The following is a 57,671-nucleotide window of genomic DNA, read 5'->3' as shown; positions in this document are numbered from 1 at the left end:
ATACGTGTGTGTCCAAACATTTGAAATAGAATCTAAAATACCTGGTTATCCTATAGTTTGGCCAGGTTTTTTAGATTCAATATATGTGCAGCGGTTGTTTGAGCTATATAAATATCAGCTGTCCCGGAACAACTTATTTTTATGTACATACACCGCAGCTTGTGTCCGATCATTGACAGCCAATTTCGATAGAATGTTACTTACATGCGTTTTCACTGTTTTAATCCCAATGTAGAGCTTCTCACTAATCTCTTGATTTGTCATCCCATTCCCTATACATAATAAGACTTCTAATTCCCTTTCAGTAAGGTCCTCATGTAACTTCTTGTCCTCACGCCGAAAACGGGTCATTACTTTCCCTGCTACTTTTGATTCAATTACGTTTTCTCCACGAGCTGCTTTTTTTATCGCATCCGCAATTTCTGTTGCTGAGGAGGTTTTTAATATGTAGCTAAATGCTCCTGCTTCCAAGGCCGGGAAAAGTTGTTCATCATCATAATAGCTAGTTAAAATTATAATTTTGCAAGCTGAATATTGCTCCATAACTTGTGCAGTAGCGTCAATTCCTGAGCCATTCTCCATCATTAGATCCATAAGAACCACGTCGGGCTTCTTCTGCAGAATTAAAGCCGCTCCGGCATTTCCACTTGCCGCCTGACCAATCACTTCAATTTCTTCATCCGTATTTAAATATGCAATAATACCCTTGCGAACGATTTCATGATCATCAACTACAATAACACGAACCATTTAACTTCCCCCTATCAGCATGGTATACGAATATCAATATATGTACCTTCTCCAGTGTTAGATCTAATTGTAAATGTTCCACCTAATTCTTCACTACGTTCCTTCATCGTTTTCAAGCCATAAGAAGTTTTTCTTTCCATATCTTGAGTTGAGTCAAACCCCTCCCCATCATCACGAATATGTACAAATAACTCGCTGGTCGGCTTAGAAAGACTAATCTCCACTTCAGAAGCATTTGCATGTCTCAATATGTTCGAAAGAGATTCCTGAATGATACGGAAAACATGCTCCTCTATCGTATCTGCCAATTGTAGGTCAGAAGGAATGTTCAACTTAAAAGCAATTGTACTTTTTTGCTTCAGTTCATCTACAAGCTTTTGAATACCAGTAGATAATGTATCACCAGATAAGTGAATAGGTCTCAAATGAAGTAACAGTGCTCGCATTTCTGCTTGGGATTGCAGCGCTGCTTTAGTCACTTCTACCATTTGTTCCTTTGCAAGGTTTGAATCTCTATCCATCTGTTTCACCGCTGCTTCTGCCATCATCGTTAATGCAAATAATTGCTGGCTTACCGCATCATGCAAATCTCGAGCTAGTCGTTGACGTTCTTCTATAACAGCAGCTTTATGGGCAGATTTTGCAAATTCAGCTTTCTCATCCGCACGCTGTCTTAAGGCTTTAACTTGATTTTGTAGTTTTTCACCTAATTCATTCATTTCATTCCCGATCCTGGCAAGTTCATCCTCTTCATTAAAATAAACCCGCGAAGTATAGCTTCCGTTTGCGAATCTGGTAATTAACACAGAAAGGTATTCCAGCCTCTCTTTCATATCACCACTTGATTTAAATCCTGCATAGAGCGATAGGATTGTTCCAATAACAATATATAAAGAGATAAAAAGAAAAATACCAGGCGCTGTCAACCATGCAGGTTCAAAAATGACATAGATTGATAAAAGAAGGGAGAGCAACGTTATACTTGTTAAAAACAAGCCATATAAATGAGAACGGATATAACTGTAACGAATGCTTGAAAAACGGTTAATCATCGCTCTACCCCCTATACATAGTCAATTCGAATCGATCCAGCTTTTAAATGAATTTGAAAATCTATTTTTCTTACAGCAGTATCATAGTTATTTGTCTCATACTGAAGTGAACGATTAATCCCTTCAACCGTCTGCCCTGCTACATAAACTTCTCCAGCCTTCACAGAGGCCTTCACACGAAAGTCGATATTTTCCGGCATGACGATATTCACATCTCCAGCTAACGACTGAATCGAAATGGGAATTTCCTTGTCCGGAATGAAAGCTTTAGTAAAGTCAAAATAAAAATCACCTGCCATTTGACTGAGGTTCATTGGCTCTACTTTCCAATTTTGATGATTAAATTCCTGGTTTCCAAAACTGAAATAGGAATCCCGCTGCTTTTTATTCTTCTTTTCATTTCCACTTGAGCCATGAACAAAGGTGCGTTTTTTACCTATTAATAAAAAGCCTGCATAGATAATCAGCAATGGCCAAAGATTTATAACATCACCAAACGAAAAGACAATAAGCTCAAGGCGATCAAGTAGAAGCAACCCACCAAAAATGATAAGAAAAGAGCCAAATATCCAGCTCCCCTCTCCTCTATTAAAATAGTCAATTACCCACTTTACACCTAACACGAGAAAGAAGATTGGATATATATAGCCCCACACGGTATAAAAATCAAAATTCACCATTCCCAAATTAGTAAGCACAAGCATAATACCTAATCCAATCAGGAAGATTGCCAGAAAATAACGTAGAATACTTTTCATTCTGTTCATCCTCTTCTATTGTCTTATTTTCAATAGTTGCTTATTTCGCAGATTATATAAAGCAATTAAGGTAATAATTATACCACTACAAACAATGATTGACTGAATCCCCACTCCTGCTGATATTAACAGAGAAGTAGCTACATAAGATACCGGGACTAATCCAGTAGAAACAGTCATTAATAAGCTCATTATTCTGCCGAGCATTTTCTTATCGGTCGTTTTCTGCAGCATAGTTATTAAAGGAATATTGACCAGTTGAAGAATAAACGCCATCATGGCAACTAGACCAGCTGTAAACAGCACTGAGCTGGAAAAACCAATAAAAGTAAAGAGGATGCCTAATACAATTAATCCGCTAACCATCACGTATCCAGGTTTCTTTAAGGTAATAGAAGCTAGAACTAATGCTCCAATTAACGCTCCTATCCCTAGTGAAGTCTCCACAGTCGCCAAGCTAACTGCACTTCCTATAAAGACATCCTTTACAATAATTGGTATCCCCATAGACAACGGACCAGAAAAGAAAAAGTTTAAAATAAAGCCCAAAAATACAATGGACATAATAATTTCATTATTGCGAGCGTACACAAATCCTGCTTTTAAATCCTGCCACGGTGAATGAACCTCTTCCTTATCATCATCCTTTTCCAATCGAATAAGCAGAACTGTAATAGAGGCTAGGAATAAAAACAAGAATGCGGCGATAAATACTCCTTTGAACCCTAATACCGCTATCAATGTACCTCCTAGAGCAGGACCAAGAATTGGGCTAATTTGACTTGTCATTTGAATGAATGAATTACCTCGCTGCAACTGTTCCTCTTCCAAAATCATTGGCGTTAAGGAGTTAAGAACCGGATAACTGAAAGCATCCGAAATCCCAAAACAAGCTGCCAGTATTATTAGATGCCAAGCCGTAACCATATCAGCAAAAAGAAGAACTACTAATACTAATATAAGTAGTGCACGAGTCATATCGGATAAAAATAGTATCAACCTTTTATTAAAGCGATCAGCAACAACTCCCCCAACAGTTAGCAATAATAACCTTGGTATGGAGGCAGCAATAAAAAGCATACCAAAATAAAAACGATTATCATTTAAAGTTAACATCAACCACTCTGCCCCAATTAAATATACATAATATCCTGGAGAAGAAAATAACGCACCAATAAAGAGAAATAAAAAATTACGATTTTTAAATAGAGACGATTTTCCTTTTGTTATATCATTTACCGTTGCATCCATAAGATGGCCCCCTCATATTATTCTATATTCAGTCTACCTTGGTTTTTTAATAAGAATAACCACCTTAAGCATGCTTTTTCCTCCGCCCTAAGACCGAGACCTCCTCTTCGCGATTGCCTCGTAGATATAGATCAGAGCGATCAGACAAAGGTAGCCAATAATGAAACCGGCAACCACATCTGTCAGATAGTGAACGTTTATCACATACCGACTCATCCCTATAAGGAAAATCAATATTGCCAACGAACTATGAACAACTATTTTACCTCTTTTTGTTTTTAACAGTGCTGCAATAAAATAGGCTAAGAGGCCATAACACACAATGGAAATCATAGCATGACCAGAAGGGAAACTGTGCCCCTCCGCATTGGCTGCAATTAAAATGCTAGGCCTTTCTCTTTCAACTAGCCCTTTAATCAACTGATTTAATAAATGAGTACCAAGTGTGCCACCAGCAAAAATAATAGGAGGAAGCCAATCATAATATTTCCACCATAAAAACAAAGCAATGATAATAACAAATGGAATTAAGAACGTACTGGACCCCAATTCTGTTAACCAACGCGCAATCGTATAGAGCACTGTTTCATCCATTTGCGCAACAAGATCTCTTGTCCATTGATCAACATAAGGAACAGACCCATTTAATATTTTCACTACCCATACTGCTATCATAGCGAGAAGCAGAACCATAAAGATAAACAAAATGTATTTTCTCTTTGACACCATTTAAATCCCTCCATCTGATATATTACCCGACTTCATGTTTCAAAAAAACAAAAGAGGGAAACATTATTATATACACAAAATAATTAAAGGTGGGATACAGAATGGATAAAGACTTACAGGAATTAATTGATGGTTTAAATGAAGATCTTGCTCATGAGTATGGTGCAGCAATTCAGTACACATACAGTGCTTCTGTGGTTTCAGGACTATATCGTTCTGCACTAAAACCTTTTTTTGAAGCAGAAATTAATGATGAATTAGGACATGCACTTTACTTATCAGAAAAAATTAAATCTCTTGGTGGCACTCCTACAACCAAGTCTGCTGATGTGCCACAGCCTTCAGATGTAAAAGATCTGCTGGAAGCTACATTAAAAGCCGAATCAGATACCATTGATCGTTATGAAAAACGAAAAAAACAAGCAGAAAATCTTGGGTATACAGAGTTAGTAGTGAAGTTGGAAGACCTAATTTCTGATGAAACACATCATAAGGAAGAAGTTCAACGTCTATTAGCAGATCCAAGACTTTCTCAATAAATCGATAAAGGGTGCCTATAATGGCATCCTTTTTTTGTTCTAATACATATGATTAGAATAACCACTGATTCGCAGTTCCTTCTTACTATGAATGTACGAGATAACGTTTTTACCCAAACATTTGCACTAGAATCTTTTTTGTTTTAAAAATAACACTAAGACACTTCTTCTCCACGTTGTATTTGTCGACCTGTTAATCTTTCTTGAAACATAGCTTAATAACATTAGGCATTCTTCCTAAAACAAACAAATTGCCCTTTTAATGAAAAATATCATTCTAAGAAGAATAGTGGCAATTGTTCCCACTGCACAATTTAATGCCAATACTTCTATCTCTTCCTGCATTATGTTAGAAAAAATAACATCATTTTATATTCTTAAATGTTATAATAATTAGAAAGTAAAGTCTAGAGGAGGTTTTTATTTTTGTTAAAAGAAATACATACACTGATAGACCAGCATTATGATGAAATGGTGGAAATACGCAGATACTTGCATCAACATCCAGAGCTTTCCTTTCATGAAACAGAAACAGCTAAATATATTGCCAGCTTTTATGATGAGCTTGGCATTCCATACGAGACAAAGGTTGGCGGTAATGGAGTCATTGCTACATTAAAAGGTGGTAAACCTGGTAAGACAATTGCATTACGTGCAGATTTTGATGCTTTACCTATTCAAGATGAAAAGGATGTACCTTATAAATCAAAAGTGCCGGGCGTGATGCACGCTTGTGGACATGACGGGCATACTTCGACCTTGCTTGTACTTGCAAAAGTAATGAAAAGTTTCCAAGAAGATTTACCAGGCACTATTGTCTTTCTACATCAACATGCAGAAGAATATGCGCCAGGTGGTGCCAAACCTATTGTGGATTCAGGTGCTATTGATCATGTAGACGCTATATTTGGCACCCATTTATGGGCAACCACCCCTTTGGGAGTTATGCAAACCTCCAAGGATGTATTTATGGCTGGTGCAGATCGTTTCGAAATAACTATTCAAGGACAAGGTGGACATGGTGCCTATCCTCATGAAACAAAGGATGCTATAGTTATTGGATCACAGCTTGTTAGTCAATTACAACAAATTGTAAGTAGAAGGCTGGATCCTTTGCAAACTGCAGTTGTAACTGTAGGGGTATTTGAAGCAGGAGAAACATTTAACGTTATTGCAGATAAAGCAAGGTTAATTGGAACGGTGCGATATCTTGATATAGAAATACAGAAAGAAATTATTCATGAAATGGAAAAGATTATTAAAGGAGTTTGCCTTAGTCATGAAGCAGATTATAAATTTAATTATGAAAATGGATATCCCCCGTTAGTTAACCATGCGAAGGAAGCAGAAGTCGTGTTGGAAGCAAGTAAACAAGTAAAGGAAATCCATACAGCCGAAGAAGTTATCCCAGTAATGGGTGGAGAAGATTTTGCTTACTATACAATGAAGAAACCTGGAGCCTATTTCTTTACAGGTGCTCATAAAGAAGGAAATCCCTATCCGCATCATCACCCAAAATTTGATATTGACGAACGTGCTCTTCCTATCGCTGCCAAAACGCTGATCGAGGCGTATTTTGCATATCAATCGCAATAAAAATAAGAAAGAGGTTCTACTGCAAATGTTGGGGTACAAACGTATTTAGTTATTTCATAGTTGGAGGAAAATACAACGTAACTTTATTAATGAAAAGCTCAGTGAAATATTTGAGGAGAAGTGCCCCATTGATTTGCGTTTCAAGCGGACGCTTTCCACTCCAATCAATTTGTATGAGCTTTAATATTTCACATGCAAAGTGGGCTTTTCACTTGTCTTTGACGATGTTAATCGAGCTTTTTACACCTAACACTAAAGTCATTCATTGCTAAAAAAGCAAAACTAAGCGGAGGAAAATACGAAGACTTCTGGGGGAGATAAGGCATAGGTGAGACCCCGGAATGCGTTAGCATGAGGAGGCTCATCAGCCGCCCCCGAAAAGCGCAGTATTTTCCGTAGCGATGGTAAAAACAGACTCAATATTTAAGCGAGCTTTTCAGCATACCATAACAAAGTTACTTCGCAGTATATCCATTTTCCGTATTATTGAATAACCCCAATATATATTAGAACTGAAAAAGAAGTAAAACATATAAGTAAAAAGCCGAACTGTACACTGAATAAATAGTATCAGTTCGGCTTTTCATGTTTTTGTCCGCTCGTGCAAGACTTAACGATTAGGGTAACTTACTGCAATTATTTGTCTCTACGAAATATTGTTTCGTTTAACTTCTTCCCAACTATACGATTATTGTTTCGCCGCTAATTTTCCACTGACATAGCCATTAATAAACAAGTAATTGAAAAGAGTTCCTCCTATTAATGTCACAAAAAACCCAATATAAGCTTGCATAATTAAAAATAACAGGGAAAATAAAACAGTTTGAATAAAGCCCAGCTGAAATAACAATTTTACGATTGCTTTTTTACGTAGACTTTCTTCAACCGGGTATAATTCAGGCCATATGATTGTTCGGTGATGCTGATACAATGACATCATCTGGAAACTGCTCAAATACAAAAATAATATTGCAAAAAGAATTTTCATCCACAGATTCGGAATATAGTATATAAATAAACCACCTATAACAAGTAGTCTGAAATACATTCCCATATAGTCTCCACTACGCACAAAAGTAATACGATATAAATAATCAAATGTATTTTTTTGTGTAAAAGGAACCTTGCTAACTAACAAAACAAGCCATTGTCTTTTTTTAATTGGTGTTTTTATATGTGGAACATCTGCAAACATATTGGCCAAGCGGTAAAATGTCTGCATTCTGTTCTGATCTTTTTGTACTAAAAGATCCCACAAGACACCTGCATGTTTTTTTGACAAGCTGTAATCATAAAAGAAGACAATAATAAACAGCAGTGTAGCAATACCCGCTAAAATCATATTGCCATTGATGAGGAAATAAAAAACTGCCATATTCAATAGTACACGAACAAATAAATCTAATTGTCTCATCTGAGGTTCTCTAACCTTCAACATCCACCAGTTTGCAAGTAAATTCCATATCTTAAAAATAAGTAACACAACAAAAGTTAGTAAGTAAAACGTGATGTCACGATCAGTATATGTTGCAAAGTATAATGGGCCAAATGCCGCAGTTATGAGAAGAACAAGATAGAGTTGAATAACAAAGCTGTATATGAGCGCATTTCGAAAATAAGCTTGCATCTTATTCTCTGCAGCGATTAAAAAAACGAGATCTGGCTCTTTTAACAATGTACGCACAGGACTATAACTTACTATTCCTCCAAAAACGATTCCCATTAGAAGTGCAGTGGGGAAATTTGCAGGAAGCTGTGTAAGTGCCTGCTGGTAGTAATAGGCAAGTGCTGAAACGAAAAAAAGCATAGCAAAAGCGATATGGCCGTTAAATATATAACGTAAATAACGACTTGTTTCTTTTAAATGTACAGAAAAACGTTTCATAAAAAATGTGTGTGAATCAAACATGATGATCTTCTTCTTTCGTTAATTGGACATATATATCATCCAGTGTCGCTTTTGGCATATTAAAGCTTTCCTGTAGCTCGTGCAAAGTTCCCATTGCACGGATTTCCCCATCGTGAAGAATAACAAAACGATCACAATAACGTTCTGCTGTAGCTAATATGTGTGTGGACATTAAGACACCTGCACCTTTGTCTTTCATTTCCCCCATTAATTGCAGGTAGGATTGAATCCCAAGTGGGTCAAGGCCAACAAAAGGCTCATCAACAATGTATAAAGATGGTTCGATTAAAAATGCACACATGATCATTACCTTTTGACGCATCCCCTTAGAGAAATGAACCGGAAACCATTTTAACTTTTTCTCCATACGAAATTCTTTTAAAAGTGGTTGTAATCTTTGCTCAAATACGTCCTCTGGAATATCGTAAGCCATTGCAGTAAGCTGCAAATGTTCATACAAAGTCAACTCATCATATAGGATCGGCATTTCAGGAATATAGGCAAATTGATTTCGATAAGTTGAAGGGTTTTCGGAAAAAGTTTTGCCTTTTATGGAAACAGAGCCCTTTTTTGCATGCATTAGCCCAATAATGTGTTTAATTGTTGTACTCTTTCCGGCTCCATTCAACCCAATTAAACCTACTATTTCATTTGGTTTCACTTCAAACGATATACCGTGCAGTACATTTTTATGTGTATATCCACCATGTAATTTATCAATATGTAACAATGCTTCCACAATATTTCCTCCTCCATAATTACGTATAATTTTATCATTACTTAAGAATAAAGCCAAAACAAACTATGTAAGTAATTATGACAAAATTTTTCTCTTTTATATGTATAAATACAATTTTCGAGAACAAACTAGATAATGAAGATCAGGGGATGAACATTTCGTGTTAACCACAAATGAGGTGTTAGCGATCGAGCAACTAATGTAATTAATTTCGTGTAAAAAATACACAAAATGAGGTGTTAGTGATCGGTACTCTAATATAAGATTTGTGAAAACAACACAAATGAGGTGTTTCCGAAAGATAATCTAATGAAATAAAACCCTTTTGCCAGAACTCATCTCTCCGTAAGGGATGCTGACAAAAAGGTTTTTGTAATCAAATGTTAAGTGGCCAATGCGATTTAACGATTGTATTACGAGTCCCCGCGTTAGTATTATCATTCCCCTGTTCTTCTTAAAGCAGGCCAGTTCATCTAATGGACTGGTCCTGTTTATTTTGACTTTCCACCATCTTCCTAGATACAATATAGATAAGTATAATTAGACATATAAACAATAAAATAAGGAGTGGTGAATGGATGGCTCATGAAGATTGCATTTTTTGTAAGATATTAAATGGTGATATTCCTTCCGCAAAAGTATATGAAGATGAACACGTTTACGCATTTTTGGATATCAGTCAAGTAACAAAGGGACATACATTGGTAATTCCTAAACAGCATACGAAAAATATCTATGAAACACCTCCAGAAGTTGCAAAGGAACTTTTTGCTCGTATACCTCAAATTGCAAACGCGATCAAAAACGTGTATAAACCCGTAGGTATGAATTTATTAAATAATAATGAGGCACCAGCTGATCAATCCGTTTTTCACTTACATATTCACATCATTCCAAGATACGGAGAAGATGACGGTTACTCATCTAATTGGACAGTCCATGCTGATGATTACACATCCGGTGAGTTACAAAAAATTGCTGAGGAAATTCACTCGGCTATTGAACAATAAACATGTATCTGAAAATTTAGTACTTTTTATTTAGAAGAATATTTGTTATAATAAATGTACGTTTCCGCAGCTGACAACAGTGTACAGTTGGGATTCTAATAGCACAGAAGAGCTGAGAAGAGGAGAGGTATAAATGAATACGAGGATTATGGTAATTTTGTCACTGTTTGTAGGGATAGGTGCTGTATTGCACGCAGTTGTTCCGCCAATTTTATTTGGGGTCAAGCCAGATATGCTTCTGTCGATGATGTTTTTAGGTATCATTTTGTTTCCTAAACCAAAGTATGTTGCACTACTGGCAATTGTAACAGGTGTTATTTCTGCACTAACCACTTCAGCACCCGGTGGACAAATTGCTAATCTGATTGACAAACCTATAACAGCATTTGTATTTTTAGCATTGTTTTTATTGGTAAAGAATAGAGTTAATATTAACCTCACCGCGCCGGCATTAACCGCTATAGGCACAATGGTTAGTGGAGCAGTGTTTTTAAGTGTAGCTTTGTTTATTGTTAACCTTATGAATGGTGGGTTTATAGCACTATTTTTGACAGTTGTACTCCCAGCAGCAGCTTTAAATACAATTATTATGCTTGTGGTTCATCCAATTGTCCAAAGTATAATGAAGCGATCCCAGCCAATTACAGTTACATGAAATAGTTAAAATTAAATCCTCTGGCATGGGTATGTCAGAGGATTTTTTTAAGATACATGTTTGCATGTTTGATCATGGTAAAATAAGTGAAAAAGATTTACGAAGCGTTAGAAAGGAGAGAGATGGTATGGCAAATGGAAAGTCATTGTTATTAGGACTCATGGTTGGAGGTGCTATTAGTGCAGCTGCGACTCTTCTTACTACGCCGTCATCAGGAAAAGATTTACGCGGCCGTGTAAAAGATCAGGGTTTTGAATGGAAAGACATGATAGCAAATCTTAAACAGGATGGGTTACGTTTAAAAGAGCAACTTACAGAAACCTCTAAAGAAGGTGCTGCTTTAATTAAAGAATTGACACAGGAAATGAAAAAATCTGTAGAAGAGTGGAAGCAAACAGTAGAACCACATCAGGAAAACATCCATCAGTATTTAGAACAAATTGAAACAAGCCTTAAGGACCTTGAAGAAAAAGTAAAAAGCCAACAGGCCTAAGTTATTAAGTTGTACTGTTCGTGTAATAGAACATAATAAAGTTAAAACTATATACTTTATTAACTAAAAAAGCTGCCGATTCAACGGCAGCTTTTTTTATATTAGTTTGCTGGTTCTAGATCTTCTATAGATTCAATATCCATATAGGATGGAACAACAAGACCTATTTTTGCTCCTTCTAGATTCGCACCTAGATCATCAAATTGGTCACTATATTTATCATAAAAATCTTTATGTGTGATTGGCATCCAGGCTGCAAGTGTCGCATCACCGTCTCCATTCGCAATAGATTCAAATACTACTGCAACATCTACAGGAGTAACAGTTACATCATAGCCAAGCTGCTCTAATGCAATCTTAACCACATTGGAAGAAGCTCTTTCTGAGTCCCATGGAGTAGATACGAGCTCAATAGACTTCCCATCTACTTCTTCGACTCCATTTTTCCATTCATCGACCCTATCTTGATTCTCTTCCACCCAACGTTCTGCCGCAACTGCCACTTCTTCATCATTTTCCTTTGCATCATACATGATACCTTCCATATCCTCTACCTTCCAGTTAAATTGGTCAAGTAGCTTATATGCATTTGGCATATCTTCTTTAAGTCCATTTCTAGTTAATGTCTTAATAACTTCCTTCCCACCATAAATACCTTTTGGATCTTCTAAGTATTTCATATCAGGATACTTTGCAAACGTCCAATGTGGGTTCCAGCCAGTTATTATAATTGGTTCCTCATTTTCCATTGCTTTATCAAGCTCGGATGCCATAGCTGCAGTGGAAGAATAATTAGCAGTCCATCCTTTTAAAGAATCATATTCTTCAATTGCTTTATCAGTAGTTACACTGATACCAGCTCCTGGCTCAATTCCGGTAATCGTATAGTTTACTTCTTCACTATAGTTCGTTTCTTCATTTGAGTCAGCCCCATCATTGCTGGCACTATCTTTTTCATCTGAACCACAAGCAGACAAAACAAATAGAAAGGCAATGCTTATTATAATAAATGTTAATTTCCAACTATTTTTTATCATCTAATTCACTCCACTCCTTTTACCTTATGTAAGTAAGACAAGGCCGGATAAATGATAGTTTCGTTTACCCGGCCTTGAAATTTTATACCATGTTTATTATTCAGCTGCTTTTACCCACTCATCAACCTTATCCTGGTTATCTTTAATCCAATTTGCAGCAGCTTCTTCAGGATCTGTTCCATTTTGGATATCTAGCATAACACTTTCAATATCAGCCGGCTCCCAATGGAACGCATCCAAGATCTTATAAGCCTTTGGCATATCTTCTTTTAAGTCTTTACGTACCATTGTTTTAATTTCTTCTGCTTCGCCATAAACTCCTTTTGGATCTTCCAAGTATTTAAGGTCATACTTTTGGAATTTCCAGTGTGGAGACCAACCAGTAACTACAATGTCTTCCTCATTTTCAACAGCTTCACCTAAAGCAGTTGCCATTGCACCACTAGAAGATGTTTTAACTTCCCAGTCAGCTAAATTATCATACTCTTCAGTTGCTTTCTCAGTTGCTTTCACGACTCCTGCACCTGGTTCAATTCCAGTAATTGTTTTGTCTGCTTCATCACTAAGATCTTCGATTGAACTTACATCCATATACTCAGGCACAACCATACCTATTTTAGCACCTTCCAAGTTTGCTCCAAGATCTTCTAAATCAGATTTATGTTGTTCATATAGATCACCATGAGTACCAGGTAACCATGCTGCAACCATTCCATCTGTTTCATTGTTTGCTACAGATTGCCACATAACCGCATTATCAAGCGGTGTGATCGTTACGTCAAATCCTTCATCTTCCAGTACTTGCTTTACCACATTGGTGGAAGCTACTTCTGTATCCCATTCCACATAAGCTAGTTCAATTTCTTTATTTTTTTCATCAGATGAACCACTATCAGCAGAATCCTCTGACCCTTCTCCATCCGATCCGCATCCTGCTGCTACTAATGATAAAGACAATCCAGCAGCAATACCGAGTTTTTTCCAGTCAAATTTAAACATTACTAATTACTCCCCTTCGATATTTTTTATAGAATCTTTTAATTAATAGGTGTGAGTTTTCTTTTAATATTGAGCACTCTTATTTCAACCATTTAATTAAAAGTTATTCATTAATTTTTTTTGGAATTTGCTGTTTGTGTAAATCGATCAATAATAATTGCCAGAATTACTATTCCAATCCCAGCGACAAATCCTGAACCTACTTGTGCACGTTGTAAGGCAGAAAGAACCTCTCGCCCTAAACCTGGCGCTCCAATCATGGACGCAATAACCACCATGGAAAGTGCAAGCATAACTGTTTGGTTTATACCGGCCATAATTGTTTGTTTTGCCATAGGTAGTTCAACTTTAAATAACTTTTGTGAACCAGTACTTCCAAATGCGTCTGATGCTTCTACCAATTCACGAGATACCTGCCGTATACCCAAGTTAGTAAATCTTACAGTTGGTGGTGTTGCAAAAATCAGTGATGCAAAAACTCCTGGTACCATACCAATACCAAAGAATGCTACAGCTGGAATCAAATAAACAAACGCAGGCATTGTCTGCATAAAATCTAAAATTGGTGTAATAATTGCTTCAGCTATTTTAGATTTCGACATAAGAATACCTACAGGCACACCAACAATCACTGATAAAATACTTGATAATAGCACCAGTGTAAAGGTGCTCATTAATTGTTCCCATAGACCCTGGTTATAAATTAACCAGAGACCTACAACACTAAATGCAGCTAAACCAAACTTCTTTCCAGTCAGGAAAAACGCCAGAAGTGCAACAATGATGATAATAATTACAGGAGGTATAACACTTAACGTTTCTGAGGTCCACTCCATCAAACTTCCGAAATGTTCCTTAATTGGTTCAAATAAAAAGGAAAAAGTTTCTGTAATCCTGTCCGTAAGCTTTTCTGTTCCCTCAGCAATAGCTATCTCTGGGATAAAGTCCAACATATTATTCAGCATCTAAATTCACCTCGCCATCCTGAGAAAGTGCCGCTATAACAGCACCGCGCACAATAATCCCTACTAACTTTCCATCTTCTACAACAGCTACTGGAATAGGTGAATCGTGAATAATACTAAAGATATCATTCATGGAGGTATCTTTTTCTACTCGCGGTATGTCATTCTTTAGAATCTCTTTTAAACTCGTTATTTCTTTTTTCCGAGCTTCTGAAGCATCATCTGCAGTTATATAGCCTTTAAGATTTCTTTGACTATCAATGACGTACATACTGGACAAACCTTCTTCTCTCATTCGCTCCAAAGCTACTCTTGGACCGTGTTTATCCAAATTAACAGTTTCAGGCCTTTTCATAATGTGCTGTGCAGTTAATACCTTGGAACGATCTACGTCCTCAACGAACTTTTCAACATAATCATTTGCAGGGTTTACTAAGATTTCCTCCGGTGTACCAATTTGTACAATTGAACCATCTTTCATCAAAGCGATCCGATCACCTAATCGAAGAGCTTCATCCAGATCATGTGTAATAAAAACAATTGTTTTTTTCATGGTAGACTGTAAGTCAATTAACTCATCCTGCATTTCTTTTCGTATGAGTGGGTCTAATGCTGAGAATGCTTCATCCATTAGCAGTACTTCCGGATCGTTCGCTAATGCACGAGCTAGACCAACTCGTTGTTGCATTCCACCCGAAAGCTGGCCGGGAGTCTGATGAATGTATTCTCCTAAACCAACCATTTCAAGTGCTTCTTTTGCCTTTTTTTCCCTTTCTTCCTTGGCTACATTTTGAATTTCTAACCCAAACTCTGCATTTTGCAAGATTGTTCTGTGTGGAAATAGAGCAAATTTTTGAAATACCATACTTAACTTCTCTCTACGCACGTTCCTTAAGGATTTCTTATCCATCGTTGCCAGATCTTGCTCATCTATTAGGATATTTCCCTCTGTTGGTTCTATAAGACGGTTTAATAAGCGTACCAACGTGGACTTCCCACTTCCAGAGAGCCCCATAATAACGAAAATTTCCCCTGCCTCTACGGAAAATGAGGCACGATTTACGCCAACTGTATTACCTGTTTCTTTTAAAATATCTTCTTTTGAATATCCTTTATCTAGTAATTTTAATGCTTGCTTTGGGTTTTTCCCAAACACCTTAGATAAATTCTTGGCTTCAATAACCGGCAAAACTTTCACCTCTCTTTTTTTGTTATCTATGCGAATAGCACTACTACTTTTTCATCAGTATTAACACGTAATATGTTAATCACAGGATATATTTCGTAGATTCATAGATGATATGTAAGCGAACATCCATAGAATGTACTATATAACTATAAATGATTTATATGAACTGCACAAACTTTAAATTCTATTGATTTTGTTTATAAATTACGTACAGTTTATACTGTACGTACTAAATTCGGCATATACTTTAAATAACTCTTATTTTCTCCCAAATACTACCTATTTACCTGTTTTTAAAAGTTATTCTTTTAGTGTAACCTTGAAATATCAACGTTTTAGGGGGATTATATGAAGGATTCTCAACTTGAAGAAGTAATGAATAAGATGATAATAGAATTTTCAAAGACGCTTGAGTTATTTGGTTTAACCCCTCTTGAATCCCGTCTTTTTGTTTATTTATATCTTACGGATGACCCACTCACTTTGGATGAGATGAGCGAGGCACTTGGTAAAAGCAAAACCTCCATGAGCACAAGTATACGCAGTCTTTTTGACTTAAATCTGGTTACTCGAGTATGGAAAAAAGGGGTGAGGAAGGACTTATACGAAGCTAACTCTCATTTATACAAATCATTTTCTACCATTTATATTAGTAAGTGGCTGGATTCAACAAATCATCATAAGGATACGCTTATGGAAATTCGGCATGAGATTGATTCACCAAAAAAAGCGACCATTAGTAAGGAAAAAGAAAAGCTTAATAAAAAACTTGATGAAATTATAAATTTTCATGTGCAAATCGAGGGGCTTTTTAACAATATGAAGCAATAATAAGGAATGTTGGAATGAGGAAGTTGGTTTCCAGCAAAATTTGTACACCTATTATAAACATTAATAATAACTTCCAATTACATTAATTTATTGCATTTATACATCCTCAATGAAAAGAACAGGCGCCTTGCTTCTCCCTACATGGTTAAGCATTATTCATAATAGCGATCTTTTATTGCTTAATATCTTGAAGTGGGCCGGTGGAGCTAGATATTGTCATGTACATCTATGAACAGTGTAAAGCCAAAAGGGTTCATATTTTATTGCCCAGTAAAAAACGAAGATGACCTCCTTGATTAAGTAAAAAGATGGTCATCTTCGTTTATATTTGTTTTCTTCCTGTTGAATAATTTTTATAAATTCATTCACTAGGTCCTTATATATTCCCTCTTGACTTAAAGCATAAATAGTCTCTGTTGGTTCCAATTTTTCATTTAGCATTCCTGCAAATTGAATAAGTAAAGAACTAAAATCAAGCAGACCCTCTTCTCTCTGACTATGATAAATAACATCTAAATCTTCCAACAGTTTAATTAATTCTGTATACTCCGGATTCGTTATATTTCTTTCCATAATCAACCTTGTAAACGGATATTTTCTCATATCAATTATTCTTGAAATCAGGCTAAGATGGAATTCCGCCAACCCCTTGTACATCAACTAATAGCCCCCTTTTTCTTTCCTATTTTTAAGCCCTTCATTTTTTATATAAAATACTTTAAAAAATCTTTATAAAAAAGTTTATAAAAAACTATTGATTTTTTAATGTAATCATACTATCATTCATATGGATTAAACATCAGAGAATGAAATGGAGGGGTCAAAAATGAACTGCTGGAAATCAATTAATCTTACAAAAGAATTTGGAACAAACCGAATAAATATTGTCTCATTTTTGATCGGTCTGTTGTCGTTTATATTTCTCTATGTACCAATCTCGATTATTCAAGGTAGTACCCATGTAAATGATATAGGTCTATTTCCCCTTTTAGTAGGGTTGATTGTCTTACCAACCATTCACTCGTTTATGCATATTTTACCATTGTTTTTTATGAATAAGCGATTAAAAATTATAAATAAACGAAAAAAAACAATTTTACCTGTTTTTACCTATTATACGAAATTGCATTTAACAAAGAAAGTTTCACTGCTTGTCGCAATTACGCCGACTATCTTTGTTACTGTGCCAGGCATTGTCGCTAGCTATATATTTAAAGATTATTCCGTTTATATTTTGTTATTTACTGCAGCCCATATTGGAATTTCTTTTATAGACTATCTTTATATGATTCATATTATTAAAGCACCAAAGGAAGCATATATTGAAAACAGTGCCGATGGTTTTGATATTTTAATAAAAGCTCCTCACCCATAAGGATCTGGTCCATTAAACCAGATCCTTTTTCTTATTTAACAGAAAATATTTATCAAATACTGTTCATCATCCTAATCTTTTGATAAAGTTAAAAATATACTGTGTAATCATAAAGAGATAATGTAGACAGAAGGGGGTTTTCTTATCTTTATACTTTTTCTTTTCTATGCAATGATTATTTTATTTATATTTAATGCATTAACTCATAAATTTTGTGTAAAAATGGAACTGGAGACGTTAAAGCAGAATAAGGTCTTTCGAGTAATTAATGTAATGGTAGTCGTACTTCTTGTATGCTCATATGTTCGTGTTCTGAACGCAATGATATAGCATGGATAAGACGACCTTAAAAGTAACATAGGACTATGTTTTTCACACCATAATATGGTATATTTATCAATAGCATATTACATATGCAATATGATTAGGAGTGTTTAGATGAAAAAATTAGTAATCGCTGTAACATTAACAGCAGGAGTGTTTTCATTAGCAGCATGCAGCTCTGATGGATCAGATTCAAAAACAGTCGTAGAAACTAGTGCAGGAAATATATCCAAAGAAGATTTTTATCAAGAATTAAAAGAAAGAAATGGGGAAAATGTACTTCAGGAAATGGTTACTGTTAAAGTACTGGAGGACAAGTATGACGTTAGTGATAAAGAAGTCGACAAAGAACTGAAAAAAATGAAGGATCAACTAGGCGACCAATTTGAAATGGCACTTCAACAACAAGGGTTTAAGGATGAAGACCAATTTAAAGAAGTATTACGTGTCTCCTTATTACAAGAGAAGGCACTTGCTGATGGTGTAGATATTAGTGAAAAAGAAATGAAAGAAAAATATGATCGTATGAAAACAGAGTTAAAAGCACAGCATATTCTCGTAGAAGATGAAGAAACTGCCAAAGAAGTAAAGAAGAAGCTTGATGATGGTGGAGATTTCGCTAAGCTTGCAAAGGAATACTCTACAGATGGTTCTGCTGAAAATGGCGGAGATTTAGGATGGTTCTCTACTGGCCAAATGGTTCCTAAATTTGAAGATGCTGTATACAGCATGGAAAAAGGGGAAGTAAGTGATCCAGTTAAGACAGAACACGGTTACCATATTATTAAGCTAAATGACAAACGAGAAAAAGAAGATTCAGTTGGCGAATACAAAGATGTAAAAGATGATATTCGTCGCCAGATTCTTAACGAAAAAGTAGATCCAACTAAAGCACAAGAGAAAATTAATAAGTTAATTGATGATGCTAAAGTAGATGTAAAAATCGATGAGTTTGAAGGCATGTTCGATAAAGAAGAAGAAAAAGAAGAAGCAAAGGGTTAATTACATGAAATGGGCTGATACATATCGTATCAGCCCTATTTTATAAAATTTGTCATCGTCTTAAACATATACGACACTATGAATGTTAAGGCTCAAAAAAAATAGAATACCTTCATTCACCCATGCATTTGTTGCTTATTGTCATGCTTAGCTTCCATTTCAGCCTTCATTCGGTCCATATATATTTTTCCTTCTTTTTCAATAAACTGTTGCTCTAGTCGCTTTTCCGCTTGCATGGCCCGAAATGCCATAACCCCACAGAAAAAAATTAAACCAATCATGATAAAAACCCACCAAGGTATCCCCAGCAACATTCTTTAGCCTCCCTTGTCCATATCTCTATTTGATGTATATGAACAAGTTATCAATAAAATACCAACTGTCTCTTATTTCTGTTCAAATATAGGCTTATAAAACGATCGATTATCCATTGCAAACATCCGCTCGGTGAACTCTCCAGGTTTCACTTTACTTAATGCACGATTCATCATATTTAATTTTGCATCCATTAAATCGATCAAATGTAAGACTTCCGCTTCTCTTACCAATGGTGGCTTAGGGCTTCCCCATTCAGCTTTTCCATGATGAGATAAGATTAGATGTTGTAAAATTGTTACCTCTTCACCTTCAATTTGCAAATCTTTAGCCATCAAGCCTATTTCTTCCACCATCATTGGTATATGACCAAGCAGCTTGCCTTCCAATGTATAGCTGGTCGTTACAATACCAGAGAGCTCCTTCAGCTTACCTAAATCGTGTAAAATAATCCCAGCATATAGCAAGTCTTTATTCATCTCAGGATAAAGCTTGTGCAATTCCCTGGCGATTGCAAGCATACTTACGATATGATGTGCCAATCCAGATACATATTCATGATGATTTTTGGTCGCTGCAGGATACACTAATAAATCTTCTTGATATTTTCTTATGAAAGCTCTGACAAGCCGTTGCAAAGTGGGATTTTGCATTTCGAAAATGGCCTCTGTTAGTTTCTCAGTTAATTCTTCTTTTTCTATCGGTGCTTTTTCCACAAAATCAGATACATGAACATCATCTGTTGGTTGGGAGGGACGAAAAGAAAGTATTTTTAATTGAGCCTTCCCTCGAAACTGATTTATTTCCCCAGCCAGCTTTATAATTTGCTCAGGCACACATACAATTTCATCTTCCTTCGTAGTATCCCATAGTTTTGCTTCTATCTCTCCTGTCTTATCACGTAGCATAAGTGTTAAGAAAGGTTTTCCATTACTGGTTACTCCTTTTATTACATCTTTAATTAACATATATCCTTCAAAAGACTCGCCGATAGCTGTTGTTCCAATGCCTTTAATCATATCGTTTCCTCCCCCTAGTAAAAAAAGCGCAAGCTGTTAAAAAGAAAACTGACTCTAAAACAGGCTAACCATAGCCATATTTTAAATGTCAGTTCTTTGGTGTCTATTTATTTCTTAGGTATATAGTCAAATATTTTACCTGACTCAATTACCTGGATGAAAGTCATTAACCATTCGTAATAATTTTTCGCATACTCCAGTCGATCTATATCGGACTTTATTTTTTCTTTTAAGTCTTCATTATCAGTTTTACTTATTATCTGTTCCAATTCAGCAATTGTTTCATCTGCTTCTTCTATATTCGTTTCGGTGTATTGGCGCCAACGGTTACCAAATAATGAAGTAAATGATTTGTACCAATCTTCTTCAGAACGGTATAAGTCTTTCCTTATCCCTTTTTTAAACGTTGATTCAACCATTTTCATATCAGATAATGTCCGAACCCCTGTTGACATACTCGTTTTACTCATTTCAAGTGCGTCTCTCATATCATCCAATGTCATTGGATTATCTGAAAAATAAAGCACACCATAAAGTCTGCCTACAGAAGAAGTGATGCCATATAAATTCATGTTTTTAGCTATCACCTGAATAAACTTCTCTATTGTCTCATCATACTTTTCCCATTCTTTTAAGTCTTTTTCCTCTGGCAATGGATGTCCCTCCACCTGCAATTATAATCTGCAAATAGTTTATCATTATTTGTGAATTTATGCGAATAGTATTTTACAACCGGATAATGTTTTCATTTTCAAAAAATTCCACCACATTCTTTTTACATGTAAAAAGAAGTACTTGATGTTTACTTGCAATATTTTTTATAATTTCTGATATTCTTTCCGCCCGCTCTGTATCAAAGTGAATAAACGCGTCATCCATAATTATTGGTAACTTAAATTCATTACTCATTACTTCACTTACCGCGAAACGAAGAGAAATATATAATTGATCTACTGTACCTTTGGATAACTCACTCACATCAAAATGAATATCATCATGTGTAACTACATAAAATGCCTGCCCAACTCCTGGAGGATGAACACTCTTATAACGGCCATCTGTTAAAAAACCGAAATAGTAAATCGTTTGTTGGATTACTTTAGATAAGTAAGTATCACGATAATTTCTCTTAGTTTCTGATAACATTTCTTTGGCTGTCTTTAGAACTGCCCATTCCTTTGCAAGCTCATTTAAGCGATCCTTTTTCATCTCAAATTGATGCAATTTATAGGAGTGAGTTTCCGACGTTTCCATCTGCAAAATTTCTGCGCGTATATTGGCTAATTCCTGACGTTCCTTCTCTACATTTTTTTGCAATTCAATTTCCTCTGTTTTAATCTGCTGAGCTCTGCTGGCTAATTCCTCTTCCTGCCAATCTACATTATGTTTCTCCTCTTGGTCATCAAAAAAGTTGTTGAGCTGCCTTACTAATGTAGCCTTTTTCTTCTCTAATTCTAGCTTTTCCTGAACCTGTCTTGCTTTAAAGTAATACGAATCTTCTGTATCTACTTGCGCCACTTCATACAGTTGTCTTATTTCAGTTTCATAAGGATTTAGCTTTTCTTTTACAGCAAGTTGTTGTTCTGTATTTTCACGTATTTGCTGCCTATACTGCTTGATTTTATCTAAATTAGAGTTGTAATCCGTGGTGAAAAGCTCTAATTCCCTCAGTTGCTCTTGAATGTTCTTCTGGGTCCATTCCCTATTTTCTGTTGCTGAAAACTGATTTAATTCAAGTTGAATTTTTTCCTTTTTTTCTTCAAGAAGCTTGATATTCTCTTTTGTTTCCAAAGCTTCTTGACTCAATGTAACGATATGTTTTAGGTTATGGTATAATTCTGGCCAATAATCTATCTCCACATGCAAAAGAAAAGGATAAAGATCAATTTGTTGTTTTATTCTACCTTCCAAAACATTGTATGCATCTATGTGAATTTTATTTTTTTCATTCCATTTCATCAATTTCAATTTAATTGATTTTAACGTTTCTTCCAAAGCAGCTATATCTTTTTTCGTACTTTCATAAGAAGCTAGTAAATTTTCTGCTTCTTTTCTTTCTTCATCCTCTATACCTATATTGGTTGTTTGTATTTCCTCCATACCGATTATTTTTTCCATTCCATCCAGATAACGGTGGAGCAATACTCTTTGTAGTAACCCAATAATTAAGAACGTTATCGTTCCAACATAAAAAATCGAGCTATCTGCTAACATAGCAACTAATCCTAGGATAAGAGCTACGATTATACTCCCCCATAATCCTAAAGACGCGTATTTTTCCTTCTTCTTTCTTTCTTCTTCCCACTTTATCTTCTTTTTAGCTGATTGCATGGAAAGTCGCTTAATAAGTTCATTTTCTGTAGATAATCGTAGCTTTTCTTTAATTTTGCTTACATGGTGAGGGTCCAGCAATTGATCTTCCAGCTCACCAATTTGATTCATCGTATACATACGTTGATTTGTTAACTCTTTTTGTTCTTGTTGCAGTTGTATCGATTCTTTTTCTAAATCACCAGAAGATATTTTTATTTGGTTCCAATTTTTTTCAGTATGGAAGGGAAGATGCAATCTTTCTACATCTTCCATACTTATACCAATGTTTAACTGGTTAATTTCCATTTTAAAACGATTTTGTAGTTTGTTCAGCTGACTTTGCCAATTTTCCTTTTCTCTAACGAAAGAGATGTAATCGTCTTTTAACTTTAATAATTGAACTGCCTCATTATATTTTTCTTCAGCTGGAAGCTGTTCTTGTAATATAGTAATTCTATTTTCATAGGTCTTTTCATTGGCAACAAGAAAAGAAAGTTCACTTCGGAGCGGAAGAATTTCGCTTTTCAGTTTTTCATAACGAGTTAATCCATCCTCAGGAAACGGAAGCGAATTGGGAAACTCACCAAGCTTTTCTCTCAGTTCACTGTATTGCTTCATAACTGGCAGTGCTTGTTGTTTTCTTTCCATTTCTAGTCGCTCATTATATAATTGTTTTGCTTGCTCCTCCATTGTTCGAATATCCTGAGATAATTTATCTGACTCCAAATTTTTGTTCTGATATATCTTCTCCTCTGATGCGGATTGACGCACTTCTTTATGCAATAATGCCAACTGATCCAGCTCTTGGTTAATTAGTGGTTTTTTGCCATATGGTTTGAACAGGTCACTAATTTTATTCTCTAGCATCTTTTCGACAGAATGAATAGCTGTTGAGCCAGTTAAACCAATTCCAAGCAACACTTCTCCCAAATCATCTTCCTTCATGTTCCGGAAATCATTTAAATCATTAGCAGAAAATGAAAAAATAGATTGATATGTAGCATAGGATATACCTTGTAATGTTTCCGTCAGCCATTCTTCATCATATTGTGACCCGTCTTCTGTATAACAAAGTGCTGATCCATTGCGTACTCCGTCAAATCGTTCAATGGTAAATCTTCCTGTATGCTTAGCCTCTATCGTAAGCCGACCTCCTAAAGCCCCACTTGTTTTAGGACGATAGAAATTACGTTGTTTTGGAGGCATTCCAAATAACATGAACAAAATGAAAAGATGTAAAGTAGATTTTCCTGATTCATTCTGTCCGTACAGACAATTAACGCCTTCATTGTAGAAATCAAATGACTCATCCACCCATTTACCAAACCCATTTATAGTTGCACTTATAAATTTCATTATTTATCACCTCATTTCCGATGAAGTTCATTTATAACTAATTCCAATGCTTCCTGTTTAATCGTCTCTTCTTCTTCTTTACTTAAGACTTCCAAGTATCTACGTGCCTTTTTTTGTAAATATAATTCTCCGACGGAAGTTTTTACTGGAAAGTTCTCTCCTTGATGGACTAATTCTTCTGTAAAAGGGTCTCCTGTATATGAATTCATAGCATTGAACGGAGTATTAATTTTCATTTCATATTTATAGATATAGAACCAATTATGCTTCACTGTTGCTGGCTCATTAACTAATTCTATAACCTCATCAATCAAACTTTCCCTGGTCCATTCTTTATGAATTTCATTTGTACTTAAAAGTGTAAGCTCCAAAAGAGAAGGTACATCACTACTAATTTGTTCTATTTTAGTTTGAAGTTTTTTTTCCAACTCAAAAATATCGTTACAATCATCAACATCTACCATAATGGAGGTGAATTTGATTGCCTGTAATGGAAGAAAAGTCATTTCCACATCATTTTCTGTCAATATAACGTGATAACATCCCTTTTCACCCGTTTCCTTTCGGTGGCGCCCTTGGGTATTACCTGAGTAGACGACTGGGGGATCTTCTTTTAGGATCTGTCTCTTATGAATATGACCAAGTGCCCAATAATGAAAGTTTCTTCTTTCCAATTCACTTAACTGGAAAGGGGCATAGTGATCATGCTCCGTGTTATTTTGAATACTGCCATGAAGCATACCAATATGAAACGGGATTGTGTCATCCTTTATTTCATACTCGGAAACTTTATTTTGAAGGACTGCTCTGTTTTCATAACTGAATCCATATATAGCCGCTAGCTCTTCATCATTTTTTGTATAAGTAAAATGACTAACTCTTTCTTCTGGAAAAATGTAAACATTAGATGGATAGGCAACAGGGTGGATATTTCCTTTTATGTAATCATGGTTTCCATAGGACATATAGACATTTATATGATATGCTTCCAATTTTTCAAATGCCCGCTTCAACCTAACTTGTGCTTTCAGGCTTTGTCGCTCATTATCAAACAAATCTCCAGTGATTAAAACAAAATCAACCTGCTTTCTAATCGCTGCATCTACAAGATGCTCCAGCGCATGAAAGGTACTCTCTCTGATTTGTTCAAAAATAGCTGAAGGGGTGTAAGACAGGCCTTTATAGGGGCTATCTAAATGCAAATCTGCGGCATGAATAAAAGAAATTTGCTTAACCAAGGTCAATCCTCCTTTTCGTATATTTCGTATGTTTATTTTACCAAAAACAAGACACGAATGCACGTTCGCTGAATAAACGACTCAGAAAGGATATGTTCTTCTGCAAATATTGAGGTCTAAAGGTATTTTGTGCTTCAACCCCCACATATATAGCAGAACTATAGAATAAAAAAAGCCGAAGTGCTTCGAAACATTATGAAGAAGTTTCGAACACAGTTCGGCTTTTGGCTTATCTGATAAATTATTCTTTCTTCGATAATACAATTGCTTTTTTTAAGTCCTTTAATGAACTGGAGCGTCCATACATTAGTACGCCACCTTTATAAACTCTTGCGCCTATAATTGCTAACAGAATGATAGATGCAATCAAAATACCGATTGAAAGAGAAACCTCCCAAACTGGGACATCCAGCATTCCAACACGCAGGAACATTACCATTGGTGTAAAGAACGGAATGAATGAGCTGATTCTTACAAGCGCCGAATCTGGAGTCCCAATTCCAAACATTGCGATAAAGAAAGCGATAAGTATTAGGAAGACCATTGGCATAATTAATTGCTGAACATCTTCAACCCTGCTCACTAAAGATCCGAGCATAGCAGCTAGGGTAGCATATAAAAGATAGCCTAATATAAAGAACAAAATAGCGTATAGATAAACGGTCGGAGAGGTATCCTGTATGCCAAAAATTTCAAAAAAGCCGCCGGTAAGTTCATCTTTTTTGCTTGAGATTAGAAAATAACCTACCCCAATAAATAAGATGACTTGTGTAAGTCCTAATAAGGCGATACCAACTATTTTTGCAAACATATGGGTCACAGGGGATGCGCTTGATACTAGGATCTCCATGACACGCGAGGATTTTTCTGTCGCCACATCTGTTGCAATCATTTGTCCATAAAGCATCACGGACATATATAATAAAAATAACATGACATATACAATTCCTCTTGCCTGATTTAATTCTTCATCCGTTTTAGCGCTTTTATCAAGGGCATCTGCTTGAAAATCTACAGGTGCATTGATCATTGCCAGCATCTCTTCACTTATACCTGACTGCTCTGTTGCCATAGAAATTTTAAGTTGCTGCAGTTGCTGTGTCAGCGTCATTTGCTTTCCTGCTTCAGAAATATTATTCGCAAAATAAGAAGCTTTCGGCAGCATGCTGTCATTATAATCTAACACAAGCAATGCACTATAATCCTCATCTTGGACAGCATTTTTTCCATCCTCGACTGTACCTTCATACGAAATCAGTTGAATATTTTCATCGGTATTTTCAACTTGTTGATTAAGCGGATCAAACAGTTCATTCGTTTCATCTATTACGGCAATTTTATCAGCTTGATCGTCTGCAAACATGTCAACAATAGATTGAAAATTTGCCATCCCTACAATAAGTAATAGTGTTATCACTGTACTAATTACAAACGATTTAGTTTTCACTCGAGACATGTATGTATGTGAAAGTATAATCCAAAATTTATTCATACGAAGCACCTACTTTCTCAATAAAAATATCATTTAAAGAAGGCTCTTCTATTTCAAATTTGCGCACAAAGCCTTTTCCTTGTAATGCCTGAAATATCTCTTGTGATACTGCTTCCTGTTCAATTTGCAGTTCGCACCCTTCCATAACTTTCTTATAGTGAAGGACACCTGGAAGCTCCGCTAAAAATTCTACTGGGAATTCTGCATGGATAATTAAGTTTTTCTTACCGAAGGATCGTTTTATCTCTTTCAGTGATCCTTGAACGACTTGTTTTCCCTTATGCAAAATACATAATTGTTCACATAACTCTTCCACATGTTCCATTCGATGTGAAGAAAATACGATAGATGTGCCTTGTTCTTTCAAATCCACTACTGCTTCTTTCAGCATTTCGACATTAATTGGGTCTAAACCAGAAAAGGGTTCATCTAATATAAGAAGCTTTGGTTCATGCAAGACAGCTGATATAAATTGAATTTTCTGTTGATTCCCTTTCGATAGCTCTTCCACCTTTTTGTTTAAATACTCAGGGACCTGAAATCGATCAAGCCAGCCCTTTAAGCCTTTAAGCACATCATTCTTGTGCATACCTCTTAATTTCCCTAAATAAATCAATTGCTCTTTTACTGTGAGCTTGGGATATAATCCTCTTTCCTCTGGTAAATATCCGATCAAATGACTTTTATTGTAGTTTATTGTTTCACCATTCCAGGAAATTTCACCCTCTGTTGCGTCTAGCAGTCCGAGAATCATTCGGAATGTGGTTGTTTTTCCAGCCCCATTTCCACCTAGAAATCCAAACATCTCTTTTTCAGGTATTTCTAATGACAGCTGATCAACTGCTGTGTGTGTACCAAATCTTTTTGTCACTTTATTTAATTTTAAAACCATTCTACCTCTCCTCCCCTCTGTTTCTTACGTAATTACTTGGAATTATGTTTCATTTTTTTATTTTAACATTTATCTTTACAAATAGGAGGAATGGATTAGAGATTTTATTTCTTAAATTTACTTTCCTTGCAGGATTTTAATAATATATACAGAATAAATAATTATAGGAATTTTACTGTTCTACTATATATTGGTGAGGGAAAAATGATCGACAATGCGTAATAGTACATAGTTGGAGGAATATGCGAAGGAGAGAAAAGCTATTTATTCGTTAATCCAAAATGGCTAAATAACACCGATACGGAAAAACACTGTGAGGTTACGAACAGATGCCACGCTTGTGCTCGGAGGTGTGAAAGCGTACATCTGTAATGGAATGCAATGGCGATATATTATCATCTAAACCTATTTAAGTAGATTTTAGTAATTGATTCTAGAAAAGCCGTTTAGCCTCCCAAAAAGTTACTTTGCAGCATTTCTATAGTGTGAATTGCTTTAAGCTTACTATTAACCATAAATGTAGATCATATTTTAAAGACTTCTAGGAGGAATTACAATGAGAACTTATAATTTAACGGTTTTTAATCAAACAGGTGAAAAGCTACTTGATGAAGCATTCACTGCTGGAACAGACGAAGAAGCGAAAGAAGTTGGCCAGGCACGATTGTCCGAAGAAGGCTATAATGACCATACACATCGTTGTGTATCACCAGAGGCTAAGCTTATTTTGTTTCACAGATAATAAAATTCAGTTTGGGTGAAAGTGAAAAGTAATTTATTGAAGTAAATGCCGAACTTGTTTCGTAACTTCTAGTTATGACTCTAGTTCGGCTATTTTCTTCTTTGCTACTTATAACCTTTACATTACTAATTCCCTTTAAAATGTGGCTTCCTTTTTTCAAGAAAAGCCTGAACACCTTCCTTATGATCCTTTGTATTTTTAAGCTCCCATTGGATCTTATGCTCTTCATTAAGATAATTAACCAACTCTTCCTTGTTCTTAGAGTGGTATAACATTTTGGTTTTCAGCATAGCTTTAAGTGGTGTTGTCATTAACTTAGTTGCGAATTTGGCTGCATATTCCCCTACAGATTCCTCTGTAACCATATCAACAAGGCCCATACTTTTTGCCTGGGCGCCATCAACCTGCTTCAACCCCCAGATAAACTGTTTCGCCATTTGCGTGCCAAGTCTTTCCTTTAGAAGAAAGTGCCCTCCTCCATCTGGAGCTAATCCTATACCAATGAAAAGCATACCCAACTTTGCTTCCTTTTGTGCTACCACATAGTCTGCAGTTAAGGCTATACTCAATCCTAATCCCGCTGCTGATCCCTGAATTGCAGATACGACTATTTTGGGCATCATATAAAGCTTTAAAGCTACTTTTCCAATTAAATCCATTACCTCATCGAAAAACTTCTTCTCTGCAAAATCTTCCATCATTCCAATATCTCCGCCTGCACAAAAGGCATTCCCTTTTCCAGCAAGGATAATAACTCGATCTTCATTTTTTTCAACATCTTCAAGTACAAAAAGTAAATCTTCAAGCATTTGCTTATTTAGGGCATTATACCTCTCCGGGCGATTCAAATAAATATAGGAAACATTGTTTTTTGATTCAAATATTACAGTACTCATTATCAAAACCCCTTTACAAATAAAATAGACTACTCACTATGATTTCTATTTCATCTAAAGAAAATCCTGCATACTCTAATAATAATCACAAAATACGATGAAATATTTCCAGATTAAAGCAATACCTTGTTTTTAGTTATTACTCATTTCTAAGTATCAAAAAAACCTGCAAAATACATTGCAGGTTTTGAGTTCTTTCTCTGATGGAAGCAAGTGTTATTCAGTTGGCTCTTCCGGCATACCGTATAATTCCTCTAAAGGCTTTGTAATAATACGGCTCACATCGTTGATAACTAAATTAAGGCGCTGTTCTTGCTCCATTAACTTTGAAATCTCTTCATGTTGTTGGACAAGCTCTACAACTTGACGTGCTTTTTCTACTTCTTCTTCTGTTATTTCCTGACCTTGCATCTGTTTCTCTTGTAATGCCATTTGAGTATCACGGAAGTTTTCGAACATTTGCTTTGCAGTTGGATCATTCATTACTGCATCATAAGCGTTTTTCAAATCTTTAAATTCTTCACTTTCGCGGATTGCTTTCTCTAAATCATAAGCACTATCATAAATGTTAGGCACAAAATTTCCTCCTCCGTTTTTCTTACTCCTACTCACTATAACAAACGTGTTGGTTCCTGTATAGCATTTAAAAGTATCGATTATTTCGTCATTCTCATTTTTAAATACATAAACTATTGCTATAATTATACAAAGTCATCCTTGTGGAGGTTTTATAATGATTCAACAGTTAAAACGAATTTTCCCTTCTCTCATTTTATATAACGAGCATGAATACTACCCTCCTGATACATACAAATGGTTTATTACCAATAACAAAGACATCATAGGTATAGAGGAAAAGGAACTTACGATAAAGGAAAACAATATCCTTGATACTTTCCTACAACCTTATTCTATTCAATTTCCGCCTCCTACATCTGAAGAAGTGGAATGGCGAAAAATAATAAATGGTGAGAAAATGCAAATCAAGGCTCTCCCCAAGACCTACAGATTTGTTTACTTTATATTTAAACATAATCAGATTAGCCCAATAAAATTTAAAGAATCAATGGAAACTCTTTTTTATAATTCCATACCAATTTTGTGGGAAAATGAAAATGAGGGGATTTTAATTGAGGAGATTAGTAACTTAACAGAAGAATGGGTCTCCTATGAACAAATCATTGATGTACTTATGAGTGATCTTTATGTGAAAATCAATTTTTTAGTTGGACCTTCAATGACATCTATTGATTTCGCCAGCACACACTATAAGACACTTATAGATAGTGCACGCACCACATTCACAGACACTGAAAAACAAGTAATTAGCTTTACTGAAGCACTACCTTATCTTCTTATTGATCAAATGGAAGAGCCCTTTCAAGAAGAGCTCATTTCTTTAATACTAAAAGAGTGTAGATCTGATGAAGATTTGTTGCGAGAAATTCTTACCTTTTTTCAATGTAACTTAAATGTTTCCGTAGCGGCTAAAGAATTACATATGCACCGAAATAGCTTACAATACCGGCTTGATAAATTTTTTGATAAAACAGGGATTGATTTAAGAGAATTTCATCAGGCATTTACTGTTTATCTAACAATTTTAGTAAACATGCACAGGGAAGTGTAAAAACTTTGTGCATGTTTACTATTTTTATTTTTCTGATTCCTTACTATAATTTAGATATAATATAAAAACGTTTACATAATTGGAGGAGAAAAGATGGCTGAATTACGTTTAGAACATATTCAAAAATCATATGATAAAAAGGTAGTTGCGGTTGATGATTTTAATCTACATATCGAGGATAAGGAATTTATTGTATTTGTCGGTCCTTCTGGCTGTGGTAAATCAACCACTTTACGCATGATTGCCGGATTAGAAGAAATTACTGGTGGAGAGCTATACATCGATGATAAAAAAATGAACGATGTAGCTCCTAAAGATCGCGACATTGCAATGGTATTCCAAAACTATGCATTATATCCGCATATGAATGTGTATGATAATATGGCTTTTGGATTAAAACTACGTAAATTTAAAAAAGATGAAATTGACAGCCGTGTTAAAAACGCTGCAAAAATACTTGGCCTGGAAGCTTATCTTGATCGTAAACCAAAAGCACTATCGGGCGGGCAGAGACAACGTGTGGCACTTGGAAGAGCAATTGTTCGTGATGCGAAAGTATTCTTAATGGATGAACCTCTATCCAACCTGGATGCAAAGCTCCGTGTACAAATGCGTGCAGAAATCCAAAAGCTACATCAACGTCTGCAAACAACAACAATTTATGTAACACATGACCAGACAGAAGCAATGACAATGGCAACCCGTCTTGTAGTTATGAAGGATGGGATTATTCAACAGGTTGGTGCACCTAAAGATGTATATGATAATCCGGAAAATGTCTTTGTTGGTGGATTTATCGGCTCCCCATCCATGAACTTTTTCACAGGGAAATTAACGGAAAGCCACTTTGAGATTGAAGATATAAAAGTAAAAGTTCCAGAAGGTAAAATGAAAATACTTCGTCAGCAAAATTACGTTGGTAAAGATGTCGTACTCGGCGTGCGCCCCGAAGATATCCATGATGAACCTGCATTTATTAATGCATCCAGCGACACCGCCATAACTGCAACAATTGATGTAGCAGAATTAATGGGTGCTGAGTCTTACTTGTATTCAAAAATTAATGATCAGGATTTCGTTGCAAGAGTTGACTCCCGTACGGATATAAACGGTGGAGAAAACATTACACTCGCTTTTGATATGAATAGTGCCCATTTCTTTGATGCTGAAACAGAGCTGAGAATTAGATAAAATCGGAAAAGCAAAAGCTACAAATGTTTTATAACTTATTTAAAAATTTAGGGGAAAGCCTTCAAGGCTTTCCCCTTACCATCATTATTTGTATTGTCCGCCACTCATTTGTTGCTGAGCAGTTTGTACAAGACGCTTTGTGATTTCTCCACCAACAGAACCGTTAGCACGAGAAGTTGTATCAGCACCAAGGTTTACACCAAACTCAGTAGCAATTTCATACTTCATTTGATCAAGAGCTTGTTGTACTCCTGGAACTACTAATTGGTTTGAATTGTTGTTATTAGCCATGTCTATCACCTCCTGTAATAGATAGTGTAAGCAGAATCCCATATCTTATTACGAAATAATTTTGGTAAATTGTAGCTATGTTTCCATATTAGAAAAAGAGGAAGACATGGAGGTAAAACAACTTAAGCAAGGCTTTAGCAGAGGTGTCTTGGGCAAGATTCAGTTTTTACTGAGATTGCTAAACCGGACAATGTAATTTTTTTAAAATGGATACATAATAAAAAACCCATCAATGATGGGTTTTTTAGTTTTGTCATTTAATTTATTTTGGATGTGTCATTTCTTCTGGTTTTACATACTTCTCAAACTCTTCTTCGGTTAGTAACCCTAACTCCACCGCAGTTTCTTTCAATGTCGAATTGTCCTCAAAAGCTTTCTTAGCAATTTTCGCAGCATTTTCATAACCGATATGTGGATTTAATGCTGTTACTAGCATAAGTGAGTCATTAAGATACTTTTCAATTTGTTCGTGGTTAGGTTCAATTCCTTGTGCACAACGTTCATCAAAAGACACAATACTATCAGCTAGAATTTGGCAGGATTGTAAGAAATTAAAAGCAATCACTGGTTTGAACACATTTAACTCAAAGTTCCCCTGACTTGCAGCAAAACCAATTGTAGCATCATTTCCCATTACTTGAGCTGCCACCATTGTTACAGCTTCACTCTGTGTTGGGTTAACTTTACCTGGCATAATAGAACTCCCAGGTTCATTAGCAGGTATCGTTATTTCGCCAATACCACAGCGTGGACCGCTAGCTAGCCAACGTACATCATTAGCAATTTTCATCATATCTGCTGCTAACGCCTTTAATGCCCCATGCGCATATACAGTTTCGTCATGGCTTGTCAACGCATGAAACTTATTTGGAGCAGAAATAAAATTCTTACCAGTAAAATTATTGATAGCTTCACAAACTCGTTCTGAAAACTCAGGATGTGCGTTCAATCCTGTCCCTACAGCTGTACCACCAATAGCTAACTCCTTTAAATAGTGAAGGCTTTCTTCCACCATGGACTCTGACTTTTCCAGCATTCGATGCCACCCGCTGATTTCTTGGCCGAGTGTTAACGGAGTAGCATCTTGTAAATGAGTGCGCCCTATTTTCACTATATCCTGGAATTGATCCATTTTTACTTTTAATGTATCTTTTAATGTTCTGATTGCAGGTAAAACGACATCCTCCATTTTTAATACGGATGCAATGTGCATGGCTGTTGGATAAGTGTCATTAGAACTTTGTGACTTATTCACATCATCATTAGGATGTAAAGAAAGGTCGCTCCCCTGCTTCCCCAGCCACTGATTTCCAACATATGCAATCACTTCATTCACATTCATATTCGATTGGGTACCACTGCCAGTTTGCCAAACAACCAAAGGAAAATGATCATTTAATTGTTCTTCAAGTACTTGATCGGCTGCATACTCGATCGCTTCTGCTTTCTTAGCATCTAATAAACCTAAGTCACTGTTAGCTTTTGCTGCACTTTTCTTTAAAATAGCAAACGCTTTAATAATTTCATTTGGCATTTTCTCTGTTCCAATAGGAAAGTTTTGTTTACTTCTCTGTGTCTGTGCACCCCAATACTTATCTGCTGGTACGTTAATTTCTCCAATTGTATCTCTTTCCACGCGATATTCCATCGATGGTTCCTCCCTATGTATAAATACTTGTTATAAATCTTCTTCTATTGTACCAAAAAATATAGATATGAAAAGAAAGAAAAGCTTAGCGGATTTTTTATTGACACAAAATTGTACCTATTCCGCTTTCCATATAAGATGGTTTTCTTTTATACTTGTTTAAGAGTGTATTAGTATATACTGGAAGACAAAGAAAATAGTTGGAACAGATTTTAGAAGGAATGAAAAACAAATAGAGGTCTTCCATCTAAAAATAATTCAGGAGGAGGATTGCTCTATGCCAAACATCTGGACACACATACTTTTTTGTGAAGAGGTTGCTGATGCTGTTAAGAAACCCTATCCGTTTTCGAAGTATGAAAACTACATGAAATTGGGTGCTCAAGGTCCTGACCCATTTTTTTATCATAACTTTTGGCCGTGGGTTAAAGAAGGTCCTGTACAGGAGATTGGGAATTTACTGCACACAGAAAAATGTGGAGGTTTTTTAGTTGATCTGATTACTTCTGCTAAAAATAAGAGTGAACATATAAAAGCATATGTATATGGTTTTATCACACATCATATTCTTGACAGGAACACCCACCCTTACATTCATTACAGAGCGGGTTATGAAGGGAATAAACACCAAAAACTCGAAGTAATTATTGATACATTGCTTATGGAGAAATATCACAATCTAAAAACATGGAAGACACCTGTTTATAAAGAAATTGACGTCGGATTTAATTTAGATAAAGAACTATCTGTTTTTTTATATGAGGCGATACAGAGAAACTATTCTCAGCTTAAACAAGAATCTGCTCATTATATTCAAAAATCTTACAAAGATATGAAGCTTGCTCTGCGCCTCCTGTCTGATCCGTATGGTTGGAAAAATATTGTATTTAGCAATTTAATTTCTTCTTTTTCACATCAACCAATTCAAAACGAAAAAGACTATTTAAATATGCAGAACAAAGTATGGTATCATCCCGCAACAAACGAGCGTTTTACAGATAGTTTCATCGATCTTTATAGTCAAGCAAAGGCAGAGGGGTACGAAATATTATCTGAAGTACAGCGTTATTGGAATGATAAAGATACTTCAAGTAAATACCTCCACAGCCTAATTGATGATATTTCTTATGATACGGGAAAACCTTTATCACTTCAGCTTGAAAATCGATACGCTGAACCGATTGTATAAACATTTGTAAGGAGACCCAAATGCTTGAGTCTCCTTATTAGTTAGATTTTTATTTTTGTTTTATCTCCACTTTATCTTGAACGTTGGTTTGAAGTGCTGCTTCCTGCATACCTTTCTCGACATTAACAAACTTTAATAGAATAATACCTCCGATAAAAAATATGATTAGGGAAATAATACCTAAGCGACTTGAACCTGTTAACTGACCAACCAATGCAAATAAAAATGGGCCAAAGATTGCTGCAAACTTGGAAGATATACCATAAAAACCAAAAAACTCAGCATGCCTATTATCTGGTACCATTCGGCCAAATATCGATCTGCTTAAGGATTGCGCGCCACCTTGCACCAAACCAACGCATACTGCCAACAAATAAAAGTGCAAAGCAGAAGTCATAAAATAACCCAGTACAACAATACCCATATAAAAATAAAGCGTAAAGGTTAATGCCTTCTTAGCTGTAAACTTTTTTGCGATTGAACCAAATAAAAAAGTAAACGGGATACCTACAAACTGCGTTATCAGCAAGGCAGCAATTAACGAATTTCCATCTATTCCAATATCCCTGCCATAAATGGTAGCCATTTTTATAATAGTTGAAATACCATCATTGTACATCCAAAATGCTAATAGAAAAATCAATAATTGCTTGTATTGTTTTATTTCTTTAAATGTAGATGTGACTCGTGTGAATCCAATTGCTATATACGACTGCTCTCTCTTAGCACGAACCTTTTTCTCTTCTTGAATATTTTTAAACAATGGTAATGAAAACAAAAACCACCATACACCTACAGTTGCAAAGGATAATTGACTAGCAACTGTAGCATTAGGAATGCCAAACCAATCATGTTTTAATATCATTAATATATTTATTGCTAATAGCAGTCCTCCACCAATATAGCCCCAAGCGAAACCAGCCGTGGAAATTTTATCTATTTCATCTTCATTAGCAATTTCCGGAAGAAAGGCATCATAAAAAACGTTTCCCCCAGAAAAACCAATTGTGCCCACGATGAGTAAAATAGAAGCAAATATATAATCTCCTTCCCCTACAAATGCAAGCAGAACACTTGCAATCATTCCCATATATGCAAAAAAACGAAGGAATTTTTTCTTTGCTGCAGAATAATCACTAATCGCTCCGAGAACAGGTGCCAATATTGCTACAATCAGTACAGCAATAGATTGAGAATAACCCCAAAAACTTGCAGCAAGATTCTCATTTACTCCTACAGCAGCTACATCATAATAAAATACAGGCAAGACTGCAGCCATAATTGTTGTAGCAAATGCAGAATTCCCAAAGTCATAAAGCATCCAGCTAAAAGCCGTTTTCTTTCTCATCATTTACCCCCCTTTACTTGTAAGCATATCAAAATAAATGTCTCCCTCACATCGTTTCATGATTTCTTTTAAAATTAACTGCAATAAATTCATTAGAAAGATAATCGCTTACATTTTCGACTAATAATATTTCTTTCTGCCCATACAAAGAACCTCACCTCTTAAAAAGGCAAGGTTCTTAAAGTATGATTTATTCCCAAATAAAATGCCTATATTCTTCACTTAATTTTATGAACAACTCTTCATTACCAGTGTCAATCGCATCATTGATTGCTTCTTCAAGATGGTTTTTATTTACATTAAAGCAAAGTTCGTCTAACAATAATCGTGAAGCAAACTGCATTTCAAACGAGACCTCGCGTTTAGCTGTTTTACTCTCACCCTCGTATCTTAGAAATCGAAATACTACTTTTTGCTTTTTCATGTCAAGACCCCCTTGGTCCTTTAATACTATTATCCATAATTTTCGGAATGATTGCAACAGTTTTTATTTAAAAGTTTAATTATTATTTATTGCGCTTCTTGATAAACTAGAAAATGTTTGCCGTATGAAACATACTTATCTGTTTACAATACATATAGCCATGGTATTGTTTGTTTCTCTAGACCCACCAACTATGCTTTTGGTAGACTATGTAAGTATCTAGGGACGTAGTAAATGGAGGAAGCTAGATGGATCATTCGGATAACTTAAAAAAAGGTGAAAAGGGTGCATGGATCAGTATTATCACCTATTTATGTCTTGCAATTATAAAATTAATTATCGCTCATGAAGGAGATTCGGACGCGTTACGAGCAGATGGGCTAAATAATACTACTGACGTTATCGCTTCGGTTGCTGTGTTAATTGGTTTAAAAATTTCCAGGAAGCCTCCAGATGAAGATCACCATTATGGCCATTACAGAGCTGAAACTATCGCATCATTATTTGCCGCATTCGTTATGATGTTGGTCGGTGTTCAAGTAATCGTTGAGACATTAAAAAAAATGTTATTAGACGAAGTTTCTCAACCTAATATGTTAACAGCATGGACTGCATTGGGTGCTGCGATTATTATGTTTTTGGTGTACTTATATAATGTTAATCTTGCTCGCAAGATACAGAGCAGTTCTTTATTTGCAGCCGCACAGGACAACCGTTCAGATGCGCTTGTAAGTATAGGAGCTTTCATCGGAATTACCGGTTCTCAATTTGGACTTTTTTGGCTTGATCCATTAGCAGGATTACTCGTTGGCTTCATTATTTGTAAAACTGCCTGGGAGATTTTTAGAGACTCTACTCATACATTGACAGATGGTTTTGATGAAAAGCAGATAAAGCAGATTAAAGAAAGTGTTAAAAGAGATCCTGATGTTAAAGAAGTGGTGGATGTGAAGGGAAGGATTCATGGCAATCAGGCTTTCATTGATATTACTATCCTTGTAGATGGTGCGCTTAATGTAGAACAAAGTCACAATATATCCGATCGAATAGAAGAATACCTATATAAAAAACATAATATTAACCATGCACAAATTCATATAGAGCCATATAAATAAAACAGGATCATTTCATTAAATGGTCCTGTTTTATTTTATAAAGTGAATAGAAAAACGGTTGCTATAGCTCCTGCTACAACTAGAATTACATTCAAACCGATATATGCTAATCCGATTGCCACTAAACCTCCAATAAGACCAATGTGTGGCTGATCAGGTCGAACGGATAGTATTCCAGGAAAAATCAGTGCTCCCAATGCAGCGAAGGGAATAGCGGTCAGCCATCGATTTACCCAATCTTTAAATTGCAATTTATCTACAATAAAGGCTGGAAGGAGTCTTGGTATCATAGTTACAATACACATACCTACGATTATAAAAAGTATCATTTTACTTCCTCCTTCAATAAGTAGATGCCACTCATACCACCAATAATAGTACCAGCTACAATTGCCCACCCTGTACTCATCCCTAATTGAATGCATAATGCGTTAATTAGCATGGCAACTAGTGCGATTAATCCTAATTTAAATTCCTTTTTCACAGACGGCACAAGCAAACCTATAAACATAGCGTATAACGCAATCCCCATACTCTGACTAAGCTTTTCGGGTATGATATCCCCCAGAACACCACCGAGAAATGATCCTATTACCCAAGATAAATAAGCGGTTAAGATAAGAGCTGTATAAAATAAAGCTCCTTTATCTTTATTAGCCTCTTCCGTATGTAATGCCGAGACAGCAAACGTTTCGTCTGTGAGTCCTAATGATAGCGGTGCTTTCCATTTTAATTCCATGCCTCGTAAGCGATTCATAAAGGAAAGACTCATAACAAAGTGTCTGAAGTTTAAAACAAATGTAGCTATAATGATTTCTGCTGCGCCAGCCCCTAGAGCAATCATGTTTGCACCCATAAATTGACTTGCTCCTGCAAACACCATCACACTCATCAACGTTAATTCTGTTAATGTCATGCCCGACTGTTTTGCCAATACACCATAAGTTAACGCGATTGGTAAATAGCCAACCATAATCGGAAATCCAGCTGCTATACCTTTTTTTATCATCCTTGAGCTATTCGATTGCTCCTGTTTATCGAGAATATTTTCATTCATCATCTTCCCCCCTGAAGCTGCAATTCAAATTATTATAACGTATTTTTTTAATTTTAAAAAGATTTCACCTCTCTATTTTCCATTGACAAAATCACTAAAGCATATTATATTCGATAATAATCTAATTGAATATGACAATCCCGGATGAAAGTAAATTATATCTGAGCAGAAAGAAGAGACAGAGTGGTTGGTGAAAACTCTGGCAGGAAATAATTGAAGTACACATCCATTAACTCGGATTTATTTTATATGAGTGGTTGGAGAATTTCTTCAACAATCAGGGTGGTATCGCGGAGTCAGCTTCGTCCCTTTCTATAGGGGGCGAAGCTTTTTTATTTAATGAGAAATTATAAAACTTTTTTGTACTTTATTTTTCAACCTAGAGGAGGTTCACCATGTTTCCTATTAAACCGAAACATCATCCACCATTAACGGAAGCTATCATTTCTTTTCTGATTCTTATTAGTTTGATAAGCTACTTTATTATTGCTATTGGCGCTCCCCCGCATGTTCCAATTATACTTGCGATTTTTCTTTTAATTGTCTATGGCTTCATGAAGAAAATAGCTTTCACAGAACTTCAGGAAGGGATGACTGAAGGAGCCAGAGCCGGTATGGGGGCAATATTTTTATTTTTACTTATCGGTATTTTGATCAGCAGCTGGATCGTCAGTGGCACGATTCCATCATTAATAAATGTTGGGTTTACACTTATTGAGGGTACGTGGTTTTATGCCATTGTATTTGCAGCTACGGCAATTATCGGTGTTTCAATGGGGAGTTCTTTAACAACCACAGCAACCATCGGCGTAGCTTTTATAGGCATGAGTGAAGCATTGGATGCTTCTATGGCCATAACTGCTGGAGCTATTGTTTCCGGGGCTTTTTTCGGCGATAAAATGTCGCCTTTATCTGATACGACCAATTTAGCATCCACAATTGTAGGTGTTGACTTATTTGGTCATATTAAACACATTAGCTTGACAACAATCCCAGCATTTATTATCTCCTTTATTCTATTTGCTCTATTGTCACCTAATGAGAGCATGCCGATGGGTACAGGAGATAATTACCAAATGGCTCTTGAAGCCACCGGATTAATTCACTGGTCTTCATGGATTCCGTTACTCGTTATTATTTTATGCACGATTTTAAAAACACCAGCCTTTCTCGCTTTGGGGTTAAGTAGTGTTGTCGCAACTTTTATAGCTGGAATAAGAGATGTGTTGCCTTGGAGCGAGATTTGGAACGTTTGGTTTAACGGTTATACTGCAACGACTGATTTTCAACCTGTTAACGATTTATTAACGAAGGGTGGAATAAACAGTATGTTGTTCACCATTTCTCTTGTTATAGTAGCGTTAGGCTTCGGAGGATTGCTCTTTGTTACGGGTATCATTCCAGCTATCCTCCTCTCTTTACAAACCAAACTAAGGAAAACGCGCACCATTATACTGTCAACAGCAGCTACAGCAATTGGCGTGAACGTTTCTATTGGTGAACAGTACCTTTCAATTATGCTAACTGGTGAAACTTTTAAAGGAGTATACGAAAAAGCTGGCCTTTCTAAGAAATCACTGTCACGGACATTGGAGGATGCCGGAACAGTAATAAATCCATTGGTTCCTTGGAGTGTTTGTGGTGTATTTATTGCAGATGTATTAGGCGTACCAGTATTAACTTACTTACCATTCGCCTTCTTTTGCTTACTAAGTCCAATTATCACAATGGTCTTTGGCGGAAGAAAGCTAAAAAACTAGCGACTTATTCATTACAATGCAATATTATTTTTCACATAAATTGAAAGATAAAGATCTGTTCCTTTCTGTAAAGTTGGAAGAAAATGCGAACTAGTGGATATGATTTTTTAATCTCGCTACAGGAAAATATTACGCTTTCCGCGGGCGGCCTGCAAGCCTCCTCGAACTCCACTAACGTTCCGTTCTGTGGGGTCTCGCTAGTCTCGCTTTTCCCGCAGGACAAGGAAAGCTACGTCAGCAAGGCATCGCACGAAAAAAATGAGTATTTCCATTTTTGAGGAGTCTTCATATTTTCCCTTCGCTAGGATGCGTTAGAAATATCGAAGTGATAATATATTTGTCAAAAAAAATAATTGAGCAAACTTTAAACTTAGATAAAAGTCCATACCAATTGATTGGAATGGAAGATGGCAATCTAAAAACGCCACGTCCTGTGGCAACGATTGCATGACCAACGTCCTGTTGGCCCACGACTCCTGCCGGAATAGCATGAGCTGAAGACCCTGGACGGAGCGTAGCGGAGGAAGCGGCTGAAGCCATGCCGGGCGGCAAAGAAGACACTGTGAGGTTACGAACAGATGTCGCGCTTGTACCCGGAGGTGTGAAAGCGTTCATCTGTAATGGAAATCAATGGCGATAGATGATCTTCCAAGCGTATATAGATAACTTTTTTAGTAGTTTAGATTCAAAAAACAGGCTACCCTATGAGGAGTAGCCTGTTTTTTAGCTGATTGCTTTTTTTAATTTACGTAATCCTTCTAATAAACGAGGGGATGGCCTGCAAAATAATGATTCTTCAAGTACATGAATGTTATCTAGTTTAATTGCTTTCATCTTGTCCCATCCAGGGCGCTTTCTAACCAAAGCTGGATTCATTTTTTCTTCTTTTACCCCTACCCATACCATGCAGATATGATCAGGGTCCCGCTTCTTCACTTCTTCCCAATCGGTTTGGAAATTAGCAGTTTTCTCAGTCGCAAAAATATTTTCAGCGCCAGCTAATTCGCTAATTTCTGTTAACCAGTTAACAGAACCCGGAGTAAATACAGGCTTTGGCCACCATTCCCAATAGAGAGAAGGCTTAGCGGATTTTACCTTCGCCTGCTCTCGATAATATTGCAGATCGGTTAAAAATGCTTCTTTTTTATGCTTACCAAGCTCTTCCTCACCAATGGCGAGCCCGGCTTTCTCTATATCATCTGCTATTTCCTTTAGTGAATTCGGGTCTAGAATGATATAGGGCAATCCTTTTTCATCAAGAGCAGCTATATTTTTCTCCATTCCTGGTACACTCAAGGAAGCGAGCACAAGATCTGGGTTAAGGTCTGCTACCTTTTCCATATCAATTGACAGATCCGGGCCCACTTTTGGTAAGTTTGTTATGGATTCTGGCCAATCAGAATAGTTATCTACTCCAACGAGTAAATTTGTTCTATCCAAATAAGCCATTATTTCGGTATTACTTGGACAAATGGAGACTACTCGCATTTTATAACACCCTTTCCCTATTTATCCTGATCAGTAATAATTAGTGGGGCATCCTTTGTGATTACAAGGGTGTGCTCATATTGCGCAGATCGTCCTTTATCAATTGTTCTGGCAGTCCAATTGTTCTGATCCATCTGGCTTTGCCAATCTCCTTCATTAATCATTGGTTCAATCGTGATGACCATTCCTTCTTTTAACCGAAGACCCTTATTTGGCAATCCGAAGTGAGGAATATGCGGTTCCTCATGAAGCGTTGGGCCAATCCCATGTCCGGTGAAGTCACGAACAACTGAAAAGCCTTCCTCTTCGGCATAGGTTTGGATAGCATGACCGATGTCTCCTATGCGTTTCCCTGCACGTGCTTGTTCAATCCCTTTATACAATGCAGTCTTGGTTACATCCATAAGCCGCAGTCCTTTTTCATCAACATTACCAACAGCATACGTCCAGGCTGAATCAGCAAGACCACCATCAAGATTTACTACCATATCAATTGTTATGATATCCCCATCAATTAATTTTTCATCACGTGGGAAACCATGACAAATCTCATCATTTAAGGAGGCACAGATAGCATATGGGTATCCACTATATCCTTTTTGCTCTGGAGTTGCTCCGTGTTCTTCAAGAAACTTTTCAACAAAGGCATCGATTTCCATTGTAGTTATCCCAGGCTTAATCATTTTGGCTATTTCTTTATGACATTTAACGAGAATATCTCCTGCTGCCTGCATTTTTTCTATTTCACGTTTGCTTTTTCTTGTAATCATCTATTTCTTCCTTTCCTGTATCTTCAAAAACATTTAACTATGTTAAACTATTCATAACGTACTTTTCGATAATTGTAACCACCATAAAGTTTACCATATACTCACCAATACATAAAAGAGATTAGTGATTAGGGGGATTCTATGATCGAGATTAATGATGTAAGTAAAGATTTTGCTGGAATTAAATCAATGAATTTAACCATTCCTGATGGTAAAATTATTGGATTTCTTGGCCCAAATGGTGCTGGGAAATCTACCACCATTAAAATGATGACAGGTATATTACCCATAGATGCAGGTACTATTACACTAAATGGCTTTGATATTGAGAAAGAGCCCATTCAAGCGAAACAACACATTGGTTATGTACCTGATCAACCCGATATGTTTCTAAGGTTAAAAGGTATTGATTATTTGAATTTCATTGGAGATATATTTGAAGTTCCTGAAACCACCCGAAAAGAACGAATTGAACGACTGACTACCCAATTTAATATTTATGAAGCTCTTCAAGACTATATTCAAACATATTCCCATGGTATGCGACAGAAAATTATTGTTACTGGTGTTCTTCTGCATGATCCCGACATCTGGATTCTTGATGAACCACTAACCGGTTTAGACCCTAAATCTGCTTATATGCTTAAAGAAATGATGCGTGAACATGCGGATAAAGGGAAAACTGTCTTCTTTTCCAGTCATGGTCTTGAGGTAGTGGAACAGCTATGTGATGAAGTTGCTATCATCAAAAATGGAGAGCTTATTTTTTACGGTGGCTTAACAGAGATGCGTAAACAATTTCAGACAAACCAATCATTAGAACAAGTTTTTCTGGAGCTCACGAGTGATGAGTAGAACATGGTTAATAATTAAAACGATATTGAAAATGCATTATTCGAGAGCAGGAAAAAGCAATTCACAAATTGGGCTAGTCGTTGTTGCTGCCTTGTTTCTTATTCCACTTGTCTTTTTTTATTTATCTTCATTAAGAGAGATTATAAATACACTCTATGAAGCTCTAAACCCTTTAGGGCAAGAAACTGTCATTATTGGCTTACTATTTGTCATTATGCATGTGCTATTATTTTTCATGAGTTTTATTACTGTGCTAAGTGCTTTTTATTTCGCAGAAGATATCATCTCATTTCTTCCTTATCCGTTTCATGGATATCAGCTATTATTAGGAAAATCAGCTCAACCTTTTATCTATTTGTACATAACGAGCGCCGCAATCTATCTGCCAGCCTTTCTGTATTATGGAAATGCCGCCAGTGCTTCTTTTTTCTATTATATAATTGGATTTATTCTATTTATTTTATTACCGATTATCCCATTTTCGATTGCTTCCATCTTATTGATGTTCGTAATGAGATTTGTAAATATCACCAAAAATAAAGAAAGATCCAAGATCATTGCTGGGATTGCTTCATTGTCTTTTATTATTTTAATCAACGTTGTCGTGCGTTTAAATACAGACACGGAGATGATGATGCAAGATGTAGCCAGTTATATACAGGAAAAAGACGGGTTACTCAAACTCATTACTTCCTTCTACCCACCAGCTTATTTCAGCACAATGGCCCTAGCAAGTGGGGGACTGCTATTCTTTCTCGGTATATTAATTCTCACTGGCATTGCATTTCTTCTTTTTATAAGCCTTGGGCAAATTTGGTATATAAAAGGGCTGTTGGGGACCGGAAACAAAAAGTCACATAAAAAAACAACTGGTACGGTATCTAAACATATTAAAAAGCGCTCTGTCTGGCTTTCCTATATTCGAAAAGAACTACTTGTTATCTTTCGCACGCCAACTTTTTTAATGAATTGTGTTATTCAAAGCTTATTTGCACCTGTGTTTCTGTTTATTATTTTTATGCTTGATTCGGGCACTAGTGTTACAGGAATGATGGATATATTCTCAACAAAAGAACAATTACTTGTATTATTCTTGGCCTCGATGTTTATATTAGGGGCAAATGCTACATCCTATACATCCGTGTCAAGGGAAGGGAAAGATTGGAATTCCAATTTATTCCTGCCATTACAACTTAAGCAAATTTTCTATAGCAAAATTGCAGTTGCATGGATTATAAATCTTATTCCTATAGGACTGATATTAGCAGCTTGTATATTTGCCTTTAAACTATCTTTTACTCTAACCTTCATTTGGCTCATTATTGTGTTACTCTCCAGTTGGTTTACAAGCATGCTAGGGACCTATCTTGATTTGGATAATCCTAAACTGAATTGGACAGATGAGCAAGAGGTTTTTAAGACAAGAATGATTGGGTTAATAGCAGTTATTATTGAAATAGGACTGTTTGGTTTACTTGTTCTTTTAGTTTGGAATATCTCCTTCATACAAGGTCTTTATTTAACTTCAGGAATTTTACTAATTCTATTGGTGACGGCAATTCTAATTATAGATTACCTTCTAAAAAGTAAACTAAAACAAAATGCACATCAGCGAATATAATGAAAAATGCAGAGGAGAGTTCCTCTGCATTTTTTATATAGTACGGAAGTATAAATTTTTTAACAATATCCCCTACCATAACCGCCTGTATAGGAAGTACCAATGATAATTAATAAAATAAATAATACGACTAGCAGGGCGAACCCGCCTCCATAGCCTACTCCACTTTTACTCATTATTTCCCCTCCTCAATTAATATATGGTATGCAGAGGTTGGAAATATGACAGGGCGGATATAATGAGTCTTTTTCCTTTATACATAATCCGTAACATTATATATTTTCCCATTAATAACACTTGATTCATCTGTAATTATGTCTACTAAAACACCTGCAACGGTGTCAGTTTTTCTCAGTAAATCATTCTCTTTATAAGCTTTAAATTTATCGATTTCTGCAAACTCCTCTTTGGTACTGGAACGTATTTGTTTTTGCATATCCGTGTCCATAATGCCTGGACTAAATGCAATTATTTTATTCTCTGTTTTACGTTCATCCTGTTCCAAGGCGACTGTTTTTGTATACATATTAACAGCGGCTTTTGAACTGCAATACGCACTCCAGCCATCTACAGGCCTTTCAGCAGCACCTGAGGACACTGTGGCTCCAATAAATAGCAGATCATCCATTGTAGCTTTCTTTAAAAATGCATTCATCAAAAGCATTGATGAAGTGAGATTAATTTGAATATGATTAATTATGTCATCTGCTCTTATATTCATAGCTTGATCAACCGGCTCGATGACACCAGCATTATTAACCAGATAAAGGCCTGTTACTTCCTGTTCATTTAATTCGGCAATGACTTCAGAGATTGTTGCATTTATTGCAGAATTGTCCGCTAAATCACAACTATAATGCTTGAAAATAACATTATTATCGGCAGCATGCCTGCTCAGTTGGTCCGTTTTATTTCTGGAAATGCCAAATACATGAACACCTTGCTCCATAAAAAGTTTAGCAATTGACAGTCCTAAGCCTCTGGACACCCCAGTAACAATTGCAAATTTCATAACCAGCCCTCCTCTCCATATAACTATTCCATACCCCGTTTGTACTTTTAAACAAACCTTTATTCTGTCTTATTTAATAACTTCATTCCAATAATAAACTAGTGTCTCCATTCCTTTTTCAAAACTGTCCATTGGAAAGCTCTCATTAGGAGAATGTAATCTATCATCTGGTGTACCAAAACCTAATAAAACAATTGGTATGTTATAAATATCTTCTATCCATTCAGCAACCGGAATAGAACCGCCCATTCTTACATAAACAGTATCCTTTCCAAATGCTTTTGAATAACTAGCGGCTGCTTTTTGAATTAACGCATGCTCTGGCTCTACTTTATACGCCTTGGCTGAAAGCTTTTCTTTTTTCACTTCCACGTTAACTCCAGTTGGAGCCACTTTATTAATATGCTCTTCAAGCAACTGTTGGATTTTTACAGGGTCCTGGCCGGGGACTAGACGGCAGGTAATTTTAGCAGTTGCAGAGGAAGGAATAATTGTTTTCGTTCCCTCTCCTTGATAGCCACCAAACATCCCGTTAATTTCGAGAGTTGGACGTGCCATTGTATGCTCTTTCGCTGTATACCCTTTTTCTGAAACCGTTTCTTTAACTCCGGTTGAAATCGTATAGTCTTCACTATGAACTTGATCAATCAACTTACGCTCATGTTCAGATAGGGGCTCCACATCATTATAAAATCCATCTACTGTTACGACTTCATCTTGATTCTTCATGGAAGCCAGAATATGACTTAAAGCCATAAGTGGATTTCGAATGGCGCCACCATACATGCCTGAATGTAAATCATGATCCGGCCCGGTCACATTGATTTCAATCCCAGTGAATCCTTTCAAACCATACAAAATTGTTGGCTGATTTTTAGCGACCATTCCAGAGTCAGAAATGACTGCAAAATCAGCTTGAAACATTTCCTTTTTCTCTTGGAGAATTTCATATAAATTCTCACTGCCAATTTCCTCTTCTCCTTCAATACATACCTTTACATTGAGTGGCAGCTTCCCCTCTGTTCTCATAAATGCTTCAAAAACAGCCAGGTGCATAAATACCTGTCCTTTATCATCACTTGAACCTCGAGCATATAAACGACCGTCTCTTATTTCAGGTTGAAAAGGGTCGCTCTCCCAAAGCTCAACGGGGTCGACAGGCTGCACATCATAATGCCCGTAAAATAAAACGGTCGGAGCTTCCGGCCCAGCTTCATTATACTCTGCATAAACAAGCGGGTGTCCCTTTGTTTGCTGTTTTTCTATTTTATCAAAACCAATTTCGTTTAAATAATTCACAATAAAATCAGCAGCTTTATGAATGTCTTCTTTATGCTCTTTACTTGTACTTACGCTTGGTATAGATAAAAATTCATTCAATTTATCAAGTAAGCTGGATCGTTTTTCTTGTAAATAGGCTAACGTTTTTTCACTCATTGTTCTGCCTCCATTTTGTCTATTTGTTACCCATTCTAGCATAATGACTCAAATTCTCCTATCTCTTAAGCCATACATATAACGGAGGTTGCTAAAAAGATAGTCAAAGATAAACATTTAAAAATAAATGCTTCCGCTCCAAAAAAGCTAATTCTACATAAAAAAATTCGAACGATGCTTCGGTATGAAGATACATCAGTTCGAATTTTTATTAAGGTAAAGGCATTTTTTTAATTATGCCAATGAGTTCTGTAAATCCTCGATAAGGTCTTCCCCATCTTCTATGCCCACCGAGATTCGGATAAGTCCATCTGTTATCCCTAACTCTCTTCTTCTTTCTAAAGGTATCGAAGCATGCGTCATTCGGGCAGGAATGGAAATCAAACTTTCTACTGCACCAAGACTTTCCGCTAGCGTAAAGTAGTTAACACGTGCTAACACTTGATCTGCTCTCTCGGCACTTCCTACATCAAAGGAAATCATCCCACCAAACCCTTGAGCCTGTTGTTTGCTAATTTCATGACCAGGATGATTTTTTAATCCAGGATAGAAAACATCAGATACTTTTTCATGTTCTTGTAAAAAGCGAGCAATCTTATGAGAATTAGTCTCTATTGCTTCCATTCGTAGTGCTAACGTTTTTATTCCTCTTAATAAAAGCCAAGAATCTTGTGGTCCTAAAATGGCACCTGCTGAATTTTGAATGAAATGGATGTCTTTCGCAAGTTCAGTTGATTTCACCACAACCAAGCCTGCTACTATATCACTATGACCACCTATATACTTTGTAGCGCTATGCAAGACAATATCTGCTCCTAAGTTTAGGGGTTGTTGCCAATATGGTGTAGCAAATGTGTTGTCAACAATTAGCAGTAAATCATGTTTTGCAGCAATTTCTGCCATTCTTTTAATATCGGTAATCTTAAGTAATGGATTTGTTGGTGTCTCTATATATAGCGCTTTTGTATTTTTTTGAATAGATGCTTCTACTTGTTTTGGATCACTTGTATTTACAAACGTATGATCAAGTCTAAAACGGTTAAGGACCTTGCTCATTAAGCGATAGGAACCTCCGTACACATCATCTGTTAATAAGATATGATCCTCTGACTTGAACAGCATCATAACAGATGTGATGGCAGCCATCCCCGACCCAAAAGCAAAACCCGCTTTCCCATTTTCTAATTCTGCAATAGTTGTTTCTAATGCATGTCTTGTAGGATTTCCAGTTCGAGAATACTCATAGCCACTGTGGTTTCCGGCACTTTCCTGTTGGTAAGTACTAACTTGATATATTGGAACCGATACGGCTCCGGTTTCCTGATCTCCAGTTACTCCAGCATGAATATATTGTGTTTTTTTTCGCATTTACCTTCCCCCTTATCCATAGATGTGTTTACTTAGGTATCGGTCGCTTCCGTCAGGGAATATTGTTACCAATGTGGTCCCAGGTTTTGCTTCCCTCGCCTCTTCCATTGCTGCAAACATTGCAGCTCCTGACGAACTTCCTACAAGTAACCCTTCCTTCGCAGCTAATTCTCCTACCATCTGAAATGCATCCTCATCAGAGACTGTATAGACCATATCCATATTCGACTTTTTAAAAAAAGGTGGAAAAAATTCCATACCGATGCCCTCAGTTAAATGGGAGCCAGGTTTTCCACCCGCAATAATGGAACCTTCTGGCTCTACAATGACCGTTTTCAGTGCAGGTTTCTTTTTCTTTAAATAAGCCGCACATCCCATAAAAGTTCCTCCTGAACCTGCGCCAGCAATGAATATGTCAATATTTTCCCCAAGGTCTTTCCATATTTCAGGTCCTAGTGACTTAAAATAGGTTCTTGGATTAGCTGGGTTTGAAAACTGCTGTGGAGAAAAGCTGTTTGGAATCTGCTTCAACATTTCCTTTGTCTTTTCAATTGCTCCAAGCATTCCTTTATTTTTTGGCGTATGAACGATTTCTGCACCCAATGCTTTCATTAATGATTGCTTTTCATTACTAAAATGCTCAGGTACACAAAATATTATAGAAAGATTTCTATTCAATGCGGCCAATGCCATGCCAATTCCAGTATTACCAGCTGTTGGCTCAATTATAGTTCCACCATTCTGCAAAGCGCCGCTTTGAAGCGCATCCTCAATTAATTCAACGCCGAGCCTGTCTTTAACACTTCCGCCTGGATTAAAATATTCAAGCTTTGCCAGTAAACGGACTCCTCTAGGAAGAGAAAAGTGTGTTATCTCTATTAAAGGAGTATCACCGATTAACTCATGAACAGATTTATAAATTGCCATTACTTTCTCCCCATATTTAAAATACTTCTCGCCATTCCAGTTTCTTGTTCAGCATCTCTCTAGCAATTTTCTTTGCACCCTCCAGACTGTGGTTAGCTGCCCAGCCACATTGCACTTCATTACAAGCTGGGACTTCTTCTGCCTCTAATACATCATCTAATGTTTCTTCCAGAGCAGTTAATACTTCCTCATAATTATCATTGTTTAAAATCGCTAAATAAAACCCTGTTTGACATCCCATTGGCCCAATATCCAGAACGTTTTCCATATGGTTACGAATATTTTCAGCCATTAAGTGTTCAATGGAATGCAATCCAGCCATTTCCATATGTTCCTTATTTGGTTGTTTAAAGCGGATATCGTACTTATAAACTTTATCTCCTTTGGTTCCTTCTGTAACCCCTACCAGTCGAACATAAGGTGCCTTTACCTTTGTATGATCAAGATTAAAGCTTTCCACATTCATTTTTTCTGCCATTTTATGTTTCCCCTTTCTTTCGTCTTTTTTTGCTTTAATTATCCAGACAAAATCATTCATTTGTTTAAAAGACACTTCAAATTTATACTTTTCAAACATACTTCTTATTAATGGAATGGTCGAATAGTACTCTCGATTTAAATCCTCCGCCAAATCTACATAGCCTTTTTCCAAAGCATGGTCTATTGCTTTTTTCTTGTCTGCCTCAGAAGGGAATATAGTATCACCAAAAACTACCTTCCCTCCAGCAGATAATATACTGGAATATTTCTCTATAGCACTTTCCTTTTCTGCATCTGTTAAATGGTGAAAAGCGTAGGTGCTTGTAATTGTATTAATTTCTTCTTTAACAGGAGGAAAATCTATAAAATCTCCATCCAGAAGAATCACTTCATTCAGCTTCTCTGATGCTATCTTTCTCATAGATGCAGAGGGCTCTATACCAATAACCTGCAAACCTTTTGCTACTAATTTCTCTGTCAAGTTTCCTGTGCCTACCCCAAACTCTAATACGGTCCCTGCTGACTCACTCACAACTTCTGCCAAAATCTGCTCGTAATTCTCAAAAACAGTTGCATATTGCGGGTTTTCACCTGAAACACTTGCATCATATGTTTCTGCCCACTCACTAAAAATATTTAAAAATTCTCTCCCCATTCCCATTTCACTCCACAATTTTATTAAAACATAGTAAAACACTATGAATAGTAAGATTATATGTAATATCATATCATATGTTCCTTATTAGTCAATAAAAATTGGTTATTCTTGGATTCACACTATATATAATTCGATTAGACAAGTGCTTTATAAAATATTTGAAGTGGGAAAAGTGACTTTTCCGAAGTCTGAGTTAATAATCCGTATAAACAGAATCTCCGTACTCAAAAAGAAAAAGTGTACTACTTCTGTGTAGTACACTCCTTAATGAGTCATTTTATTTATTGTTGTCTGGAAATAGACGATCGATCATATTACCAAATTGATCAAAGAAACCCTCTACTGGTTTCCCATTATCGGCATCATTTATATAATTATTTGTTAAATCCACAAAATCTGGGTTAGTTGAAACATATACATTGTCGATATCGTTGTCCACAGACTTTACAATTTTGGTTATTTCATCTTTCACTTTATCAGTTACTTCATTACCCTTATTATTAGTATTATTGTTGTTATTTTTGTTACCGTTATTGTTGTTTGTGTCTAGTCTGGCTGCCACATAAGCATTATTATCTGTTGTAAGAACATAGGCACTTTCAATGTCATCTACTTTATCAGTAATTTTATTGGCAGCTTCTTCTGCTACGTCATAACGAGTTTCGTTACCGCTTCTTGTATCTGTACGATTTTGGTCTCTTTCGGAGTTTCTCATCATGTCATGATTACGATCTCCTGACATTCCATCCCCAGTATTATTATAACGAGTTTGTTCTATATTATTGTTATCTCCCATAGCGCCTTCCTGATTGTCCCCATTGTCGTTTGTTCCACAGGCTACTAAAGCTAGTGCAAGTATTGATGTTATACTCAATATTTTTAATTTCATCCTGTACTCCTCCTTATAAATTTATTTCTAGTATGCTTCACCCATCTTTTATTATTCTTCGCAAACAAACCATTTTATGGTAAACGAACCAATTTATGCTTTGCTGATATAAATAAAATATGGGGGACAATATAAATAGCCCTTACATTATAAGGAGGGGTAATATGGATATACCAGATTATGACAAAGCATTATACTACACCTTGTGGGGCCAATGGGATGAACTGCTTGTACTAATGGTCCGTACAAATGATGATATGCTTTCAAAGAAAATACAACTCTTCCTGCATGCTTACCATTATTCCCTGGACGAAGGAAAAATCATTCAATCACATGATAATCTTCTTTATTATTTAGACCATGCCATGAAATACCAACCTGCAATTGCTATGGAAATATAAAAATGGAGGCTGTTCGGTGACAGCCTCCATTTTTATTTTAATCATCATTATCATGCTCGTGATCATCATGATCTTCGTCATCATCTTTATCATCATCATGATCTTTGTCATCATCGTCATCGTCTTGCTTATCTTCTTTATGCTTATTCTTATTATATTTATGCTTATGGTGTTCCTTATCATATGAATGATGTGATTGATTTTGGTGGTTTTTATCGTGATTGGAATGATTATTTTTACGTTTTTGATCTTTACTTTGTTCTTGTTTCTTGTGACTATTATTTTTCTTTTCTTCAACCTTTTGTTTATTATTTTGAGCACTGTTATTCTTTTTCTCGTTGGGATTATATTTCTCTTTTTCAACCCTTTGTTTACTTGAAGTATTGGAAGAAGCCTTTTTGTCATTACTATTTTCTTGTTTCATTTGGTGGTTATTTTGGGATACAGGGGGTTTATTTGTTTCTTTTTCATGTATTGGCTCATTTTTATTTTTTTCTTTTATCTTAAGAGAAGACTCTTCTGTTTCTTTTTTCGAATGATCATTATCGTCGGTATAAAAAGAATGAATTATTGCTCTCTCCTGATCATTCATTGAAACAGAGCCTTGTTTATTTTGATCTTTATTTACTAGCCCTGCCATTAGTTCATTCATTGATTTATTACTGTTTTTCGCTTCTTCTCTAACATGCTTTGGAACATTGAACGTAACAACGCTCCAATCGGTACGCTTTTTCTGAAATGAGTTATCCACCTGCTCTAGAACAGAAATATCTTTAACCTCTCCATTTGCATAACTTACTCCAACCAAAATATTTTTTTGGTCATTAATCATTCCGGAATGTTCACTTTCTTTCATTATCATCCGAATTACTTTCTCTACATTTTGATTTTTATAATCAGACAAATTTGAAACAAGTTCTTTTCCATCTTTATTGAGCGAGTGAATGGATTGTACCTTTAAATCTTTATTCAGCTCTAATTCTACACTTGGATTAATATCAATATTCACATAGGCATATGTTTTGTTTACTGACACTATAAAATAAAATGGCAGAACCAATAAAAGTAAAACACAAGCCATCGATAATAAGCGGACTGATGTACTCACTTTTTTAGTTGGAAATAGTAAAAATGTTTTCTTATTACCATCAAACGGTTCGAAGCAAACTTCTGAGCCAACCATTGCGTCTATTGGCTTTGCTTTATAAAACGCTCCTCCTTTTTCCATTACGATGGTATAATGAGAATGCTTTTCCATCACAATCCCTTTTTTCACTGACCCACCCCCTTTAGATAATCCTGAAGATATACATAATCATTACTGAGGACGACAAATATCGCTAAAATGAATTTTCTGTTCCTTTCCAATGTTTTTTTACTCACGTTGACACGTTTGATCAGATCTTTAATGGGCAATTTCTTTTTATCCAATACATAACTGTGTAATTTCTCATCTTCGAATAAGATACGAGCTGTACGAACCGCTGAGTCACGCGCATCCTTATGTTTTGGCGAGGATTCAGTTAATTCTAAAAGAGTCAATTTATATTCCTTCAATTTCTCCTTAAAATCCATTATTTCTTCCTTACGTCGCCAAGCATCCTGTTCCATTTGGAAATTTCGTTTTACAGCTACTATTTCAATTGGATTTTCCATTAATTCTGCATCATATGTTTCATCCAATGAAATCCCCAGTGGGCGTTTTTGAACATAACGAATATAGTCAATAACCTTCCTTTTCACTACCAAGTTTGCGAAAGATAAAAAAGAACTCCCTTTGTCAGGAGAATAGGATAAAATAGCTTCATTAAATGCTGAAAGCCCGATACTGAATTCGTCATCTTTTTTTGGATCGATATAACGTTTGCATACTTCAGAAACACACTTAGCGATAAATGGTTGATATGTCTTTAAAAGATAATTTTGTATTAGCTCGTCCCCTTGTTGAGCTGAGGCGATCATTTTTTCAAGAGGAATGTCTTTTAATGACTTACTCATAATCAACCTAAAACACCCCCAGCTATCATAATTTTCGTAAGTTTTTTCTTGTTTTTGGGTGTAGTTATTATTTGTGTTATATATGTCATGATGTTTTCACCATCTTATCTTAAAATTAATTATATTGAAATGGTTGCAGTCTGCTTTATCTTAACTTAAACAGTATGTTGTTACTACCACAAAACAATTACATTTTGTTTAAATTACAATGACTCACGTTGATATATCTGTAAATAATCAGTATATTTAGAGTCTCATAAGCTAGGGCATAAACGTTTTCTCTTACAAATTCACTTTCTACGCAGTAGGAGGAAACTGCGACGTAAATTTATTGATGAAAAACTCAGTGAAATATTTGAGGAGAAGTGCCCCATTGATTTTCGTTGCATGCGGACGCTTTCCGCCGGCATGGCCTCAGCCGCTTCCTCCGCTACGCTCCGTCCAGGGTCTTCGCCTCATGCTATTCCGGCAGGAGTCGCCGCCCTCCACTACAATCAATTTGTACACAACACATTCTGGGTGTATGCGAACGCAATTTTTTTCGTAGATATAATAGGAAATAGTAGCGAAGGGGAAATATGGAGACTCCTGCGGGAGGAGAGGCCTCGATGAGATCCCCGAACGCGTAGCGTGAGGAAGCTCATCAGCCGCCCGCGGAAAGCGGAATATTTCCCCGTAGCGGCAATTTACGCAGCCTCTATATTCTTAGTTACGTCGCAGTTTATATATTTTGAGAACTTGTAAAAAAACAAAAAATACATTTTAGATTTTCCAAAAGCATATAGAACATTAAAAAAATGCCTCTATTTAATATAGAGACATTTTTAACCTTTAAAGGCTTGCCATAATGCTCTGTTTCGTTTCATAAACATTTTCTGCTTTTATTTTTTCAAGCGTAGTATTAATGTAGATATCATTTTCAAACCAATCTACCGATTCAATGTTATTTAAATCAAATACATAATACGCTTCTTCAGTAATGGCTTCACTATCCCGGACAACCATATATTGAAGTTTCCAATTATCCGAGTTAAAGATCATATCTGTTAATGTACCAATTTTCCCATCGTCAGCATGAACTTTAAATCCATTTGTTTCGTCTTCGCTTCTTAGGTCATATCTTTTTTGTTCATCCAGTTTCTCTTCAAAGATTTGGGGATTTTCCGTATTAGAATCTAAATCAGTTGCAGGAGTGACGTTTGGGCCCCATAACAAGTTTCCCATCCAATATCTACTCCAGCCATAATAACCTGCCAACGTATCTTCCATATCTTGTGTCATTGGTTGATCTTCCGGGATAGATGGACTGTTTCGAATAGTGTCTTTATCATGTTTCACTTCCAAATGGCCCTCATTCTCATTAACAGTGATAAAAGAGGTAGGGGATAGGAGTACACGTCTTCCGGGCAACCATTTTCTAGTATCAATAACCGCATATCGAATCGCCCAATTGTTATCATCAAAATATAAATCTTTCACTTTACCCATCTCACCATCTGCCGCATGCACATGGTAATCTTTTAAATCAGATGTGAAAAACAACACATAATCGCCTCCTTAAGACGTTTATGAAGTATTTACCCTGATTTCACCTAGATGAAACTTTCAGCAACAGGCCTTATTAATGTACACTTGTGGTTTCTCCCTGTTTTTCATAATAATTATCAATAGGAATAAAGAGACCTACTTTTCCTTTTTCTTCATGGGTCATTGTCGCAAAGATCACACCTATTACTTTTCCTTCTTTGTTAATTACAGGACTTCCACTGTTTCCACGATAAACCGGTGCATTCAACATAGTTACCTCTTGTTCCCAGTCACTTAACTTCGTCGACCCTGCTATAATGCCTTCGTTGGCAATTCCATTAAAACGTAAAGGGTTACCAATAAATTGTATCTCCTCACCAACAGATGTGCTTACACCTTTTTCAGCAAGTGGGAGAAACGGAAGACTCTTTCCATCAACATCAAGCACGGCAAGATCCACATCAGGATACACTTCCTTCACTTCTGCTGAATATAATCCTTTATCCTGAAAAGCGACAGTCACTTCTTTTTCTTCACCCACTACATGGTGGTTCGTAATAATTTGACCGTTGGCAGAGATGGAAAAACCGGTTCCTTTACTGTTTTCTGTTTCGACAACTACAACTGCTTTTTTGTATTCTTGAATAGTGTCCTGTGTTGATAGCTTAGCTGAAGCTATTAAAAAATCAATTGCCGGGACGGAGAATGTTTGAGGAATTAATGCAAATAAATTAAAAACCAATGCAATAGCAATGAGCCAAAACGGCCATTTGGGAAACGGTCGTTTTGGCTTTTTCTGGTTTTCTCTTTCTTTTTCTCTTTGAATCGCCCTTTGCCTTTCCTGTTGGACAAGTTCATAAAGCTCTTCGTCATCTATTTCTTCATATAAATCTTCATCTATAATATCATGTTGTTGGTCTTGATCTTTGGGATGCATAGGCCACCTCACTTTAGATTGCCTTCTGTTTGATACTGCCTTGTTGCATTTGATACATTTGATAATAGATACCTTTTTCATTAATTAATCGCTGATGATTTCCTTGTTCTGCAATTATACCATGATCAAGTACAAAAATTGTATCAGCTTGCTGAATCGTAGACAAGCGATGTGCGATTACCAG

The 57,671-nt window shown here is 36.1% G+C and carries 58 protein-coding genes and 1 pseudogene (1 of these 59 running past the window's edge); 17 read left to right on the top strand and 42 right to left on the bottom strand.

Annotated features, from left to right (window positions below; all coding sequences use genetic code 11):
• Positions 1–114: 114 nt before the first annotated feature.
• From BME96_RS04415 to BME96_RS04395, 5 genes are all read right to left on the bottom strand, one after another.
• Positions 115–750, bottom strand: coding sequence for a response regulator transcription factor (locus BME96_RS04415; RefSeq protein ID WP_071648411.1), 636 nt, complete (start codon positions 748–750; stop codon positions 115–117).
• A gap of 14 nt (positions 751–764) precedes the next feature.
• Positions 765–1,802: a sensor histidine kinase gene (locus BME96_RS04410; RefSeq protein WP_071648410.1), complete on the bottom strand. Its 1,038-nt coding sequence runs from the start codon at positions 1,800–1,802 to the stop codon at positions 765–767.
• Between the two features lie 11 nt (positions 1,803–1,813).
• Positions 1,814–2,560: a cell wall-active antibiotics response protein LiaF gene (liaF, locus tag BME96_RS04405; RefSeq protein ID WP_019376185.1), complete on the bottom strand. Its 747-nt coding sequence runs from the start codon at positions 2,558–2,560 to the stop codon at positions 1,814–1,816.
• Positions 2,561–2,575: 15 nt separating this feature from the next.
• Positions 2,576–3,811, bottom strand: coding sequence for an MFS transporter (locus BME96_RS04400; RefSeq protein WP_019376184.1), 1,236 nt, complete (start codon positions 3,809–3,811; stop codon positions 2,576–2,578).
• 87 nt (positions 3,812–3,898) lie between these two features.
• Positions 3,899–4,540 carry a phosphatase PAP2 family protein gene (locus tag BME96_RS04395; protein ID WP_019376183.1) on the bottom strand — a complete coding sequence of 214 codons (642 nt, stop codon included), beginning with the start codon at positions 4,538–4,540 and terminating at the stop codon, positions 3,899–3,901.
• A 101-nt stretch (positions 4,541–4,641) separates the two neighbouring features.
• On the opposite strand from BME96_RS04395, the gene BME96_RS04390 reads away from it, so the two are divergent.
• Positions 4,642–5,079: a ferritin-like domain-containing protein gene (locus BME96_RS04390; protein WP_019376182.1), complete on the top strand. Its 438-nt coding sequence runs from the start codon at positions 4,642–4,644 to the stop codon at positions 5,077–5,079.
• Positions 5,080–5,505: 426 nt separating this feature from the next.
• On the top strand, positions 5,506–6,675 hold the full coding sequence (locus BME96_RS04385) for a M20 family metallopeptidase (protein WP_071648409.1): 1,170 nt from the start codon (positions 5,506–5,508) through the stop codon (positions 6,673–6,675).
• A gap of 688 nt (positions 6,676–7,363) precedes the next feature.
• On the opposite strand, the gene BME96_RS04380 is transcribed toward BME96_RS04385, so the two are convergent.
• Both BME96_RS04380 and BME96_RS04375 read right to left on the bottom strand, forming a co-directional pair.
• A complete protein-coding gene (locus tag BME96_RS04380; protein WP_071648408.1) occupies positions 7,364–8,584 on the bottom strand; it encodes an ABC transporter permease in 1,221 nt (406 codons plus the stop codon).
• Positions 8,577–9,323, bottom strand: coding sequence for an ABC transporter ATP-binding protein (locus BME96_RS04375; RefSeq protein ID WP_019376179.1), 747 nt, complete (start codon positions 9,321–9,323; stop codon positions 8,577–8,579). Before BME96_RS04375 ends, BME96_RS04380 begins: the two co-directional genes overlap by 8 nt.
• Positions 9,324–9,901: 578 nt before the next feature.
• Between BME96_RS04375 and BME96_RS04370 the strand changes: the two genes are divergently transcribed.
• From BME96_RS04370 to BME96_RS04360, 3 genes are all read left to right on the top strand, one after another.
• Positions 9,902–10,333, top strand: coding sequence for an HIT family protein (locus BME96_RS04370; protein WP_071648407.1), 432 nt, complete (start codon positions 9,902–9,904; stop codon positions 10,331–10,333).
• Positions 10,334–10,466: 133 nt separating this feature from the next.
• On the top strand, positions 10,467–10,988 hold the full coding sequence (locus BME96_RS04365; RefSeq protein WP_071648406.1) for a tryptophan transporter: 522 nt from the start codon (positions 10,467–10,469) through the stop codon (positions 10,986–10,988).
• A gap of 127 nt (positions 10,989–11,115) precedes the next feature.
• Complete coding sequence (locus BME96_RS04360) at positions 11,116–11,481, top strand: YtxH domain-containing protein (protein ID WP_019376176.1); 366 nt, start codon at positions 11,116–11,118, stop codon at positions 11,479–11,481.
• Positions 11,482–11,582: 101 nt separating this feature from the next.
• Here BME96_RS04360 and BME96_RS04355 read toward each other — a convergent pair whose 3' ends face one another.
• The 4 genes from BME96_RS04355 to BME96_RS04340 all read right to left on the bottom strand — a co-directional run bounded on the left by BME96_RS04355 (position 11,583) and on the right by BME96_RS04340 (position 15,671).
• Positions 11,583–12,518, bottom strand: a complete 936-nt coding sequence (locus BME96_RS04355; protein ID WP_019376175.1) for a glycine betaine ABC transporter substrate-binding protein — start codon at positions 12,516–12,518, stop codon at positions 11,583–11,585.
• A gap of 96 nt (positions 12,519–12,614) precedes the next feature.
• The gene (locus BME96_RS04350) at positions 12,615–13,517 is read right to left on the bottom strand and encodes a glycine betaine ABC transporter substrate-binding protein (protein ID WP_019376174.1); all 903 of its coding nucleotides are present in this window, start codon (positions 13,515–13,517) and stop codon (positions 12,615–12,617) included.
• A gap of 110 nt (positions 13,518–13,627) precedes the next feature.
• Entirely contained in the window at positions 13,628–14,482 is an 855-nt protein-coding gene (locus BME96_RS04345) for an ABC transporter permease (protein WP_019376173.1), read from the bottom strand.
• On the bottom strand, positions 14,472–15,671 hold the full coding sequence (locus BME96_RS04340; RefSeq protein WP_019376172.1) for a quaternary amine ABC transporter ATP-binding protein: 1,200 nt from the start codon (positions 15,669–15,671) through the stop codon (positions 14,472–14,474). Before BME96_RS04340 ends, BME96_RS04345 begins: the two co-directional genes overlap by 11 nt.
• Before the next feature lie 348 nt (positions 15,672–16,019).
• Here BME96_RS04340 and BME96_RS04335 point away from each other — a divergent pair, with 348 nt between their 5' ends.
• On the top strand, positions 16,020–16,502 hold the full coding sequence (locus BME96_RS04335) for a GbsR/MarR family transcriptional regulator (RefSeq protein WP_071648405.1): 483 nt from the start codon (positions 16,020–16,022) through the stop codon (positions 16,500–16,502).
• Positions 16,503–16,814: 312 nt separating this feature from the next.
• On the opposite strand, the gene BME96_RS04330 is transcribed toward BME96_RS04335, so the two are convergent.
• Positions 16,815–17,159 carry a DUF1878 family protein gene (locus tag BME96_RS04330; RefSeq protein ID WP_071648404.1) on the bottom strand — a complete coding sequence of 115 codons (345 nt, stop codon included), beginning with the start codon at positions 17,157–17,159 and terminating at the stop codon, positions 16,815–16,817.
• A 169-nt stretch (positions 17,160–17,328) separates the two neighbouring features.
• On the opposite strand from BME96_RS04330, the gene BME96_RS04325 reads away from it, so the two are divergent.
• Complete coding sequence (locus tag BME96_RS04325) at positions 17,329–17,877, top strand: DUF3267 domain-containing protein (RefSeq protein WP_019376169.1); 549 nt, start codon at positions 17,329–17,331, stop codon at positions 17,875–17,877.
• A 438-nt stretch (positions 17,878–18,315) separates the two neighbouring features.
• A complete protein-coding gene (locus BME96_RS04315; RefSeq protein ID WP_019376167.1) occupies positions 18,316–19,203 on the top strand; it encodes a peptidylprolyl isomerase in 888 nt (295 codons plus the stop codon).
• A 116-nt stretch (positions 19,204–19,319) separates the two neighbouring features.
• Here BME96_RS04315 and BME96_RS04310 read toward each other — a convergent pair whose 3' ends face one another.
• From BME96_RS04310 to BME96_RS04280, 7 genes are all read right to left on the bottom strand, one after another.
• The gene (locus BME96_RS04310) at positions 19,320–19,517 is read right to left on the bottom strand and encodes a sporulation YhaL family protein (protein ID WP_060681580.1); all 198 of its coding nucleotides are present in this window, start codon (positions 19,515–19,517) and stop codon (positions 19,320–19,322) included.
• Positions 19,518–19,589: 72 nt separating this feature from the next.
• A complete protein-coding gene (gene yhaM / locus BME96_RS04305) occupies positions 19,590–20,537 on the bottom strand; it encodes a 3'-5' exoribonuclease YhaM (RefSeq protein ID WP_060681578.1) in 948 nt (315 codons plus the stop codon).
• A gap of 107 nt (positions 20,538–20,644) precedes the next feature.
• Positions 20,645–21,190, bottom strand: a complete 546-nt coding sequence (locus BME96_RS04300) for a GbsR/MarR family transcriptional regulator (RefSeq protein ID WP_019376164.1) — start codon at positions 21,188–21,190, stop codon at positions 20,645–20,647.
• A 73-nt stretch (positions 21,191–21,263) separates the two neighbouring features.
• On the bottom strand, positions 21,264–24,206 hold the full coding sequence (locus BME96_RS04295) for an ATP-binding protein (RefSeq protein ID WP_071648403.1): 2,943 nt from the start codon (positions 24,204–24,206) through the stop codon (positions 21,264–21,266).
• Between the two features lie 11 nt (positions 24,207–24,217).
• Positions 24,218–25,444, bottom strand: coding sequence for a metallophosphoesterase family protein (locus tag BME96_RS04290; RefSeq protein WP_019376162.1), 1,227 nt, complete (start codon positions 25,442–25,444; stop codon positions 24,218–24,220).
• 241 nt (positions 25,445–25,685) lie between these two features.
• Positions 25,686–26,936: an ABC transporter permease gene (locus BME96_RS04285; RefSeq protein WP_071648402.1), complete on the bottom strand. Its 1,251-nt coding sequence runs from the start codon at positions 26,934–26,936 to the stop codon at positions 25,686–25,688.
• A complete protein-coding gene (locus BME96_RS04280) occupies positions 26,929–27,828 on the bottom strand; it encodes an ABC transporter ATP-binding protein (protein ID WP_071648401.1) in 900 nt (299 codons plus the stop codon). Before BME96_RS04280 ends, BME96_RS04285 begins: the two co-directional genes overlap by 8 nt.
• A gap of 556 nt (positions 27,829–28,384) precedes the next feature.
• On the opposite strand from BME96_RS04280, the gene BME96_RS04275 reads away from it, so the two are divergent.
• Entirely contained in the window at positions 28,385–28,570 is a 186-nt protein-coding gene (locus BME96_RS04275) for a YhzD family protein (protein ID WP_071648400.1), read from the top strand.
• 125 nt (positions 28,571–28,695) lie between these two features.
• On the opposite strand, the gene BME96_RS04270 is transcribed toward BME96_RS04275, so the two are convergent.
• Together BME96_RS04270 and BME96_RS04265 are read right to left on the bottom strand one after the other, a co-directional pair.
• Entirely contained in the window at positions 28,696–29,466 is a 771-nt protein-coding gene (locus tag BME96_RS04270; RefSeq protein WP_071648399.1) for an enoyl-CoA hydratase, read from the bottom strand.
• A gap of 216 nt (positions 29,467–29,682) precedes the next feature.
• Positions 29,683–30,042, bottom strand: coding sequence for a YlbF/YmcA family competence regulator (locus tag BME96_RS04265; RefSeq protein ID WP_019376157.1), 360 nt, complete (start codon positions 30,040–30,042; stop codon positions 29,683–29,685).
• 157 nt (positions 30,043–30,199) lie between these two features.
• On the opposite strand from BME96_RS04265, the gene BME96_RS04260 reads away from it, so the two are divergent.
• Complete coding sequence (locus BME96_RS04260; protein ID WP_071648398.1) at positions 30,200–31,096, top strand: PucR family transcriptional regulator; 897 nt, start codon at positions 30,200–30,202, stop codon at positions 31,094–31,096.
• 93 nt (positions 31,097–31,189) lie between these two features.
• A complete protein-coding gene (locus BME96_RS04255) occupies positions 31,190–32,287 on the top strand; it encodes an ABC transporter ATP-binding protein (protein WP_071648397.1) in 1,098 nt (365 codons plus the stop codon).
• Positions 32,288–32,371: 84 nt separating this feature from the next.
• On the opposite strand, the gene BME96_RS04250 is transcribed toward BME96_RS04255, so the two are convergent.
• Together BME96_RS04250 and fumC are read right to left on the bottom strand one after the other, a co-directional pair.
• On the bottom strand, positions 32,372–32,578 hold the full coding sequence (locus tag BME96_RS04250; protein WP_019376154.1) for an alpha/beta-type small acid-soluble spore protein: 207 nt from the start codon (positions 32,576–32,578) through the stop codon (positions 32,372–32,374).
• Positions 32,579–32,840: 262 nt separating this feature from the next.
• Positions 32,841–34,226, bottom strand: a complete 1,386-nt coding sequence (gene fumC, locus BME96_RS04245) for a class II fumarate hydratase (RefSeq protein ID WP_060681561.1) — start codon at positions 34,224–34,226, stop codon at positions 32,841–32,843.
• A 277-nt stretch (positions 34,227–34,503) separates the two neighbouring features.
• Here fumC and BME96_RS04240 point away from each other — a divergent pair, with 277 nt between their 5' ends.
• Positions 34,504–35,415, top strand: coding sequence for a zinc dependent phospholipase C family protein (locus tag BME96_RS04240; protein WP_071648396.1), 912 nt, complete (start codon positions 34,504–34,506; stop codon positions 35,413–35,415).
• A gap of 49 nt (positions 35,416–35,464) precedes the next feature.
• Here the strand turns inward: BME96_RS04240 and BME96_RS04235 are convergent, their stop codons facing one another.
• Together BME96_RS04235 and BME96_RS04230 are read right to left on the bottom strand one after the other, a co-directional pair.
• Positions 35,465–36,763 carry an MFS transporter gene (locus tag BME96_RS04235; protein WP_083547412.1) on the bottom strand — a complete coding sequence of 433 codons (1,299 nt, stop codon included), beginning with the start codon at positions 36,761–36,763 and terminating at the stop codon, positions 35,465–35,467.
• 190 nt (positions 36,764–36,953) lie between these two features.
• Complete coding sequence (locus tag BME96_RS04230; RefSeq protein WP_071648394.1) at positions 36,954–37,187, bottom strand: IDEAL domain-containing protein; 234 nt, start codon at positions 37,185–37,187, stop codon at positions 36,954–36,956.
• Positions 37,188–37,435: 248 nt separating this feature from the next.
• On the opposite strand from BME96_RS04230, the gene BME96_RS04225 reads away from it, so the two are divergent.
• Positions 37,436–38,302, top strand: coding sequence for a cation diffusion facilitator family transporter (locus BME96_RS04225; protein WP_071648393.1), 867 nt, complete (start codon positions 37,436–37,438; stop codon positions 38,300–38,302).
• Positions 38,303–38,337: 35 nt separating this feature from the next.
• Here BME96_RS04225 and BME96_RS04220 read toward each other — a convergent pair whose 3' ends face one another.
• A complete protein-coding gene (locus tag BME96_RS04220) occupies positions 38,338–38,631 on the bottom strand; it encodes an AzlD domain-containing protein (protein WP_071648392.1) in 294 nt (97 codons plus the stop codon).
• Positions 38,628–39,359, bottom strand: a complete 732-nt coding sequence (locus tag BME96_RS04215) for an AzlC family ABC transporter permease (protein ID WP_060681551.1) — start codon at positions 39,357–39,359, stop codon at positions 38,628–38,630. The genes BME96_RS04220 and BME96_RS04215 overlap by 4 nt, the downstream gene beginning before the upstream one ends.
• 395 nt (positions 39,360–39,754) lie before the next feature.
• Between BME96_RS04215 and nhaC the strand changes: the two genes are divergently transcribed.
• A complete protein-coding gene (gene nhaC / locus BME96_RS04210; protein ID WP_071648391.1) occupies positions 39,755–41,119 on the top strand; it encodes a Na+/H+ antiporter NhaC in 1,365 nt (454 codons plus the stop codon).
• A 723-nt stretch (positions 41,120–41,842) separates the two neighbouring features.
• Here nhaC and BME96_RS04205 read toward each other — a convergent pair.
• The gene (locus tag BME96_RS04205) at positions 41,843–42,607 is read right to left on the bottom strand and encodes a cobalamin-binding protein (RefSeq protein ID WP_019379334.1); all 765 of its coding nucleotides are present in this window, start codon (positions 42,605–42,607) and stop codon (positions 41,843–41,845) included.
• A 17-nt stretch (positions 42,608–42,624) separates the two neighbouring features.
• The gene (gene map, locus BME96_RS04200) at positions 42,625–43,377 is read right to left on the bottom strand and encodes a type I methionyl aminopeptidase (protein ID WP_019379333.1); all 753 of its coding nucleotides are present in this window, start codon (positions 43,375–43,377) and stop codon (positions 42,625–42,627) included.
• A gap of 141 nt (positions 43,378–43,518) precedes the next feature.
• Between map and BME96_RS04195 the strand changes: the two genes are divergently transcribed.
• Together BME96_RS04195 and BME96_RS04190 are read left to right on the top strand one after the other, a co-directional pair.
• Positions 43,519–44,232 carry an ABC transporter ATP-binding protein gene (locus BME96_RS04195; protein ID WP_071648390.1) on the top strand — a complete coding sequence of 238 codons (714 nt, stop codon included), beginning with the start codon at positions 43,519–43,521 and terminating at the stop codon, positions 44,230–44,232.
• Positions 44,225–45,853 (top strand): hypothetical protein, encoded by a 1,629-nt coding sequence (locus tag BME96_RS04190; protein WP_071648388.1) that lies wholly within the window; start codon positions 44,225–44,227, stop codon positions 45,851–45,853. Before BME96_RS04195 ends, BME96_RS04190 begins: the two co-directional genes overlap by 8 nt.
• Before the next feature lie 59 nt (positions 45,854–45,912).
• On the opposite strand, the gene BME96_RS04185 is transcribed toward BME96_RS04190, so the two are convergent.
• The 8 genes and pseudogenes from BME96_RS04185 to BME96_RS04150 form a co-directional block, all read right to left on the bottom strand.
• Positions 45,913–46,029, bottom strand: a complete 117-nt coding sequence (locus tag BME96_RS04185) for a YjcZ family sporulation protein (protein ID WP_019379330.1) — start codon at positions 46,027–46,029, stop codon at positions 45,913–45,915.
• A 77-nt stretch (positions 46,030–46,106) separates the two neighbouring features.
• The gene (locus BME96_RS04180; RefSeq protein WP_071648386.1) at positions 46,107–46,865 is read right to left on the bottom strand and encodes a (S)-benzoin forming benzil reductase; all 759 of its coding nucleotides are present in this window, start codon (positions 46,863–46,865) and stop codon (positions 46,107–46,109) included.
• A 69-nt stretch (positions 46,866–46,934) separates the two neighbouring features.
• Entirely contained in the window at positions 46,935–48,302 is a 1,368-nt protein-coding gene (locus tag BME96_RS04175; RefSeq protein WP_071648384.1) for a dipeptidase, read from the bottom strand.
• A 234-nt stretch (positions 48,303–48,536) separates the two neighbouring features.
• The gene (locus BME96_RS04170; RefSeq protein WP_071648382.1) at positions 48,537–49,670 is read right to left on the bottom strand and encodes a bifunctional cystathionine gamma-lyase/homocysteine desulfhydrase; all 1,134 of its coding nucleotides are present in this window, start codon (positions 49,668–49,670) and stop codon (positions 48,537–48,539) included.
• 12 nt (positions 49,671–49,682) lie between these two features.
• Positions 49,683–50,597: a PLP-dependent cysteine synthase family protein gene (locus tag BME96_RS04165; RefSeq protein WP_071648380.1), complete on the bottom strand. Its 915-nt coding sequence runs from the start codon at positions 50,595–50,597 to the stop codon at positions 49,683–49,685.
• Between the two features lie 16 nt (positions 50,598–50,613).
• On the bottom strand, positions 50,614–51,075 hold the full coding sequence (locus BME96_RS04160; protein WP_071649951.1) for an S-ribosylhomocysteine lyase: 462 nt from the start codon (positions 51,073–51,075) through the stop codon (positions 50,614–50,616).
• 24 nt (positions 51,076–51,099) lie between these two features.
• Positions 51,100–51,732 (bottom strand): annotated as a pseudogene (locus BME96_RS19335) (class I SAM-dependent DNA methyltransferase); the annotation flags it as partial.
• Positions 51,733–52,012: 280 nt separating this feature from the next.
• The gene (locus tag BME96_RS04150) at positions 52,013–52,609 is read right to left on the bottom strand and encodes a YhcN/YlaJ family sporulation lipoprotein (RefSeq protein WP_317617824.1); all 597 of its coding nucleotides are present in this window, start codon (positions 52,607–52,609) and stop codon (positions 52,013–52,015) included.
• Between the two features lie 179 nt (positions 52,610–52,788).
• Here BME96_RS04150 and BME96_RS04145 point away from each other — a divergent pair, with 179 nt between their 5' ends.
• Entirely contained in the window at positions 52,789–53,025 is a 237-nt protein-coding gene (locus BME96_RS04145) for a YhdB family protein (protein ID WP_019379323.1), read from the top strand.
• A gap of 37 nt (positions 53,026–53,062) precedes the next feature.
• Here the strand turns inward: BME96_RS04145 and BME96_RS04140 are convergent, their stop codons facing one another.
• From BME96_RS04140 to BME96_RS04115, 5 genes are all read right to left on the bottom strand, one after another.
• A complete protein-coding gene (locus BME96_RS04140; protein WP_071648378.1) occupies positions 53,063–54,301 on the bottom strand; it encodes an anti-sigma-I factor RsgI family protein in 1,239 nt (412 codons plus the stop codon).
• On the bottom strand, positions 54,298–55,023 hold the full coding sequence (sigI, locus tag BME96_RS04135) for an RNA polymerase sigma factor SigI (RefSeq protein ID WP_071649950.1): 726 nt from the start codon (positions 55,021–55,023) through the stop codon (positions 54,298–54,300). The genes BME96_RS04140 and sigI overlap by 4 nt, the downstream gene beginning before the upstream one ends.
• 831 nt (positions 55,024–55,854) lie before the next feature.
• On the bottom strand, positions 55,855–56,568 hold the full coding sequence (locus tag BME96_RS04125) for a PRC-barrel domain-containing protein (protein ID WP_077357306.1): 714 nt from the start codon (positions 56,566–56,568) through the stop codon (positions 55,855–55,857).
• Positions 56,569–56,644: 76 nt separating this feature from the next.
• Positions 56,645–57,487, bottom strand: a complete 843-nt coding sequence (locus tag BME96_RS04120) for a S1C family serine protease (protein WP_071649948.1) — start codon at positions 57,485–57,487, stop codon at positions 56,645–56,647.
• Positions 57,488–57,500: 13 nt separating this feature from the next.
• Positions 57,501–57,671: the final stretch of an ABC transporter ATP-binding protein gene (locus tag BME96_RS04115; RefSeq protein WP_071648375.1), read on the bottom strand. It continues 1,863 nt past the right edge of the window; the window shows 171 of its 2,034 coding nt (coding positions 1,864–2,034); the start codon falls outside the window, past its right edge; it ends in the stop codon at positions 57,501–57,503.

The sequence above is a fragment of the Virgibacillus halodenitrificans genome, assembly GCF_001878675.1.
Lineage (GTDB): Bacteria > Bacillota > Bacilli > Bacillales > Amphibacillaceae > Virgibacillus_Q > Virgibacillus_Q halodenitrificans.
This window is presented reverse-complemented; position numbering and strand designations above follow the sequence as displayed.

Coding starts and splice junctions, on each gene's coding strand:
- BME96_RS04415 (WP_071648411.1), bottom strand. CDS start 750: ATGGTTCGTGTTATTGTAGTTGATGATCATGAAATCGTTCGCAAGGGT.
- BME96_RS04410 (WP_071648410.1), bottom strand. CDS start 1,802: ATGATTAACCGTTTTTCAAGCATTCGTTACAGTTATATCCGTTCTCAT.
- liaF (WP_019376185.1), bottom strand. CDS start 2,560: ATGAAAAGTATTCTACGTTATTTTCTGGCAATCTTCCTGATTGGATTA.
- BME96_RS04400 (WP_019376184.1), bottom strand. CDS start 3,811: ATGGATGCAACGGTAAATGATATAACAAAAGGAAAATCGTCTCTATTT.
- BME96_RS04395 (WP_019376183.1), bottom strand. CDS start 4,540: ATGGTGTCAAAGAGAAAATACATTTTGTTTATCTTTATGGTTCTGCTT.
- BME96_RS04390 (WP_019376182.1), top strand. CDS start 4,642: ATGGATAAAGACTTACAGGAATTAATTGATGGTTTAAATGAAGATCTT.
- BME96_RS04380 (WP_071648408.1), bottom strand. CDS start 8,584: ATGTTTGATTCACACACATTTTTTATGAAACGTTTTTCTGTACATTTA.
- BME96_RS04370 (WP_071648407.1), top strand. CDS start 9,902: ATGGCTCATGAAGATTGCATTTTTTGTAAGATATTAAATGGTGATATT.
- BME96_RS04365 (WP_071648406.1), top strand. CDS start 10,467: ATGAATACGAGGATTATGGTAATTTTGTCACTGTTTGTAGGGATAGGT.
- BME96_RS04360 (WP_019376176.1), top strand. CDS start 11,116: ATGGCAAATGGAAAGTCATTGTTATTAGGACTCATGGTTGGAGGTGCT.
- BME96_RS04355 (WP_019376175.1), bottom strand. CDS start 12,518: ATGATAAAAAATAGTTGGAAATTAACATTTATTATAATAAGCATTGCC.
- BME96_RS04350 (WP_019376174.1), bottom strand. CDS start 13,517: ATGTTTAAATTTGACTGGAAAAAACTCGGTATTGCTGCTGGATTGTCT.
- BME96_RS04345 (WP_019376173.1), bottom strand. CDS start 14,482: ATGCTGAATAATATGTTGGACTTTATCCCAGAGATAGCTATTGCTGAG.
- BME96_RS04335 (WP_071648405.1), top strand. CDS start 16,020: ATGAAGGATTCTCAACTTGAAGAAGTAATGAATAAGATGATAATAGAA.
- BME96_RS04330 (WP_071648404.1), bottom strand. CDS start 17,159: ATGTACAAGGGGTTGGCGGAATTCCATCTTAGCCTGATTTCAAGAATA.
- BME96_RS04325 (WP_019376169.1), top strand. CDS start 17,329: ATGAACTGCTGGAAATCAATTAATCTTACAAAAGAATTTGGAACAAAC.
- BME96_RS04315 (WP_019376167.1), top strand. CDS start 18,316: ATGAAAAAATTAGTAATCGCTGTAACATTAACAGCAGGAGTGTTTTCA.
- BME96_RS04310 (WP_060681580.1), bottom strand. CDS start 19,517: ATGTTGCTGGGGATACCTTGGTGGGTTTTTATCATGATTGGTTTAATT.
- yhaM (WP_060681578.1), bottom strand. CDS start 20,537: ATGATTAAAGGCATTGGAACAACAGCTATCGGCGAGTCTTTTGAAGGA.
- BME96_RS04295 (WP_071648403.1), bottom strand. CDS start 24,206: ATGAAATTTATAAGTGCAACTATAAATGGGTTTGGTAAATGGGTGGAT.
- BME96_RS04285 (WP_071648402.1), bottom strand. CDS start 26,936: ATGAATAAATTTTGGATTATACTTTCACATACATACATGTCTCGAGTG.
- BME96_RS04280 (WP_071648401.1), bottom strand. CDS start 27,828: ATGGTTTTAAAATTAAATAAAGTGACAAAAAGATTTGGTACACACACA.
- BME96_RS04275 (WP_071648400.1), top strand. CDS start 28,385: ATGAGAACTTATAATTTAACGGTTTTTAATCAAACAGGTGAAAAGCTA.
- BME96_RS04270 (WP_071648399.1), bottom strand. CDS start 29,466: ATGAGTACTGTAATATTTGAATCAAAAAACAATGTTTCCTATATTTAT.
- BME96_RS04260 (WP_071648398.1), top strand. CDS start 30,200: ATGATTCAACAGTTAAAACGAATTTTCCCTTCTCTCATTTTATATAAC.
- BME96_RS04255 (WP_071648397.1), top strand. CDS start 31,190: ATGGCTGAATTACGTTTAGAACATATTCAAAAATCATATGATAAAAAG.
- BME96_RS04250 (WP_019376154.1), bottom strand. CDS start 32,578: ATGGCTAATAACAACAATTCAAACCAATTAGTAGTTCCAGGAGTACAA.
- fumC (WP_060681561.1), bottom strand. CDS start 34,226: ATGGAATATCGCGTGGAAAGAGATACAATTGGAGAAATTAACGTACCA.
- BME96_RS04240 (WP_071648396.1), top strand. CDS start 34,504: ATGCCAAACATCTGGACACACATACTTTTTTGTGAAGAGGTTGCTGAT.
- BME96_RS04235 (WP_083547412.1), bottom strand. CDS start 36,763: ATGAGAAAGAAAACGGCTTTTAGCTGGATGCTTTATGACTTTGGGAAT.
- BME96_RS04230 (WP_071648394.1), bottom strand. CDS start 37,187: ATGAAAAAGCAAAAAGTAGTATTTCGATTTCTAAGATACGAGGGTGAG.
- BME96_RS04225 (WP_071648393.1), top strand. CDS start 37,436: ATGGATCATTCGGATAACTTAAAAAAAGGTGAAAAGGGTGCATGGATC.
- BME96_RS04220 (WP_071648392.1), bottom strand. CDS start 38,631: ATGATACTTTTTATAATCGTAGGTATGTGTATTGTAACTATGATACCA.
- BME96_RS04215 (WP_060681551.1), bottom strand. CDS start 39,359: ATGAATGAAAATATTCTCGATAAACAGGAGCAATCGAATAGCTCAAGG.
- nhaC (WP_071648391.1), top strand. CDS start 39,755: ATGTTTCCTATTAAACCGAAACATCATCCACCATTAACGGAAGCTATC.
- BME96_RS04205 (WP_019379334.1), bottom strand. CDS start 42,607: ATGCGAGTAGTCTCCATTTGTCCAAGTAATACCGAAATAATGGCTTAT.
- map (WP_019379333.1), bottom strand. CDS start 43,377: ATGATTACAAGAAAAAGCAAACGTGAAATAGAAAAAATGCAGGCAGCA.
- BME96_RS04195 (WP_071648390.1), top strand. CDS start 43,519: ATGATCGAGATTAATGATGTAAGTAAAGATTTTGCTGGAATTAAATCA.
- BME96_RS04190 (WP_071648388.1), top strand. CDS start 44,225: ATGAGTAGAACATGGTTAATAATTAAAACGATATTGAAAATGCATTAT.
- BME96_RS04185 (WP_019379330.1), bottom strand. CDS start 46,029: ATGAGTAAAAGTGGAGTAGGCTATGGAGGCGGGTTCGCCCTGCTAGTC.
- BME96_RS04180 (WP_071648386.1), bottom strand. CDS start 46,865: ATGAAATTTGCAATTGTTACTGGGGTGTCCAGAGGCTTAGGACTGTCA.
- BME96_RS04175 (WP_071648384.1), bottom strand. CDS start 48,302: ATGAGTGAAAAAACGTTAGCCTATTTACAAGAAAAACGATCCAGCTTA.
- BME96_RS04170 (WP_071648382.1), bottom strand. CDS start 49,670: ATGCGAAAAAAAACACAATATATTCATGCTGGAGTAACTGGAGATCAG.
- BME96_RS04165 (WP_071648380.1), bottom strand. CDS start 50,597: ATGGCAATTTATAAATCTGTTCATGAGTTAATCGGTGATACTCCTTTA.
- BME96_RS04160 (WP_071649951.1), bottom strand. CDS start 51,075: ATGGCAGAAAAAATGAATGTGGAAAGCTTTAATCTTGATCATACAAAG.
- BME96_RS04145 (WP_019379323.1), top strand. CDS start 52,789: ATGGATATACCAGATTATGACAAAGCATTATACTACACCTTGTGGGGC.
- sigI (WP_071649950.1), bottom strand. CDS start 55,023: ATGAGTAAGTCATTAAAAGACATTCCTCTTGAAAAAATGATCGCCTCA.
- BME96_RS04120 (WP_071649948.1), bottom strand. CDS start 57,487: ATGCATCCCAAAGATCAAGACCAACAACATGATATTATAGATGAAGAT.